This is a genomic window from Streptomyces sp. WAC 04229, assembly GCF_003947455.1.
In the GTDB taxonomy this organism is placed as follows: domain Bacteria; phylum Actinomycetota; class Actinomycetes; order Streptomycetales; family Streptomycetaceae; genus Streptomyces.
The window spans coordinates 1-56010 of the sequence record NZ_QHJH01000032.1; the positions used below are offsets into that span (position 1 = coordinate 1).

General features: G+C 73.4%; 55 protein-coding genes and 1 pseudogene. 17 read left to right on the forward strand and 39 right to left on the reverse strand.

All coding sequences use genetic code 11. The annotated features are described in order from the left end of the window. Window positions 1-129: 129 nt before the first annotated feature. Window positions 130-1239: pseudogene (locus DMH12_RS12070) on the forward strand (SpoIIE family protein phosphatase); the annotation flags it as partial. Between the two features lie 29 nt (window positions 1240-1268). On the opposite strand, the gene DMH12_RS12075 reads toward DMH12_RS12070, so the two are convergent. Continuing rightward, the gene (locus DMH12_RS12075) at window positions 1269-1886 is read right to left on the reverse strand and encodes a DNA polymerase ligase N-terminal domain-containing protein (protein ID WP_125491573.1); all 618 of its coding nucleotides are present in this window, start codon (window positions 1884-1886) and stop codon (window positions 1269-1271) included. A 50-nt stretch (window positions 1887-1936) separates the two neighbouring features. Beyond that, window positions 1937-2767 carry an aldo/keto reductase gene (locus DMH12_RS12080; RefSeq protein WP_125491619.1) on the reverse strand — a complete coding sequence of 277 codons (831 nt, stop codon included), beginning with the start codon at window positions 2765-2767 and terminating at the stop codon, window positions 1937-1939. A gap of 154 nt (window positions 2768-2921) precedes the next feature. On the opposite strand from DMH12_RS12080, the gene DMH12_RS12085 reads away from it, so the two are divergent. Then, entirely contained in the window at window positions 2922-3899 is a 978-nt protein-coding gene (locus DMH12_RS12085) for a TauD/TfdA family dioxygenase (protein WP_125491574.1), read from the forward strand. A gap of 8 nt (window positions 3900-3907) precedes the next feature. Here DMH12_RS12085 and DMH12_RS12090 read toward each other — a convergent pair whose 3' ends face one another. Then, window positions 3908-5410: a metallophosphoesterase gene (locus tag DMH12_RS12090; RefSeq protein WP_125491575.1), complete on the reverse strand. Its 1503-nt coding sequence runs from the start codon at window positions 5408-5410 to the stop codon at window positions 3908-3910. A 95-nt stretch (window positions 5411-5505) separates the two neighbouring features. Continuing rightward, a complete protein-coding gene (locus DMH12_RS12095; protein ID WP_185832273.1) occupies window positions 5506-6126 on the reverse strand; it encodes an L-threonylcarbamoyladenylate synthase in 621 nt (206 codons plus the stop codon). Between the two features lie 160 nt (window positions 6127-6286). Here DMH12_RS12095 and DMH12_RS12100 point away from each other — a divergent pair, with 160 nt between their 5' ends. After that, window positions 6287-7819, forward strand: a complete 1533-nt coding sequence (locus tag DMH12_RS12100; RefSeq protein ID WP_125491576.1) for a PucR family transcriptional regulator — start codon at window positions 6287-6289, stop codon at window positions 7817-7819. Between the two features lie 147 nt (window positions 7820-7966). Here the strand turns inward: DMH12_RS12100 and DMH12_RS12105 are convergent, their stop codons facing one another. From DMH12_RS12105 to DMH12_RS12120, 4 genes are all read right to left on the reverse strand, one after another. After that, complete coding sequence (locus DMH12_RS12105) at window positions 7967-9007, reverse strand: NAD(P)-dependent alcohol dehydrogenase (RefSeq protein WP_125491577.1); 1041 nt, start codon at window positions 9005-9007, stop codon at window positions 7967-7969. A gap of 44 nt (window positions 9008-9051) precedes the next feature. Continuing rightward, on the reverse strand, window positions 9052-9849 hold the full coding sequence (locus DMH12_RS12110) for an SDR family NAD(P)-dependent oxidoreductase (RefSeq protein ID WP_125491578.1): 798 nt from the start codon (window positions 9847-9849) through the stop codon (window positions 9052-9054). After that, complete coding sequence (locus tag DMH12_RS12115; protein WP_185832274.1) at window positions 9846-10526, reverse strand: TetR/AcrR family transcriptional regulator; 681 nt, start codon at window positions 10524-10526, stop codon at window positions 9846-9848. Before DMH12_RS12115 ends, DMH12_RS12110 begins: the two co-directional genes overlap by 4 nt. Window positions 10527-10632: 106 nt before the next feature. Further along, window positions 10633-11490 carry a fructosamine kinase family protein gene (locus DMH12_RS12120; protein WP_125491580.1) on the reverse strand — a complete coding sequence of 286 codons (858 nt, stop codon included), beginning with the start codon at window positions 11488-11490 and terminating at the stop codon, window positions 10633-10635. 111 nt (window positions 11491-11601) lie between these two features. Here DMH12_RS12120 and DMH12_RS12125 point away from each other — a divergent pair, with 111 nt between their 5' ends. Beyond that, complete coding sequence (locus DMH12_RS12125) at window positions 11602-11925, forward strand: hypothetical protein (RefSeq protein ID WP_125491581.1); 324 nt, start codon at window positions 11602-11604, stop codon at window positions 11923-11925. A gap of 68 nt (window positions 11926-11993) precedes the next feature. Then, window positions 11994-12758 carry a maleylpyruvate isomerase family mycothiol-dependent enzyme gene (locus DMH12_RS12130; RefSeq protein ID WP_125491582.1) on the forward strand — a complete coding sequence of 255 codons (765 nt, stop codon included), beginning with the start codon at window positions 11994-11996 and terminating at the stop codon, window positions 12756-12758. Window positions 12759-12773: 15 nt separating this feature from the next. On the opposite strand, the gene DMH12_RS12135 is transcribed toward DMH12_RS12130, so the two are convergent. Both DMH12_RS12135 and DMH12_RS12140 read right to left on the reverse strand, forming a co-directional pair. Beyond that, a complete protein-coding gene (locus tag DMH12_RS12135) occupies window positions 12774-14045 on the reverse strand; it encodes an SLC13 family permease (RefSeq protein ID WP_125491583.1) in 1272 nt (423 codons plus the stop codon). A gap of 69 nt (window positions 14046-14114) precedes the next feature. Continuing rightward, complete coding sequence (locus tag DMH12_RS12140; RefSeq protein WP_125491584.1) at window positions 14115-14648, reverse strand: DoxX family protein; 534 nt, start codon at window positions 14646-14648, stop codon at window positions 14115-14117. Between the two features lie 126 nt (window positions 14649-14774). Between DMH12_RS12140 and DMH12_RS12145 the strand changes: the two genes are divergently transcribed. Then, window positions 14775-15407: a GNAT family N-acetyltransferase gene (locus DMH12_RS12145; RefSeq protein WP_185832275.1), complete on the forward strand. Its 633-nt coding sequence runs from the start codon at window positions 14775-14777 to the stop codon at window positions 15405-15407. Window positions 15408-15431: 24 nt separating this feature from the next. Here the strand turns inward: DMH12_RS12145 and DMH12_RS12150 are convergent, their stop codons facing one another. Genes DMH12_RS12150 through DMH12_RS12160 form a run of 3 tightly spaced genes read right to left on the reverse strand, consistent with a single transcriptional unit; the run spans window position 15432 to window position 17172 of the window. After that, a complete protein-coding gene (locus DMH12_RS12150; RefSeq protein WP_125491586.1) occupies window positions 15432-16157 on the reverse strand; it encodes a metallophosphoesterase in 726 nt (241 codons plus the stop codon). Beyond that, on the reverse strand, window positions 16154-16453 hold the full coding sequence (locus tag DMH12_RS12155) for a BON domain-containing protein (protein ID WP_125491587.1): 300 nt from the start codon (window positions 16451-16453) through the stop codon (window positions 16154-16156). Before DMH12_RS12155 ends, DMH12_RS12150 begins: the two co-directional genes overlap by 4 nt. Further along, complete coding sequence (locus tag DMH12_RS12160; protein WP_125491588.1) at window positions 16450-17172, reverse strand: nucleotidyltransferase family protein; 723 nt, start codon at window positions 17170-17172, stop codon at window positions 16450-16452. The genes DMH12_RS12155 and DMH12_RS12160 overlap by 4 nt, the downstream gene beginning before the upstream one ends. Before the next feature lie 142 nt (window positions 17173-17314). Between DMH12_RS12160 and DMH12_RS12165 the strand changes: the two genes are divergently transcribed. Then, on the forward strand, window positions 17315-17626 hold the full coding sequence (locus DMH12_RS12165; RefSeq protein WP_125491589.1) for a hypothetical protein: 312 nt from the start codon (window positions 17315-17317) through the stop codon (window positions 17624-17626). 27 nt (window positions 17627-17653) lie between these two features. Here the strand turns inward: DMH12_RS12165 and DMH12_RS12170 are convergent, their stop codons facing one another. Beyond that, a complete protein-coding gene (locus DMH12_RS12170) occupies window positions 17654-18835 on the reverse strand; it encodes a PP2C family protein-serine/threonine phosphatase (protein WP_185832276.1) in 1182 nt (393 codons plus the stop codon). A 208-nt stretch (window positions 18836-19043) separates the two neighbouring features. Here DMH12_RS12170 and DMH12_RS12175 point away from each other — a divergent pair, with 208 nt between their 5' ends. Then, window positions 19044-19661, forward strand: a complete 618-nt coding sequence (locus DMH12_RS12175; RefSeq protein WP_125491590.1) for a hypothetical protein — start codon at window positions 19044-19046, stop codon at window positions 19659-19661. 56 nt (window positions 19662-19717) lie between these two features. On the opposite strand, the gene DMH12_RS12180 is transcribed toward DMH12_RS12175, so the two are convergent. Beyond that, window positions 19718-20092 (reverse strand): peptidase M23, encoded by a 375-nt coding sequence (locus DMH12_RS12180; RefSeq protein ID WP_125491591.1) that lies wholly within the window; start codon window positions 20090-20092, stop codon window positions 19718-19720. A 96-nt stretch (window positions 20093-20188) separates the two neighbouring features. Further along, window positions 20189-21877, reverse strand: a complete 1689-nt coding sequence (ctaD, locus tag DMH12_RS12185) for a cytochrome c oxidase subunit I (RefSeq protein ID WP_260474194.1) — start codon at window positions 21875-21877, stop codon at window positions 20189-20191. Window positions 21878-22940: 1063 nt separating this feature from the next. On the opposite strand from ctaD, the gene DMH12_RS12195 reads away from it, so the two are divergent. Continuing rightward, a complete protein-coding gene (locus tag DMH12_RS12195; RefSeq protein ID WP_125491592.1) occupies window positions 22941-24251 on the forward strand; it encodes a cation:proton antiporter in 1311 nt (436 codons plus the stop codon). 201 nt (window positions 24252-24452) lie between these two features. After that, window positions 24453-24890 carry a hypothetical protein gene (locus DMH12_RS12200; RefSeq protein WP_125491593.1) on the forward strand — a complete coding sequence of 146 codons (438 nt, stop codon included), beginning with the start codon at window positions 24453-24455 and terminating at the stop codon, window positions 24888-24890. An 88-nt stretch (window positions 24891-24978) separates the two neighbouring features. Here DMH12_RS12200 and DMH12_RS12205 read toward each other — a convergent pair whose 3' ends face one another. Next, window positions 24979-26139 carry an alpha-lytic protease prodomain-containing protein gene (locus tag DMH12_RS12205; RefSeq protein WP_125491594.1) on the reverse strand — a complete coding sequence of 387 codons (1161 nt, stop codon included), beginning with the start codon at window positions 26137-26139 and terminating at the stop codon, window positions 24979-24981. Window positions 26140-26341: 202 nt separating this feature from the next. Further along, window positions 26342-26794: a hypothetical protein gene (locus DMH12_RS12210; protein WP_125491595.1), complete on the reverse strand. Its 453-nt coding sequence runs from the start codon at window positions 26792-26794 to the stop codon at window positions 26342-26344. 210 nt (window positions 26795-27004) lie between these two features. On the opposite strand from DMH12_RS12210, the gene DMH12_RS12215 reads away from it, so the two are divergent. From DMH12_RS12215 to DMH12_RS12230, 4 genes are read left to right on the forward strand one after another with little or no spacing between them, the layout of a single operon-like run. Beyond that, window positions 27005-27511, forward strand: a complete 507-nt coding sequence (locus DMH12_RS12215; protein WP_125491596.1) for an SRPBCC family protein — start codon at window positions 27005-27007, stop codon at window positions 27509-27511. Continuing rightward, on the forward strand, window positions 27504-29123 hold the full coding sequence (locus DMH12_RS12220; RefSeq protein WP_125491597.1) for an NAD(P)/FAD-dependent oxidoreductase: 1620 nt from the start codon (window positions 27504-27506) through the stop codon (window positions 29121-29123). Before DMH12_RS12215 ends, DMH12_RS12220 begins: the two co-directional genes overlap by 8 nt. A gap of 34 nt (window positions 29124-29157) precedes the next feature. Next, the gene (locus tag DMH12_RS12225) at window positions 29158-30039 is read left to right on the forward strand and encodes an SDR family oxidoreductase (protein WP_125491598.1); all 882 of its coding nucleotides are present in this window, start codon (window positions 29158-29160) and stop codon (window positions 30037-30039) included. 43 nt (window positions 30040-30082) lie between these two features. Continuing rightward, window positions 30083-30571, forward strand: coding sequence for an MSMEG_6728 family protein (locus DMH12_RS12230; RefSeq protein ID WP_125491599.1), 489 nt, complete (start codon window positions 30083-30085; stop codon window positions 30569-30571). A 16-nt stretch (window positions 30572-30587) separates the two neighbouring features. Here DMH12_RS12230 and DMH12_RS12235 read toward each other — a convergent pair whose 3' ends face one another. Beyond that, window positions 30588-31307 carry a hypothetical protein gene (locus DMH12_RS12235; protein WP_260474195.1) on the reverse strand — a complete coding sequence of 240 codons (720 nt, stop codon included), beginning with the start codon at window positions 31305-31307 and terminating at the stop codon, window positions 30588-30590. 254 nt (window positions 31308-31561) lie between these two features. On the opposite strand from DMH12_RS12235, the gene DMH12_RS12240 reads away from it, so the two are divergent. After that, window positions 31562-32527 (forward strand): DMT family transporter, encoded by a 966-nt coding sequence (locus tag DMH12_RS12240; RefSeq protein WP_260474196.1) that lies wholly within the window; start codon window positions 31562-31564, stop codon window positions 32525-32527. A 49-nt stretch (window positions 32528-32576) separates the two neighbouring features. Here DMH12_RS12240 and DMH12_RS12245 read toward each other — a convergent pair whose 3' ends face one another. The 6 genes from DMH12_RS12245 to DMH12_RS12270 form a co-directional block, all read right to left on the reverse strand. Further along, window positions 32577-33923: a lipase family protein gene (locus DMH12_RS12245; RefSeq protein ID WP_125491601.1), complete on the reverse strand. Its 1347-nt coding sequence runs from the start codon at window positions 33921-33923 to the stop codon at window positions 32577-32579. A 231-nt stretch (window positions 33924-34154) separates the two neighbouring features. Continuing rightward, a complete protein-coding gene (locus DMH12_RS12250) occupies window positions 34155-36224 on the reverse strand; it encodes an iron ABC transporter permease (protein ID WP_125491602.1) in 2070 nt (689 codons plus the stop codon). 7 nt (window positions 36225-36231) lie between these two features. Next, entirely contained in the window at window positions 36232-37215 is a 984-nt protein-coding gene (locus DMH12_RS12255) for an iron-siderophore ABC transporter substrate-binding protein (RefSeq protein ID WP_125491603.1), read from the reverse strand. After that, a complete protein-coding gene (locus DMH12_RS12260) occupies window positions 37212-38072 on the reverse strand; it encodes an ABC transporter ATP-binding protein (protein WP_125491604.1) in 861 nt (286 codons plus the stop codon). The genes DMH12_RS12255 and DMH12_RS12260 overlap by 4 nt, the downstream gene beginning before the upstream one ends. Window positions 38073-38174: 102 nt before the next feature. After that, window positions 38175-38738, reverse strand: coding sequence for an MSMEG_1061 family FMN-dependent PPOX-type flavoprotein (locus tag DMH12_RS12265; RefSeq protein ID WP_125491605.1), 564 nt, complete (start codon window positions 38736-38738; stop codon window positions 38175-38177). 101 nt (window positions 38739-38839) lie between these two features. Beyond that, window positions 38840-40018, reverse strand: a complete 1179-nt coding sequence (locus DMH12_RS12270) for a spore photoproduct lyase family protein (RefSeq protein ID WP_125491606.1) — start codon at window positions 40016-40018, stop codon at window positions 38840-38842. Window positions 40019-40151: 133 nt separating this feature from the next. Here DMH12_RS12270 and DMH12_RS12275 point away from each other — a divergent pair, with 133 nt between their 5' ends. Further along, the gene (locus DMH12_RS12275) at window positions 40152-40337 is read left to right on the forward strand and encodes a hypothetical protein (RefSeq protein ID WP_053126814.1); all 186 of its coding nucleotides are present in this window, start codon (window positions 40152-40154) and stop codon (window positions 40335-40337) included. A gap of 18 nt (window positions 40338-40355) precedes the next feature. Here DMH12_RS12275 and DMH12_RS12280 read toward each other — a convergent pair whose 3' ends face one another. From DMH12_RS12280 to DMH12_RS12310, 7 genes are all read right to left on the reverse strand, one after another. Then, window positions 40356-41147: an SAM-dependent methyltransferase gene (locus DMH12_RS12280; protein ID WP_125491607.1), complete on the reverse strand. Its 792-nt coding sequence runs from the start codon at window positions 41145-41147 to the stop codon at window positions 40356-40358. 103 nt (window positions 41148-41250) lie between these two features. After that, entirely contained in the window at window positions 41251-41886 is a 636-nt protein-coding gene (locus DMH12_RS12285) for a sugar O-acetyltransferase (protein ID WP_125491608.1), read from the reverse strand. A 40-nt stretch (window positions 41887-41926) separates the two neighbouring features. Further along, complete coding sequence (locus DMH12_RS12290; protein WP_125491609.1) at window positions 41927-43951, reverse strand: glycoside hydrolase; 2025 nt, start codon at window positions 43949-43951, stop codon at window positions 41927-41929. Between the two features lie 35 nt (window positions 43952-43986). After that, window positions 43987-46032 carry a beta-galactosidase gene (locus DMH12_RS12295; RefSeq protein ID WP_125491610.1) on the reverse strand — a complete coding sequence of 682 codons (2046 nt, stop codon included), beginning with the start codon at window positions 46030-46032 and terminating at the stop codon, window positions 43987-43989. Window positions 46033-46067: 35 nt separating this feature from the next. After that, entirely contained in the window at window positions 46068-47411 is a 1344-nt protein-coding gene (locus tag DMH12_RS12300; RefSeq protein WP_125491611.1) for an ABC transporter substrate-binding protein, read from the reverse strand. Between the two features lie 73 nt (window positions 47412-47484). Beyond that, complete coding sequence (locus tag DMH12_RS12305) at window positions 47485-48435, reverse strand: carbohydrate ABC transporter permease (protein WP_125491612.1); 951 nt, start codon at window positions 48433-48435, stop codon at window positions 47485-47487. A 7-nt stretch (window positions 48436-48442) separates the two neighbouring features. Beyond that, the gene (locus DMH12_RS12310; protein ID WP_125491613.1) at window positions 48443-49369 is read right to left on the reverse strand and encodes a carbohydrate ABC transporter permease; all 927 of its coding nucleotides are present in this window, start codon (window positions 49367-49369) and stop codon (window positions 48443-48445) included. 291 nt (window positions 49370-49660) lie between these two features. On the opposite strand from DMH12_RS12310, the gene DMH12_RS12315 reads away from it, so the two are divergent. Next, window positions 49661-50647, forward strand: a complete 987-nt coding sequence (locus DMH12_RS12315) for a LacI family DNA-binding transcriptional regulator (protein WP_125491623.1) — start codon at window positions 49661-49663, stop codon at window positions 50645-50647. Window positions 50648-50670: 23 nt separating this feature from the next. Here DMH12_RS12315 and DMH12_RS12320 read toward each other — a convergent pair whose 3' ends face one another. The 7 genes from DMH12_RS12320 to DMH12_RS12350 form a co-directional block, all read right to left on the reverse strand. Then, entirely contained in the window at window positions 50671-51474 is an 804-nt protein-coding gene (locus DMH12_RS12320) for a ribonuclease BN (protein WP_125491614.1), read from the reverse strand. Between the two features lie 118 nt (window positions 51475-51592). After that, complete coding sequence (locus DMH12_RS12325; RefSeq protein WP_125491615.1) at window positions 51593-51991, reverse strand: hypothetical protein; 399 nt, start codon at window positions 51989-51991, stop codon at window positions 51593-51595. A gap of 157 nt (window positions 51992-52148) precedes the next feature. Continuing rightward, window positions 52149-53372: a cytochrome P450 gene (locus DMH12_RS12330; protein WP_125491616.1), complete on the reverse strand. Its 1224-nt coding sequence runs from the start codon at window positions 53370-53372 to the stop codon at window positions 52149-52151. Beyond that, entirely contained in the window at window positions 53369-54601 is a 1233-nt protein-coding gene (locus DMH12_RS12335) for a cytochrome P450 (RefSeq protein ID WP_125491617.1), read from the reverse strand. Before DMH12_RS12335 ends, DMH12_RS12330 begins: the two co-directional genes overlap by 4 nt. Then, complete coding sequence (locus DMH12_RS12340) at window positions 54598-55215, reverse strand: ATP/GTP-binding protein (protein WP_260474197.1); 618 nt, start codon at window positions 55213-55215, stop codon at window positions 54598-54600. The genes DMH12_RS12335 and DMH12_RS12340 overlap by 4 nt, the downstream gene beginning before the upstream one ends. After that, entirely contained in the window at window positions 55196-55543 is a 348-nt protein-coding gene (locus tag DMH12_RS12345; protein WP_122617729.1) for a DUF742 domain-containing protein, read from the reverse strand. Before DMH12_RS12345 ends, DMH12_RS12340 begins: the two co-directional genes overlap by 20 nt. Beyond that, window positions 55540-55947 (reverse strand): roadblock/LC7 domain-containing protein, encoded by a 408-nt coding sequence (locus DMH12_RS12350; protein ID WP_125491618.1) that lies wholly within the window; start codon window positions 55945-55947, stop codon window positions 55540-55542. Before DMH12_RS12350 ends, DMH12_RS12345 begins: the two co-directional genes overlap by 4 nt. Window positions 55948-56010: the final 63 nt, after the last annotated feature.

Sequence of the window (56010 nt, forward strand, 5' to 3'; positions counted from 1 at the left end):
GGGGGGGGGGGGGGGGGGGGGGGGGGGGGGGGGGGGGGGGGGGGGGGGGGGGGGGGGGGGGGGGGGGGGGGGGGGGGGGGGGGGGGGGGGGGGGGGGGGGGGGGGGGGGGGGGGGGGGGGGGGGGGCCCCTGGCCATCCAGCGCAGCCTGCTGCCCCGGGGCCTGCCGGGCCAGGCGGCGGTCGAGGTGGCCCACCGCTATCTCCCCACCGCGTCGGCGGCCGGCATCGGCGGCGACTGGTTCGACGTGATCCCGCTGTCCGGCACCCGCGTCGGCCTCGTCGTCGGCGACGTCGTGGGCCACGGCATCCCGTCCACGGCGACCATGGGCCGTCTGTGCACGGCCGTCCGCACCCTCGCCGACGTCGACCTGCCGCCCGACGAACTCCTCACCCACCTCGACGACCTCGTGACCCACATCGCGGCCGTCCGCGAGACGGACGACGGCGGCGAGGCCGCCGAACTCGGCGCCACCTGCCTCTACGCCGTGTACGACCCCGTCTCCCGCCGCCTGGCCCTCGCGGCCGCCGGCCACCCCGCGCCCGCGATCCTGCTGCCCGACGGCACCGCGCGGCTCGTCCCTGTGAGCGCCGGACCGCCGCTCGGCGTAGGCGGGCTGCCCTTCGAGGCGACCGAGCTGGAACTGCCCGAGGGCTCCGTGGTCGCCCTCTACACCGACGGCCTGGTCGAGGACCGGGAACGCGACCGCGACGTCGACCACGCCACGGCGGAGCTGTGCCGAGCCCTCGCCGCGCCCGCGCACTCCCTCGACGCCCTGTGCGACGACGTGCTCAAGGCCGTACTGCCCGAGGAGCCGGCCGACGACGTCGCGCTGCTGCTGGCGCGCACCCGGGTGCTGGGCGAGGACCGGATCCGCACCTGGGACGTCCACCCCGACCCCGCCCACGTCGCGGCGACCCGGCGGTCCGTCATCGAGCAGCTGACGGAGTGGGGGCTGGACGAGACGGCCTTCGTCACCGAACTCGTCGTCAGCGAACTGGTCACCAACGCCATCCGCTACGGCGAACCGCCCATCCAGCTGCGCCTCATCCGTCACACCGCGCTCATCTGCGAGGTCTCCGACGCCAGTTCCACCTCGCCCCACCTGCGCCGGGCCCACGCCTACGACGAGGGCGGCCGGGGCCTGCTGCTGGTCGCCCAGCTCACCCAGCGCTGGGGCAGCCGGCAGACGGACACCGGCAAGACCATCTGGGCCGAACAATCCCTGCCCGCGCGGTGACCCGCCCCGCGGCCGGACCGCGCCACCGCCTACCCGTCCTCGGCCGCGACCCGGGCCAGGGTGCGCCCGGTGCGCGCGGACCGGGCCCGCCGGGGATCCGGGGCGCCGCGCCCGCGCCCGCCGCCGGCCGTGCGCACCAGGAGCCACGCCACCTCCCCGTCGCCCGCGCCACCGTCCGGCCCGCCGCGGAACCGGGTCAGCGCGTACTCCCCGCGCAGCTTCTTGCCGTGCAGCCGGAACCTGGCGTGGCCGTGCGCCAGCGACTCGGCGAAGTCGACCGGCCGGCCTCGGCGGTCGTGGCTCAGCGGCTCGTAGTCGCCGCGGTCCCACACGATGACCGTGCCGCCCCCGTACTCGCCCGCCGGGATCACGCCCTCGAACTCCTCGTACTCCAGCGGATGGTCCTCGGTCGGCACCGCGAGCCGTTTGTCGCTCGGATCCGCCGGCGGGCCCTTCGGTACCGACCAGGACTTCAGTACGTCGCCCACCTGCAGCCGGAAGTCGAAGTGCAGGGTGCTCGCGTCGTGGATCTGCACGACGAAGCGCGGCCGCCCGTCCCCGGCGGCCGCTCCGCGCCCCGCGGGCTCCCCGGTCCGGCCGAAGTCCCGTCTGCCGCGGTAGTCCCGCAGCCCGTTCGCGTCGCCCACCTGCCACTCCTTCCCGGGAGACCGTCGCCGACCGGGACCGGGTACCCCGGTCAGAACTCCTCGTGCACCTCCGGGTCGCCGCCGATCCGCCGGTGCGCCCGGTCGGCCACGGCGCGCATCTGCTCCCCGTCCAGCTCGAAGCCGAAGACGTCCAGATTGGCCCGCTGCCGCTCCGGGTCGCCCGACTTCGGGATGGGCACCGCGCCCAGCTGGGTGTGCCACCGCAGGACCGCCTGGGCCGGCGTCACCCCGTGCGCGTCGGCGACCGCGGCGACGGCGGGGTCGTCCAGCAGGTCGCTGCCGCGGCCCAGCGGGCTCCAGCTCTCGGTGCGGATGCCCTTGCGCTCGTGGAAGGCGCGCAGCTCGTCCTGCGGGAACAGCGGGTGCAGCTCGATCTGATTGACGGACGGCAGGACGCCCGTCTCCTTCTCCAGCCGCTCGATGTGCTCCGCGGTGAAGTTGGAGACGCCCACCGAGCGCACCAGGCCGTCCTCACGCAGCTTGATCATGGCCTTCCATGAGTCGACGTACTTGTCCACCCGCGGCAGCGGCCAGTGGATCAGGTACAGGTCGACGTACTCCAGGCCCAGCCGGGCCCGGGACTCCTCGAACGAGGCGAGCGTCTCCTCGTAGCCGTGGTGCCGGCCGGGCAGCTTGGTCGTCACGACGATCTCCTCGCGGGGGACCCCGCCGGCGGCCACCCCGCGGCCGACGCCGGTCTCGTTGCGGTAGTTCGTCGCCGTGTCGATCAGCCGGTACCCCGTCTCCAGGGCCGTACGGACCGCCCGCTCGGCTTCGTCGTCCTTCATCGGCCAGGTGCCGAGGCCCAGTGCGGGGAGCGTGGTGCCGTCGTTGAGCGTGTTCGCCGGGATGCTGATCACCATGGGACCTTCCCTCGACTGTGCGCGGCGGTGTGCCGCACGTCCAGCCTCGCCCAACGGGGGACCGGTGATCAACCGGACGGCGCGCGGGCGGGTCTGCCACGATCGGTGCCGAAGCCGGAACGGACGGACCACACCGACCAACGGAGCACGCATGACGACGGACAGGACGACGGCGGACCGCACGGCGGCAGAGGCGGGGGAGGTCGAGGTGAAACCCGTCGCGGGGCACATCGGCGCCGAGATCCGCGGCGTCGACCTGGCGGCCGGCCTCGACGCGGCGCAGGTCGCCGCGGTCCGGGCGGCGGTGCTGCGCTGGAAGGTGGTGTTCTTCCGGGACCAGCGCCTCGACCACGCCGACCACGTCGCCTTCGCGCGCCTCTTCGGCGAGCCGGTCGTCCTGCCCCGGCGCGGCAAGGCGTCACCGGCCGGGTTCCCGGAGATCGAGACGACCGCCGACCGGCTGGAGCTGGGCGGACGGTTCGGCATGGAGCACGACGAGTGGCTGCGCCGCCGGCGCCACACCCTGCTGCGCGGCTGGCACTGCGACCACGGCGCCCGCGTCGACCCGCCGGCCGCGACGATCCTGCGGGCCGAGACGGTACCGCCGTACGGCGGCGACACCACCTGGGCGAACCTCGCCGCCGCCTACGCCGGACTGTCCGCCCCGATGCGCGCCTTCGCCGACACCCTGCGCGCCGAACACCGCCTCGGCGTCGGCTACCAGCCCCGGCCCGGCGACGACGCCTACGTCCGGCACCTGCTCGACCACCAGACGGCGACCGTGCACCCGCTGGTCCGCGTCCACCCGGAGACGGGCGAGCGGGTGCTGTTCGTCAACGGCTACTACGTCGAGCAGATCACCGGACTCTCCCGGCCGGAGAGCGCCGCCGTCCTGGAACTGCTCCTCGAACAGGCCACCCGCCCCGAGTACACGGTCCGCTTCCGGTGGGAGCCCGGCAGCGTCGCCTTCTGGGACAACCGGGCCACCATCCACCTGGCCCCGAGCGACAACGCCCACCTCGACCATCCCAGGACCATGCACCGCGTGATGCTCGCCGGTGACGTGCCCGCCGGGGTCGACGGCACCCCGTCCGAGGCCCTCACCGGCAGCGAGCCGGGCCGCTGGTGACCCTCGTGTCAGACCAGCGGGATGGTCACCTCGTCCTCCACCGGCGGGTCCAGCTCCTGCGCCCGGTTGCCGGTGGCGGCGTGGCAGCGCAGCCGCACCGCCTCGGGGGAGACGTCCAGGCGCAGGAAGCACTTGAAGAAGGGCGGGCTGTAGGTCGCCGAACCCGGTGAGAACACCTGCGTGTAGACCTTGCGCACCGGCAGCCGGAACCGCTTCTTGTGCTCCGGCCGCCGTGCCGTGCCCAGCAGCCCGGCGACCAGCCGGGTGCGCCGGGTGACCCGCGCTCCGTCGCCCGGGGCGCGGCCCGTCCGGATGCCGAGGCGTTCGGCGATCACGGCCGTCGCCTCGGCCTCCGTGAGCGTGAAGAAGCGGCGCATCCGCAGCCGGCGCCCGTAGAGCGCGCTGTAGAAGGCCAGCGAGTCGCCGCGCAGCGGGTAGGAGCGGAAGTCGTCCTCGGTGACGCCGCCCACCGATACCCGCGGGATGGTGTGGGTGGCGTGCATGAACGCGCCGCCGCCGCCCGCGACGACGTACTGGATGGTGCGGCCGTCCACGTCGACGGGGTAGCGCTGGTAGTTGTGGATGTCGCCGCCGATCGCCGCGACGTAGTGGTGGGCCGGGTCGCGGACGATGTCGTCGACCGTGCCGCCGCCCTCGATGGCACAGGGCTGCCGCTCGCCGTCGACGTAGAGCGGTGAGCCGGTCACCAGGATCTTCGGCCGGGGCCCCGCGGACACCTCGCGCAGCCAGGCGCCCTGCGCGGCGTCGACCGTGCCGAGCAGCCCGGTGTCGATGCCGATGATCCGCACCGGTCCGGCGTCGATCGCCCAGTACGGCCCGGGCTGTTCGGCCCGCTGTTCCGGCGCGGAGCGCAGCTTGCGCGCCTCGTCCAGGTGCCGTCCGTCGTCCGGGTCGGCCCGGTGCCACAGCAGCGACCGCAGCCACGCCGCGGTGAGCGGACGGGGTGCCGGAGCGGGCGGCGGGGGCGACGCGTCGTCGCAGAAGACCCGCATGAAGCCGCCCAGGTCCTCGTACCAGTCGTGGTTGCCCGGTATCGCGTAGATCGGCGCCGGGTAGTCGCGGTACGGGCGGAAGAACTTCGTCCCGTAGTCGTCGGCGCTGCCCACCGGGTAGATCACGTCGCTGGCGAGGACGGCGAAGCGGGTGTCGTGCCCGGCCTTCAGGAGGCCGGGCACGACGGCGTACTGGGGGTCGTCGCCCTCTCCGGTGTCGCCGATGACGAGGAACGAGAACCGGTCCGGGTCCGTGCGCCGGATCACCTTGTCGGCGGGTGCCCCGGCCGCCGTCCGCTGCTCCACCCAGCGGTCCCGGGTGCGGCCGGTGGGGTCCCCGAACCAGGAGGCCAGCACGCCGTTGCGGGCGGCCCACAGGGTTCTCGGGTCGAGCCAGGACAGCTTCTCGGTGTGCTGCGGCATGAGGTCTCGGTAGGCGCCGGGCTCGGCGGAGCCCCAGCCGGCGCCTTCGGCGGTATCACGTGAGGAGTCAGACACCCGGGCACGGTAACAACGCCCCGACCGGCGGCGCGACGAGGGGAGCCCCGCCCAACTCCGTTGCCGGACGGGTCGCTTCGGCGGCCGCCCCGCCCCTACTCGAAGCGGGTGGTGTCTCCGGCGCCGTACCGCACGATCTCCGCCTCGCCCCCGGAGAAGTCGACGACCGTCGTCGGTTCGGTACCGCAGTCACCGGAGTCGATCACCGCGTCGACCACGTGGTCGAGCCGGTCCTTGATCTCCCAGCCCTGCGTCATCGGCTCCTCCTCGCCGGGCAGCAGCAGCGTGCTGGAGAGCAGGGGCTCGCCCAGTTCGGTGAGCAGGGCCTGGGTGACGACGTGGTCGGGGATGCGCACGCCCACCGTCTTCTTCTTCGGGTGCTGGAGCATGCGCGGCACCTCCCGCGTCGCCGGCAGGATGAAGGTGTAGCTGCCCGGGGTGGACGCCTTGATCGCCCGGAACACGTCGTTGTCGATCTGCACGAACTGGCCGAGCTGCGCGAAGTCCTGGCACACCAGGGTGAAGTGGTGCCGGTTGTCCAGTTGCCGGATCGACCGGATGCGGTCGATGCCGTCGCGGCTGCCCAGTCGGCAGCCCAGCGCGTAGCAGGAGTCCGTCGGATACGCGATCAGCGCGTCGGAGCGGACGCTCTCGGCGACCTGCGCGATGCTGCGCGGCTGGGGGTTCTCGGGGTGCACGTCGAAGTACTTCGCCATTCACCGAGCTTATGCCCGTCCGCGCGCGACGGCCGACAGGCCCGGTCGGGCGCCCCGTCCGAACCTTCCGCGGGGGCTCGCACCGGGCCCGCGTCCGGGGCCATGAGGTAACGTCCCCGACCTGGGCCGGGGGCGAGGCGAGGACGAGGAGAAGGCCGACGTGGCGGGCCGAGCGGACGGAACGGGACAGCGGGCGGCGGGAGCCGCCGAGCGCGCGGGATGGGCCGAGGAACTCCTCGACCACCTGCGGCCGGCCGGCCGCGACCCGGACAGGGTCGTGGCCTGGCTGGCCGGCGCCGCGGACGCCGCCGTCTCGCTCCAGGACGGCACCGGCCGCCTGCTGGCAGGCGCCCGCCTCCCGCTGGACGAGGGCCTGGTCGCGGACATCGCCGGCGGCCGGATCGCCTCCGCCGCCCTGGAGGACGCGGGACGCCGGATACGGCTCGTCCGCGTCGCCCGTTCCCACCCGGCGTCCGACGCCGTCCTCGCCGTGGCCCGCGAGGCCCCCTTCGACCGGCGGGCCTCCGACATCGTCACGCACACCGCCCAGGTACTGGAGCTGCTGCTGGCCGGAGACGAGTCGGCCGCGGCCGGACACCGGCTGCGGCGGGCCACCTCCGACCTGCGCCTGGCCATCCTGCAACTGCTGATGGTGGAGGACACCGTCTCCGCCCGCCGGGTGGCCGCCGGACTCTGGCCGGGGCTCCTCGACACCGACACGGCCTGCGTGTACGTCGTGGAGAGCAGCCCCGGGGAACGGGACCGCCTGGCCGAGGAGTGCGTGTCGGCGACGGCGGAGGGAGCGCTGGTCGTGCGCTGCCCCGCGATGGACGGACACGTCATCGTCCTCGCCCCACGGGACGCGGCCGGCCGGGAGTTGCGCACGCTCGTCGGCGGCCTGCCCGGCGTGTTCCTCGGCGGCAGCACCCGGCAGGGCCTCGCCCGTACCGCCGCCGCGTACGGACAGGCGGTGAGCGCCCTGGCCGTCGCCCGGTTCCGGCCGGAGCAGTCGGCCGTGTACGCCGAGCGGACCCGCCCCGAGCTGCTGATGGAGCCCGCCGCCCTGTACGGCTGGACGGCCCGGATGCTGAGCCCGCTCGACGACCTGCCGCACCACACCCGAGCCGAACTGCTGGCCACCACGCGGCTCGGCCTGGAGTTCACCGCCGTCAACACGGCGAAGATCCTCGGCGTCAGCCGCAACACGGTCCGGGCCCGCATGGACCGCGTCGAGGGTCTGCTGCGCACCGACTTCACCGACCTGACCGTCCGCGCCGCCGTCCACCTCGCCCTGAACTCGCAGGTCGGCCTCGCCGAGCCGCCGGGTGGGTCCGCCCACGGGCGGGCCGGGGCGGCCGGCCTCACCGACCTGCTCTCCGGGCCCGCGCTGCGTACCTGGGCCGCGGATCTGCTCGGCCGCCTGGCCCCGGACGGCCGGGACCTGCGGCGCACCCTGCGCACCTGGATCGCCGTCGGCGGCAACGCCGAGCGCGCCGCCCAGCGGCTCGGGATGCACCCGCAGACCGTCCGCGAGCACGTCCGCAGCGCGGAGCCGGTCCTCGAACGCCAGCTGCTCGCCGCCGGCAGCGACCTGTACGAGGTCGTACTGGCCCACCTCGCCGAGGGAGACCTCGGCGGGCCGCCGCTGCCCGGGACGAAACCGGGCCATCCGGACTCACCTGTGCACGGGTGAGTCCTTCCGGCCCGGCAGCGGGCACCGGCACGATTCACAACGGCGGAGCCGTTCACGTACGTTCGATCGCGATGGGGGCACGACCGGAACGGGGGACCGGTCGCGCCCCCGACTCCGTCGCGCGGACGGCCGCGTACCGGGGGCCGGTCAGCCGTGCGGCAGGATCACCGCACGGCCGTTGACCCGGCCCGCGTGCAGCCGCTCGTACGCCAGGGGCGCGTCGTCCAGCGCGTACGTCTCGGTGTGCACCGACAGGGCGCCCGAGCGGGCCAGGTCCAGCACCTCGATCAGTTCGCCGCGGCTGCCCCAGTAGGGCGCGGTGACCGACACCTCGAACGGCAGCACGCCGAACCCGACGGGGAGCGTGCCGCCGCCGATGCCGACCAGCGTGACATCGCCCTCGACGGCGGCGACGGCGCCCGCGGTCCGCACGGTCGGCGCCACACCGACGAAGTCGAACACGGCCTCGGCGCCCATGCCTCCGGTCAGTTCGCGCACCGCGTCCGCCGCCTTCGCGTCCGAGAGCACCGCCTCGTGGGCGCCCACCTCACGGGCGAGGCGCAGCTTGTCCTCGCCGACGTCGAGGGCGATCACCCGGGCGGACGTCAGCGCCCGCAGCAGCTGGACGGCGACGTGACCGAGGCCGCCGGCCCCGATGACCACCGCGGTCGAGCCGGGCACCAGCTTGGGCAGCGACCGCTTGATCGCGTGGTACGGCGTCAGTCCGGCGTCGGTCAGCGGAACGGCCGCGACGGGGTCGAGACCGTCCAGGGGCACCAGGTGCCGTGCGTCGTCGACCAGCAGGTACTCGGCCATCGACCCCGGCCGTCCCAGGCCCGGCGGGCGGATGCCCAGTGCGTCGGCGCGCAGGCAGTAGTTCTCCTTGCCCTCCGCGCACTTGGCGCAGCTGCCGCAGCCCCAGGGCCCGTACACGGCCACCGCGTCGCCCTCGTTCAGCCCGGTCACGCCGGCGCCGAGCGCGGCCACCGTGCCCACGCCCTCGTGGCCGAGGGTGAGGGGAAGCTCGTAGGGGAAGCCCTCGGCCGGCCAGCCCATCACCGCGATGTCGGAGTGGCAGACGCCGGCCGCGGTCACCTTCAGCAGCACCTGGCCGGGGCCGGGCTCCGGGTCGGGGACCGTGACGACCTCGGGCGGTGCCCCGATGGTGCGGTACTGCAGTGCCTTCATGGTCGAACTCCTTCTTTTCTCCCCCCGGGTTGTGCGGCGGACGCTCAGACGGCCGTGTAGGCGCCGTCGACCAGGTGGTAGCCGCCCGCCACGAAGGACGCCCGGTCCGACAGCAGGAAGGCGATCAGCTCGGCGACCTCCTCGGAGCGCCCGAGCCGCCCGGCCGGGTGCAGGGCGACCAGGCCCTCGTACGCGGCCTCGTCCATGGACTTCAGCAGCGGCGTGTCGATGAAGCCGGGGCCGACCGCGTTGACCCGGATGCCCTTGGCGGCGTATTCGGCGCCGGCGGTCCTGGTCAGGCCGACGACGCCGTGCTTGGCGGCGACGTAGGCGGGGGAGCCCGCGAAGCCGACGGAACCGAGGATGGAGGCGACGTTGACGATGGCGCCGCCCTTGCCCGCGGCCTCCATGACGGGCAGTTCGTAGCGCATCGAGTAGAAGACGCCGTCCAGGTTGGTGCGGACGACCCGCTGGTAGGCGTCTACGTCGTACGCGCCGGTCGGGGCGCTCGGGCCGCCGATGCCCGCGTTGTTCACGGCCAGGTCCAGGCCGCCGAAGGTGCCGACGGTGAACCGCACGGCGGCCTCGACCGACTCCGGGCTGGTCACGTCCAGCTCGACGGCGGCGGCCTCGATGCCCTCCGCGGTCAGGTCGGCGACGGCCTTGTGGGCGCCCTCGGCGTTGTGATCGGCGACGACGACGCGGGCGCCGGCCGAGCCGAGGCGGCGGGCGGTGGCCAGGCCGATGCCGGAGGCGGCGCCGGTGACGAGGGCGGTGCGGCCGGCGAACTCGGGGGCGGAGCCGGTGGGCGCTGTCGCGGGGGTGGTGCCGGTGGTGCTCATGGTGCTTGCTCTCTGTCTTCCTCTGTGCTGGCGGGGGTCGCGGCCGCGGCCTCCGAGATCAGGGCGTCGTAGGCCCGCTCCACGAGGGCGGCGAGGTCTGCGGCTCCCGAGTCCGGCGCGTCACCGCGCGCCCACAGGCGCAGGGCGGCGATCAGGACTCCGGCGGCGGCGTCGACGAGGGCGGCCGGGCGCACGTCCCGGGCGTCGTCGGTGCCGAGCCTTTCGGCGACGATCCGGATCGACTCCTCCTGGGCGTCGACCCGGATGCGCTGGTAGGCGGCGAACAGGTCGGGCTCCGTGTCGGCCAGGGCCACCAGCCGGCGCATCCGCGGGCGGACGTGCCAGGCCGGGTCCTCCCCGTCGGCCAGCCAGTCGCGCACCGCCCGGCGGTAGGCGAGCAGCGGCGGCTCGTCGGCGGGGCGGGCGCGCAGCAGCTCGTTGATGCGGGCGCCGTCCCGGCGGACGAAGTCGAGGGCCGCGTCCTCCTTGCCGGCGAAGTGCCGGCTGAACGTGCGGCGCGTGACGTCCGCGCGCTCGGCGATGGCCTCCACCGTGGTCGCCGCCGAACCGCGCTCCAGGAGCAGGTCGCAGGCGGCGGTGGCCAGCGCGTCCCGGGTCTGCCGGGCCTTGCGCTGCCGTCGGTCCTCGGTGGCGGGGGAGGGCTTCGTTGCCGTCATGCGTTCGAGCGTACACCCAGAAATGTCCCATTGAGACATGTGACTCAGCGGGACATGTGACCCGACGGGACATGACGGGTCCGGTAGTCCCGGACCCGCCCGGCCCTCACCCCGCCGCGCGTGCCGCCGCGAGGGCCTGTTCGGCGTACCCGCGTCCGAACAGGACGGCGTGCACCAGCAGCGGGAACAACTGGTGCAGGCCGACGCGGCCGGCCCAGCCGGCGGCGAGCGGCGCGCTCTCCTCGTACGCCGCCGTGACGCGCTCCAGGTGCGGGCAGCCGAACAGGCGCAGCATCGCCAGGTCGGTCTCCCGGTGCCCGCCGTGCGCCGCCGGGTCGATCAGGTGGACGTGCCCGTCCTCGCCCCAGAGCACGTTGCCGTTCCACAGGTCGCCGTGCAGCCGGGCCGGCGGCTCCGCGGGACCCGCGAGGCCGGGCAGCCGCTCGCAGACCCGCTCGACGTCGGCCGCTTCGGCCCCGGTGACGGTGCCCTCGTCCACCGCACGGCGCAGGTACGGCAGGACGCGGTGCTCGGCGTACCACGAGGGCCAGTCGCTCCCGACGGCGTTGCGCATCGGGGCGAGCCCGATGTACGCCTCCTCGGGCCCGCCGGGCGGCGCGGCCCCGAACGCGGGCGCACCGGCGGCGTGCAGGGCGGCCAGCTCCCGGCCGAACCGGTCCGCCGCCGCCGCGCTCGGCCTGCCCTGCGGCACCCGGTCGACGACCAGCCGTCGCTCGTCGTGCCCGTGCACCACCGGGACCCGCACCGCACCGGCCGCGGCCAGCCAGCGCAGCCCGGCGGCCTCGGCCCGCACGGCACCCGGGCCGTCCACGGCCTTGACCATCACCGTGCGGCCGTCGTCCAGGACGACCTCACCGAGCGAACCGGACAGCCGCCGCTCCGCGGTCGCCGGCCGGCCGGTGAACCGCGCCGCGACGTCCGAGTACGAGGAGTCGGAGCTCACGGCCGCCAGCCTAGGACCGCGCCGCCGCGCCCGCCCCCGGCTGCCGCCGACCCGGTGAAAAACGCGCGGGACGCCGATCGAAGACGGGCGGGGCGGGGGAGCAGTGGGACTATGACCAGTTCAGCGTTCCAACGCACCATCATCCTGCCCGCCCCCGTGTGCCGACAGGCCGCACAGCACCTCGAACACGCGGTGCAGAAGGCCATCGACGGTGCCGCGACGCCCTGGCGTGCCTTCCGCACCGCCGACGGTGACGACTTCGCGTTCTCGGTGCCGGTCGTCGAGCAGGCCGCGGGCTGCCTGCTGGTGCTGGCCGCCGAGAGCGCCCAGAGCCTGCGCCCCTCCGCGCTGCGCGCCCTGATCACCGTCGCGCTGCACCTGCGGGACGCGGCCGAGGCCGTCCGCCGCCCCGCGCTGCCCACCGGGGCCTGGTGAACACCGGAGCGCACCCGGGCAACCAAAAGACCGTGCCGCGCTCCTGAACATGTGTTTGGCTCTGCGGCATGGAGTTCACCCGCTTCCTCGACTGCCTCGCGGCCGACTACGACCGCATGCGGACCGTCGTCGGGACCGACGCCGACGCCGCGGTGCCGACCTGCCCCGGCTGGACGGTGGCCGATCTGACCCGCCACGTCGGCGAGGTCTACCTGCACAAGACCGTCGCCATGCGCGAGGGCGTCGAGCCCGAGCCCTGGCCGCCGAAGGAGTTCGCCGAGGAGGAACCGGCCGCGCTGCTCGACCGGGGATACACGGCGCTGCGCGCCGAGTTCGCCACCCGCGCCCCCGGGGACGCGGCCGCCGGCTGGTACACCCCCGACCAGAGCGTCGGCTTCTGGATCCGGCGGATGGCCCAGGAGACCGTCGTCCACCGCATCGACGCCGAACTCGCCACCGGCCGGCCCGTCACCCCCGTACCGGACGACCTCGCCGTCGACGGGATCGACGAACTGCTCAAGGTCTTCGTCTCGTTCGCCGTCGCCGAGTGGGGCGAGTACTTCACCGAGATCCTGGACGGCTCCCCGGGACGCACGTTCCTCGTGCGGGCCGGTGACGCGGTCTGGCGGGTGCGCACCGGGCCGGGGGAGTTCGCCGTGACGGACGGCGCCGGTGACGGCGGGGCCGACGTGACGCTGAGCGGCGCCCCGGAGGCGGTACTGCGCCGGCTCTGGAACCGGACGGGCACCGAGGACGACGACGGCGTGCGCGTCGAGGGCGCTCCCGAGGCCGTCGAGGAACTGCGGCGCTGCATCGTGGTCGCGACCCAGTGAGCTGCGGGGCCGGCGTCAGGTGCCGATGAGGCGCAGCGCCCCCCACAGCGCCACGGTCGACGCCGCGACCGTGGCAGGCACGGTGAGCAGCCCCAGCAGCGTGAACCGGGCGAGGCTCACCTCGATGCCGTGCCGGTGCAGGATCCGCCGCCAGAGCAGGGTCGCGAGCGAGCCGACGTACGTGAGGTTCGGGCCCAGGTTCACGCCGATCAGCACCGCGAGCACGTGCGCCGGACCGGCGGGCGCGGCCAGCGGGAGCAGGGCGAGGACGGCCGGCAGGTTGTTGACGACGTTGGCCAGCACCGCGGCCACCGCAGCCACCCCGAGCAGCGCCGGCAGCGAGTCCCCGTCCGGCAGCAGCCGCCCCAGCCCGGACGCCGGGCCGCCCGTCACCACCGCCTCCACCACGACACCGAGGGCCAGGACGAACACGCAGAACAGCGGCGACGCGGCGCCCACCATCTCCCGCGGCGTGACATGCCGCCGGGCCAGCGCCCGCAGACCGAGCACCAGAACGCCGGCCAGCGCCGCCCACGAGGGGTCGAGCCCGACGGGGGAGGAGAGCGCGAACCCGGCCAGGGTCAGGGCCACGACGACGACGGTGAACCGGGGGACGGCCGGAGTGGCACGGGCGGCCGCTCCCGGCGCGGGCGGGTCGGCCGGCTCCTCCAGGTCCGCGCGGAAGAAGCGCCGGAAGACGGCGTACTCCACGGCGATCGCGGCCAGCCAGGGCAGCGCCATCAGCGCGGCGAACCGGGTGAAGCTCAGGCCGCTGGCCGTGAACGCCAGCAGGTTGGTCAGGTTCGAGACCGGCAGCAGCAGCGAGGCGGAGTTCGACAGGTGCGCCGTGGCGTACACGTGCGGGCGGGCGCGGGCACCCGCACGGGACGCGGTGGCGAGGACCACGGGGGTGAGCAGGACCGCGGTGGCGTCCAGGCTGAGCACGGCCGTGACCGCGCAGGCCACGCCGAACACACCGGTCATCAGGCGCCGCGGGCTGCCCCCGCAGCGGCGGGCCACGGCCGCGCCGACGGCCTCGAACAGGCCCTCCTTCGCGCACAGGTAGGCCAGCATCAGCACCAGCGCGAGGAAGACCACCACCGGCAGCAGCGTGCGCGTCTCCTCCCACGCCTGCTGCGGGGTCACCATGCCGAAGGCCACGGCGAGCACGGCGGCGGGTACGGCGGCCACCGCCTCCGGCAGCCCGCGCGGGCGCAGCACGGCGAAGGCCAGGACGCCCAGCAGCAGGACGAGGGGGACGGCCTCGGAGAGGACGGTGGTACTCAGGAGTTCTCTCCTCGGATGCCCGCGACGGCCCGCGCGGCCGGTGCGGCCTGGCCGGCGCTGCCGATTCTGTCAGTGGCCGAGCTTCGCCCGGACGCCGCCCGCGGCCGCGGCCGGGCGGGCTGTGGCCCGCACTGAACGCCGGACCAGGTGGGCGTCGTGCCGCACCCCCTTCGCGGCATGCCGCCCCCGCCACAGGAGGGACGGCTTGCCCGCGGTGTCGTCGGCCGCGATCAGCAGGCCGCCCATCATGGCCAGGTTCTTGAGGAAGTGGATGCGCTGCTGCGCACGGTCCCCCGGGTCCTCCGCCTCCCAGAAGCGGTGCCCCGCCAGCGTGGTGGGCACCAGCGTCGCGGCCAGGGCCAGCGCCGCCACCCGGGGACAGCGGCCCAGCCCCAGCATGATCCCGCCGGCCACGTGCACGGCCCCGTTGAGCCGTACGAGTTGTTCGGTGCGGTCCGGCAGCACCGACACCCGCTCGGTCACCGGCCGCACGACCGGCTCGGCCGCCGGCGCGACGTCCTGGGGCCTGCGCAGGGAGTGCAGGCCGCCCGCGACGAACATCGAGGCGAGCATCGGGCGGCCGGCCGTACGCAGAAGACTCATGACGCGTTCTCGCTCTCTTCGAGGGTGTCGCAAGGTGTCGCTCACTCAGATCATCGAATGCCCGGTTCGGTCGGCGCCATTCGGCCGCCACTTGTGGGAGCGCTCCCAAGGGGGGAGGATGGCGTCGTGATCCAGACTGCCGCCGTACGTCCCTACCGTCCCGCCGACGCCGCCGCGCTCGACGACATCTGCGTCCGCACCGCGCACAACGGGCGCGACAGCCGGCCCGTGTACGCCGACCCCTCCGTACTGCCCGCCGTCTTCGCCGCCCCGTACGTCCATCTGGACCCCGGCCTGGCCTTCGTGCTGGACGACGGGGAGGGGCGGGCGGTCGGCTACATCCTCGGTACGGCGGACACGCCGCGCTTCGCCGCGGAGTTCCGCTCCACGTGGCTGCCGCGGGTCGCCGACCGCTATCCCGCGCCGCAGGGACCGCCCGACGGCCCGGACGCGGTCATGGCCGGGCTGCTGCACGACCCCGAGCGGATGATCGTCCCCGAACTGGCCGCCTACCCGGCCCATCTCCACATCGACCTGCTGCCCCAATGGCAGGGGCGCGGGTATGGCAGGGCGCTGATGCGGGAGTTCTGGCGGGCGCTGCGCGAGCGCGGCGTACCGGCCGTCCACCTGGTCATGGCCACCGCCAACACACAGGCCAGGGCCTTCTACGACCGGATGGGTTTCCAGGAGATCGAGGTGGCGGGCATGGATCCCGCGGACGTCACCTGCCTGGGACGGGCGACGCGGGACGACGCCTGACCGACGCCCGATCCGGTCGTCGCGTCAGGCCGCGTTCAGCTGGTAGACGTTGAAGGCGCGGCGGATCACCGGCTGGGCGACGTTGCGCACCCGTACCCCGCCCGCCGTCATGCCGTGCTCCGTGCCCAGGTGGGCGTGGCCGTGGACGGCGAGGTCCGCGCCGGCCGTGTCGATCGCCTCGGCGAGCAGGTAGCTGCCGAGGAACGGGTAGATCTCCAGCGGTTCACCGGCGAGCGTGTCGGCGACGGGGGAGAAGTGGGTGAGCGCGATCCGCACCGCGCAGTCCCGGCCGGCCAGTTCCTCCAGGGCGGAGCGCAGACTGTCCGCCGAGCGCCGGGTGGTGCGGACGAACTCCTTCATCAGGGGCTCGCCGAACTCCCCGGCGCTGCGGCCCACGAAGCCCCCGCAGAAGCCCTTGGCGCCGGCGACGCCGACCCGGGTCCCGGCGCACTCCACCACCACGCCCTCACCCTCCAGCACGGTCACACCGGCGTCCCGCAGAAGCGCGGCGACCTTGTCGGGCCGCTCGTCGTGGTGGTCGTGGTTGCCGAGGACGGCCACCACCGGCACCGGCAGGTCGCGCACCTCCTCTGCGACCACCCGAGCCTCCTCCGGCGTGCCGTGCCGGGTGAGGTCGCCGGCGAGCAGCAGCAGGTCGGCGCAGTCGGGCAGGGTCTCGAAGGCGGGCCGCAGCAGTCCCTGGCTGTCGGGCCCCATGTGGATGTCCCCGACGGCGGCGACGCGGATCATCGCAGCTCCTCGGCGTGGTCGGGGCCGGCGGTCTCCACCACCACGACGTCCGCGTGCACGGTGAGCCCGGCCAGTTCCTCGCCGGCGATCCGCAGCAGCGTCTCGCGGCACCGCTCGGACGGCACCGTGCCGGTGATCGCGACGGCGCCGGCCCGGATCTCGGCGCGTACGCCCAGCTCGCCCAGTTCCTCCGCGGCGAGCCGGTCGTGCAGGTGGGCGATGCGGTACTCGACGTTCTCGCCCGCCGGGGAACCGGTGTGCGACGCCGGCCGCCCGTGGGGCGTGGGCTCGCTCATGACTGCTCCTCCTTCGCGGGGGCGGTCGGTGCGCCGACCGGGTGGCCGGCCGGGGGAATGATCTCCAGCCGTTCCAGGATGAAGAAGAACGCGGCCGGCATCGGGGCGTCCGCGCAGTCGCGGCGCAACCCCGCCCAGTCGATCTTCTCGCGCAGTGTGCGGGCGATCGGCAGCACCGCACCGAAGTCGCAGTGGTGCTCCGAGAAGGCCGCCAGCAGGCCGCGCAACAGGTCGGTGGGGGACAGGACCGGCATCAGCACCGAGTCCACGGAGAGGTCCTGCGCCCGGTCCAGCAGCTCCGTCGTGACCGGCTCGTGCGCCAGCTCGAAGATCAGGTCGACCTGCTGGCCCAGGCAGCTCGCCTTCAGCAGCCAGTCCTCGGGCGGCGTGTACACCACCAGGCCCGCCGCCCGCAGCGTCGCGGCGACGGCGTCCGCGTCGTCGGGCCGGATGCAGAAGTCCACGTCGTGCTGGAGGTTCTGGGTGCCGCCGTGCGCGTACACCGCGACACTGCCGGCCAGCGCGAACGGGTGCTCCGCCTTCTTCAGGGTCGAACCCACCTGCTTGGCGGCCTGGAGGATCGCCTGGTTGCGGTCGACCGGCAGATCCTCGTGGCCCGGCTCGCTCGGAGGAACCAGCCCGGGGTCCCCCGTTGCCGGACGGAGTTCGGAAACGCCGGCGCGCTGTTCGAGAGCGTTCTCGTCGGCGGGCTGCCTCATCAATCGTCCCCTTCCGGGCGGTCACCGTCGTCGGACCGGAACGGACCGGCCCTCCCCTGCAGACGCGGGTACCCGGCGCGCCCCCCGCGACACTGGGGTGCTCCCCGAGGTGGGGACCAGGGATAGCGGGCACTCGGACGGCATGAACGACAAGCGGATGCGACAGCGGACCGCCTCCGAGGACCGCCGGACCGTGGAACGGCTGGTGGCGGCGTGGCTGGCGGAGACCGAACGGCACGACGCCGGCGCGGCCGACGAGGCCCGCACCGGATGGGAAAGGGGGGTCCTCTCCGAACCGGCCGCCCAGGACCTGGCCACCTGGGTGACCGCCCGGATCACCGACACCGGATTCACCGAGGACGAGGGCCCCTACGTGGCGGGCCCCGTCCGGATCACGCCGTCGGACAAGGACACCGTGCACGCCTGGCTGCGCGCACGGGGACACCGCGTGTGACGCGGCGACCGGCCCGTCCGCGCGTCGTCAGCCGGGCGGGGGCCGCCACTCGAACATGAGCAGTGTCGCGTCGTCCCGCAGCCGGTCCTCCTGCACGGCCAGGATCGAGTGGATCAGCCGGCGCAGCGACTCCGGCGCCAGTTCGCCGCCGGCCGTGGCCCGGATGACGTAGTCGGCGAACCGCTCCAGGCCGAGGAGAGTCGCCTCCGGGGTCCGCGCCTCCACGACACCGTCGGTGTACATCAGCACCCGGTCCCCGGGCTCCAGCGAGATCTCGTGGGTCCGGCGCGGCCGTGCGGTGAGCTGCGCCGGGAGGCCCATCGGCGGATCGGCCTCGCGCTCCATGGCGTCGATGACCAACCGCTGGTCGCGGATGAGGATGGGCGCGGGGTGACCGCAGTTGGCCCAGCGCAGCACCCCGGTGGCCAGGTCGAGCTGGCAGACGACCGCCGTGCAGAACTGGTCCGGCAGCCAGGCCGACAGCGCCTCGTCCACGGCCGTCACCAGCTCGGGCAGCTCGGCGCCCGTGCGCCGGGCGTTGCGGCAGGCGGCCAGGGCGACCGCGCTGGTGAGCCCGGAGGCCAGGTCGTGCCCCATGGCGTCCAGGACGGCCACGTGCAGGGTCGTCTCGGTGAGCGAGTGGTCGAAGGCGTCGCCGCCGATCTCGTACGCGGGCTCCAGGACGGCCGTCGACACGACCTGCGCGTTGCCGATGGTGCGAGGCGGCAGGAAGGCGCGGAGCATCTCGGCGGGCAACTGCATCCGTTCGGTGCGGGTGCTGCGGACGTAGGAGTCCTCGTAGGCCCGCTTCGAGGTGATCATCATGGCGGTCAGCGAGGCGAGCGCCCGGCCCCGGGTGAGCGTCGACGAGGTGAGCGCGGTGTCGTTCACGGCCAGCACGCCGAGCCGCTCCGCGCCGTCCAGCAGCGGGAACCAGGCGGTGACACCGTCCGCCCCCGACTCCTCCACGCGCAGCGCCTGTGTGCGGTACGCCCATCCGGCCAGCGAACCGTCGACGGGGAGGGCCGAGGCCATGCCGGTCTGGGGAACCAGGTGCCGCTGCTGGAGGTCGACGAGGTAGACCACGGTGTGCCGCAGTCCCAGGGCGTGGGAGCAGCGGGCCACCGCGGTGGGCAGGTCCAGGGTGAGGTGGGCCGGATCGGCGAGGAATTCCTGGAGCGTGGCGTCGCCCGGCTCCGACGTGGACACCTCTGCTCCTCTCGTCGGCGGTCCCGCGGCGGCGGGGACGTTGCGCAGCAGTCTGGCACCGCGTGCCCGGCCCCGCCCGTCGGGCGGACGAGGGCGACCGTCCGACACGGACGTCCCGGGCGTGCAACCCATCGGGGCCGCGCCGAGTCGTACTGGACAAGCAGGAACGAGACCGACACGCACTCAGATGATCCGACATGGGGGATACATGTACGTCCGTGCCCGAGGGGTCCGCGCCGCGGCGACCGCGCTGGCGGCCGGCGCCGCGCTCGCCGTGACCGCCGTCCCGGCGAACGCCGCACCACCGCGATCCGCCTCGCCCGCCTTCCTGGAGCCCGCCGAACTGCCGCCGCACCCCTCCTCCGACTGGTACGCCGGACCCGTCACCGCCGGGCAGCCCGACCCGCTGCCCATGTGCGTCGGCGACGCGCTGCCCTCCACCGCCTCGCACCGCCGGTACTGGACGGAGTACGACACCGGCGCCCTCCAGGTCACGGTCGTCGAGCGCAGCACGCGGCACGCCGTGAAGCTCGCCGCGCTGCTGCGCGAGGACCTGGCCGACTGTGCGCGCGAGGTGATGGAGCGGTATCCCGACATCACCGCCACGCAGAAGTACTACGGCCCCCTCGACGTGGAGGAGGGCGCCCACGTCTACGGCGTCCACACGGTCGCCGAGTGGGGCGCCTCCGACATCGGCCTGTTCTCGGTCGGCCGGGACGGCAGGACCGTGACCGTCGTGCAGTGGGGCCAGATGGGCACCTTCGAGCACGCGCAGGTGGCCGACTTCAAAGCCACCACCGTCACGGCCGTCGACAAGCTGAACTGAACGCACGGGGGCGGGCCGGTGCTCCGGCCCGCCCCCTCGGTGTGCCCCGGCGCCGGTCAGCAGTCCGGAACGCCCGCGATCTTCTCGCCGCCCCTCAGGTACAGGTTGTTGACCCAGGCGATGTCGCTGCCCGAGAACTCCTGCACGGCGGTCCACCAGCTGTTGCCGCCCACCGCCGGGTCGTGCACGTACTCGCCCCGCTTCTGGCAGACCGCGTCCAGCCAGTAGGTGGAGCGGACCGCGAGCACGTTGGAGTTCCTGGTGGGGTGCTGGCGCAGGTTGACGCCTGTCGCCCAGATGTAGACGTCGGTGAGGGTCGGGTCACCGCCGCTCGGCGCCGCCGGGGCGGCCTGGGCCGTGCCGGCGAGCCCGCCCACGGCGAACGCGGCAGCCGCCAGCGCGGTGACGGAGTGACGCATCAGTCGGTTCATGTGTGATTTCCCCCTGTGCCGGTCTGCGGCCGGGCGGCACCCGGCCCGCACTCGGCACTCTAGGGACGATCGGGGCCCGGGGGTCCCTGACAAGTGTCAGGGCCCGGTGTTCTCCGCCTCCTCGAGCGCGACGAGCCCGGGGTGGTGGAGGTCGAAGGCCGGCGACTCGGAGCGTACGCGCGGCAGCGCGTGGAAGTTGTGCCGGGGCGGGGGGCAGGACGTGGCCCACTCCAGGGAACGCCCGTAGCCCCACGGGTCGTCGACCTCGACCGGACGTCCGTACTTCGCGGTCTTCCACACGTTGTACAGGAACGGCAGCGTCGACAGACCGAGCAGGAAGGCGCCGACGGAGGAGACCGTGTTGAGCGCCGTGAAGCCGTCCGCGGCCAGGTAGTCCGCGTACCGGCGGGGCATGCCCTCCGCGCCCAGCCAGTGCTGCACCAGGAACGTGGTGTGGAAACCGGCGAACAGCGTCCAGAAGTGCACCTTCTCCAGGCGGTGGTCGAGCATGCGCCCGGTCATCTTCGGCCACCAGAAGCTGAATCCGCCGAACATCGCGAACACGATCGTGCCGAACAGCACGTAGTGGAAGTGCGCGACGACGAAGTACGAGTCGGTGACGTGCCAGTCCAGCGGCGGCGAGCCGAGGATCACCCCGGTCAGCCCGCCGAAGAGGAACGTCACCAGGAATCCGGCCGCCCACAGCATCGGCGGCTCGAAGGACAGCGAACCCCGCCACATCGTGCCGATCCAGTTGAAGAACTTCACCCCGGTGGGGACGGCGATGAGATACGTCAGGAACGAGAAGAACGGCAGCAGTACGGCACCGGTGGCGAACATGTGATGCGCCCACACGGTGGCCGAGAGTCCCGCGATGGCGATGGTGGCGCCCACCAGCCCCGTGTAGCCGAAGACCGGCTTACGGGCGAAGACCGGGATGATCTCGGTGACCACCCCGAAGAACGGCAGCGCGAGGATGTACACCTCGGGGTGGCCGAAGAACCAGAACAGGTGCTGCCACAGGAGCGCCCCGCCGTTCTCGGCGTCGAACACATGGGCGCCGAAGTGCCGGTCGGCCTCCAGCACCAGCAGCGCGGCCGCCAGCACCGGGAAGGCCAGCAGCACCAGGACCGAGGTCAGCAGCACGTTCCAGACGAAGATCGGCATGCGGAAGACCGTCAGGCCGGGGGCGCGCATGCAGATGATCGTGGTGATGAAGTTGACCGCGCCCAGAATGGTGCCGAACCCGGACAGCGCCAGCCCCATGATCCACAGGTCGCCGCCGAGGTAGGGGGCGCGCAACGGGCCGCTGAGCGGCGTGTAGGCGGTCCAGCCGAAGTCCGCCGCGCCCTGCGGCGTGAGGAAACCGCCCAGCACGATCAGGCCGCCGAAGAGGAACAGCCAGTACGACAGCATGTTCAGGCGCGGGAACGCCACGTCCGGCGCGCCGATCTGCAAGGGCATGACGGCGTTCGTGAACCCCGCGAAGGTCGGGGTGGCGAACAGCAGCAGCATGATGGTGCCGTGCATCGTGAAGGCCTGGTTGTACTGCTCGTGGGAGAGCACCTGGATGCCGGGCCGGGCCAACTCGGCCCGCAGCAGCATCGCCAGTGCCCCGGCGATCAGGAAGAACACGAACGACGTGACGAGGTACAGATGACCGATCCGCTTGTGGTCGGTGGTGATGACCCAGGAGACGAGCACCCGCCCCCTGCCGCGGCGTTCCGCCGCCGGGACCGCGGCGGTCGGTCGGGTCGGTTCCGTGGGTCCGGTCTCTGTCACCATCCGACCAGGGCAACCGAGCCCCGGCCGCCCGCGTCGATGCCACGTCACGCAACCACCGAGGTACGGCCGGTTGGCTGATCGTTTGTAGCCGTCCGGGTGGGCCGGCGCCCCGGGCGGCCGAAGCGGCCGTCACCCGAATGGCCCCCGCACGCTACTGGTCGCGGCCGAACCGGTGTCTCCTTGAGGGTGTCAGCGGCGTCCAGGCTGGGAGGCCGATCATGTACGAAATGTGCGTGGGCCCGGAGAAGGCGGGCGGAGCGTTGGTGTGGCACGTGTTGGCCAAACAGGCCGCGGCCACGCTGTGCGGACAGCAGCTCCGCGAACGTATCGAGGCATCCGACGGTGAACGGGCACGTCACTGCCCGGACTGCATGGCTTCCTTCGAGAAGCTGATGGCAACCACACCGTGCTGACGGACCGTCCGCGAGCCGTCCGCCCCGTCGCTCCACGCGGCGGGGCGGACGGCTTTCCCGTGCCCGGAGCCGCTGGTCGACGATCACCCGGTCGGGCCAGTGTCATGACGGGGTCCGCGGGCATTCGCCGAGCATGCCCCGGGGCGCGACGTCCTCCCGCCTCCGGGGCGGTGGGACGCGCCGCGGCCGGGATCCCCGAGTCGGCCGCGGCGCATCCTCCTCCCACCGCGCGCCGGCGCCCGCCGCATCGGCCGCGGATGGGTGTCGGCCACCGGAACATCTGGGTGTCGTCCCCGATGGCGGCGCCACCCCCCGGCGTGTGACCGTGGACCGACGCCGCGCCCCGGGGGCCTTTTCGGGGGCCGGGGGACGTTGCAGGGGAGCCTCATTCAGCCCGTTCGCGGGCGTTGCCGCGTGGTCCGTTCCGGGTGTGCGTCCGCACCCCGAGTAGCCGGGGCGGCCGGTGCCCCGTTCGGTCCGGGAGCGGTGTCACGGCACCGGCGCCGTCGACGGCGTCCGGCACTCCGCCCGACGACGACGCACCACGGACGACGCACCACGGACGACGCACCACAGATGAAGGAGAACCCGCATCCATCCCCGTCAAGTGAAGCCCTCCCCACTCTCCGCACGGCGGAAGGCGGTGACCCGTGGGACACGCTGACACCCTGCTCGCCATGGGCGGCGCCTTCCTCGCCGCCGCGTTCCTCGCCCGCCTCGGCGGCAGGATCGGACTTCCGACGATTCCCCTGTTCATGCTCGCCGGCATCCTGCTCGGCCCGCACACCCCCGGCTTCGTCCTGGTCGAGGACGCGCACGACTTCGAGATGCTCTCGGCGCTCGGACTGGTGCTGCTCCTGTTCTACCTGGGCCTGGAGTTCCACCTCGACGACCTCAGGACCGGCGGCAGGCGGCTGCTCGCCGCGGGCGGCATCTATCTGCTCCTCAACGTCGGGGCCGGGCTCGGCTTCGGTTTCGTCCTCGGCTGGGGGCTGCGGGAGGCACTGGTGCTCGCCGGGGTGCTCGGCATCTCCTCCTCCGCGATCGTCACCAAGATCCTCATCGACCTGGGCCGGATCGGCCGCCCCGAGACGCGTCTGATCCTGGGCGTCATCGTGGTGGAGGACATCTTCCTGGCGCTGTACCTGGCCGCCCTGCAACCGATCATCGCGGGCGCCCAGGGCTTCGCGGAGATCGCCCTGCAGGCCGGCAAGGCCTTCGGCTTCCTGCTGGTGCTGGCCGCCGCGGCCCGCTACGGCACCCGGCTCGTGGGCCGCCTGATCGAGACCCGGGACAACGAACTCCTCGTCATCAGCTTCCTCGGCGCGGCCGTGCTGGTCGCCGGCGTCTCCGAGGTCCTCGGCGTGGCGGACGCCATCGGCGCCTTCATGGTCGGCCTGATCCTGGCGGGCACCCCTTCCGGGCCCCGGATACGCGAGTTGGTGCACCCGCTCCGTGACGCCTTCGCGGCCATCTTCTTCTTCGCGTTCGGTCTCGCCATCGACCCCGGCGACATCGCCTCCGTCGCCGGTCCGGTCGCCGCGGCCGCCGTCCTGACCGTCGTCATGAACATCGCCGCCGGACTCTGCGTCGCCCGGTTGTACCACTACGGCGCGCGGCCCGCCGCGGAGATCGCCACCACCCTGGTCGCCCGCGGGGAGTTCGCGCTGATCCTCGCCGCGATGGCCGCGGGCGCCGGACTCGACGAGCGGCTCGCCCCCTTCATCGCCGGGTACGTCCTCGTGCTCGCCGTCCTCGGTCCCATCGTGGCGGCGCGGGCGCACCTGCTCGCCGGCGCCCTGCGGACGGCCGCCGGGCTGCTGCCCGGGACCGGGTCACCGGCCGCGGTGCCGGGCGAGGGGAAGTGCGGGGACGGACCGTCGGAGTCGGTGGCGCTGGCCGCGGGGGCGGCCTCGTCGTCGTCCTCGTCCGCCTCGGAGCGCGTGGAGGCCGAACGCTAGGCCGGGCCCGGGGCTGCCGGGAGGAGACGCGCGGGATCCGGCCCACGGGGCGGGAGCCGTACGGCGATCCGGCCGCGGCCGGGCACACCGGTCTCCCACCCGCCCGGCACGGCACCCTTCCCCCCGGTGGGACAATCTGCCCACAGGGCCGGTGTCCGACGCAGTGGTCGGAGCCGTCCGGGACCGGAAGGAGCCGTCAGCATGATCGAGTGGGTGCCCCTGGCCAGCGGTGCGAGACCCGTTCCCCGGCCGGTCGCCGCTCCCCTGGTGTGGGCGGGAGCCTTCGGCGGCGCCCTCGCCCTGGTGGCACTCCTCAACGGCACGGTGGGTTCGGGCCGTCCCGGACTCGCCCTCCTCGTGCTCTCCGTGCTGGCGGCGCTGCTCGGGCTCTGCGCCCGCTTCACCGCCGCTCCCGGGACGGCCGTGCTGTGCTGGCTCTCCCTCAACGGTTTCGCGATCCCGCCGGCCGGCGTCCTGACGTGGACCGGCCGGCGGGACGCGCTGTGGCTCGCCTGCCTGCTCGGTGCCGCCCTCGTCGGCACGGCACTGGCCCGCGTGGCGCACGCGCGGGCCGCCTACCGACGGCTCGGCGCGGCGACGGGGCCCGAGTCGCCGGAGCCGGGCCCCGGCGGCTTCTGACCGTTCCGGCCGCCGCCCCGCGCCCGGACGGCGGTCCGGGAAGGGCCCCGCCGGACACCCGGCGGGGCCCTCCCCATCTGTCACGGGGTCAGGCCGTGTGCAGCGTCAGCCCGTAGCGGTTCAGGATCTCGTTGACGGGCTGGAACCAGGTCTCGCCGCCGCTGGAGCAGTTGCCCCAGCCGCCCGAGGTGACGCCCTGCGCCTGGTCGCCGCTGATGAAGGAACCGCCGGAGTCGCCGCCCTCGGCACACACGCTGGTCTTGGTCATCTGGTGCACCGCGCCCTGGCTGTAGTTGACCGTCTCGTTCTTGGCGAGCACGGTGCCGCAGTGCCAGTGGGTGGTGGAGCCGGAGCGGCAGATCGAGGCGCCCACCGGTGCCTCGTTGGAGCCGCGCACCAGCTGGTCGGAGACGGTGCCCCAGCCGAGCACGACCGGCACGGTCCACCAGCCGCTGCCCACGCTGACCCAGGCGTAGTCGTTGCCGGGGAACGACGAGCCCTGGAACGTGCCGATGTGCGACCGGTCCCAGCCGCTCACCCCCGCGCCCGTCCCGCCGCAGTGCCCGGCGGTGACGAACCCGCCGTGCACGGAGAATCCGATGGAGCAGCGGACGTTGCCCGTGTAGTACGGGTCGCCGCCGACGGTGCCCGCCGCGAAGGTCTGCGGGGCCGCGGCCACCGTCCGCACCGTGACCGGACCGGCCTGGCGGGCCTGCTTCACGAAGCGCTGGACATCGTTGTCAGCCTGCTCGGCCCGGACCACGTCGACGACCACGGTGTTCGCCGCCGTGTCGACACGCCAACTGCTCACCCCGGCGGGCGCGTCGAGGCGGTCGACACGTGCCTTGGCCGCGTCGAGCGCCTCGGCGCTGTGCTCGACGGTGCGCACCCGCGCGCCGGTGGCGCGGACCGCCGCCGCCGTGGACGGTGCCGCGTCCGAGGTGACGGCGACGGTCAGCCGTCCGGAGGCGGCGTCGAACCACGAGCCGCCGAAGGCTTTTCCTGCGGCCCGGCGTGCCTCGGGCGCGAGGTCGCCGGCCCGGCTTTCGGCCGCGAGCCGGTCCTCGGCCTCGGTCCGGGTGAGACCGAAGTCCCGCTGCATGGCGTCCAGGAGGCCGGCGGAGGCCGGCTGCTCGGGGGAGGGGGAGGGGGCGTCGGCCGCCGAGGCCGGCAGGGTGCCCACCGCGGTGAGGCCGCCTAGTACGAGGAGGCCGGCCAGGCCGAGGTGCCTGAGTCTGCTGCGTCTCACGGGAGTTGCCCTTCGTCGTTCCAGCAAGGTGGGGGTGGAACAACCGCGTACTGAGAGCGCTCTCATCGGGTCGCTCCGAGCTTAGCCAGCCATCGTTATCAGGTCCATGCCAATGCACGGCCTTTCGTGGGACCGGGGCCGGACGGCACCGTGCCGGCCACCCCGGGGCGGGGCGGCCGGCACGGTGTGCGTGGCGTGTCGGTCAGTACCAGGCGGTCTGCGCCCAGACGTGGCCGTCGCAGGTCAGCAGGGCGCGGGAGACGCGGCCGTTCAGGTTGTTGCCGATCTTCGAGTAGGCGTAGTCGATGCCCGGGTCGACGGTCTCCGAGACCCAGCCGTCGGCACGCCCGGCGCCCGAGTTCGAGCGCTCCAGCACGGCGGCGCAGTTGGCCCGGGAGTTCTCGATCCGGGCGAACGAACCGCAGCGGGAGGAGTAGAAGTACTTCAGCGCCATGCCCTCCGCGTACCGGGTGGCGCCGACCTGCCGGAACGTCCCCGCGCAGCTGGACACGGTCGGATACTGCCCCTCCATGCCGTAGGCGCCGTAGTTCCCGCCCGAGTACGGTGCGGCCTGGGCCGGTACGGCGGACAGCGCCAGCGCGACGGCGGCGCCCCCCGCGGCCAGCAGAGTGGTGAGCGATGATCGGCGGCTCATGAGCCCTCGTTTCCCGTGTCGGCGATGACTGTGTCGGCGGTGAGCCGGACCGGCGACCACCCCCGTCGGCGACGTTAGGCGGGCCGCGCGGTGCCCGGTACCTGAGAGATGTCAGGGCGGCAGGGATCCTTCCGCCCCGGTTGGCCGCGCGCGGACGGGGCACTCAGTGCTGCGTCGTGTGGTGACGGAGACCGGAACCGGGAGGCACGCGTGGCGGTGCGGCATCGGTTGGTCCAGGCGAGCCCGCAGGTGGTGTGGGACGTCCTGGCCGACGGCGACCTGTACGTGCAGTGGGTGGTCGGGCCCTCTGACTCCACCCCCGAGGCGGGAGACTGGCCGCAGGTCGGGGCGACCATCGCCTACGAGGTGCGGTTGGGACCGCTGCGGCTGAACAACGAGTCCGTCGTCCGGCACAAGGTCGACGGGTCCCTGCTGGAGATCGAGGCCAAGGCCGGCCGGCTCGGCACCGCCCGGATCTCCGTCGAGCTGCGCGCCTGGGGTGAGGAGTGCCTGGTGATCGTGGACGAGCACCCGCTGCGCGGTCCCGGCGGCCTGCTGCACAACGCGGCCGTCGAGGCGCTGATCCAGGTACGGCACCGTGCGATGCTGGCCCGGCTGGCCGGGCTGTGCGAGTCCCGGGCCGGGGAGCGGCGCCGCCCCGATCCGCCGGACACGGCCGGGTCCGTGGAGTACCGGCCGGGAGACGGCCGTGCCTGACGCCGTCGTGATCGGTGCCGGCCCCAACGGACTCGTCGCGGCCAACCTGCTGGCGGACGCCGGCTGGAGCGTACGGGTCCTGGAGGAGCAGCCCGAGCCGGGCGGCGCGGTACGTCACGACTCCGGGGTCGCCCCGGGCTTCGTCAGCGACCTGTTCAGCTCCTTCTACCCGCTCGCCGCCGCCTCCCCGGTGCTCGCCGGGATGCGGCTGGAGGACCACGGACTGCGCTGGGCCCACGCCCCGCACGTACTGGCCCACCCGCTGGGCGACGGCACGTGCGCCGTCCTCGACCGCGACGTCGCCGTCACCGCCGCCTCCCTCGACACCTTCGCGGCCGGGGACGGTGCCGCCTGGGAGCGCCTGTACGGCGTGTGGGACCGCTACCGGGCCGACATCCTGGACGCCCTTTTCACCCCTTTCCCGCCGGTCCGCGCCGCCGCCCGGCTGGCCCTGCGGCTGCGCGGCGCGGGCGGGCTCAGGCTGGCCCGCACCCTGGTGCTGCCGGTGCGCCGCATGGGCGCGGAGGAGTTCCGGGGCGAGGGCGGCAGACTGCTCCTGGCCGGCAACGCCCTCCACGCCGACCTCGCGCCCGAGGCCGCAGGCAGCGGCGGCTTCGGCTGGCTGATGTCGATGCTCGGGCAGACCTACGGCTTCCCCGTGCCGGTCGGCGGCGCCGGGGCGCTCACCGCGGCCCTGGTCCACCGGCTGCGCTCCCGCGGCGCCACGGTCAGCTGCGGGCACCGGGTCGAGCACGTCGTGGTCCGCGACCGGCGCGCGGTCGGCGTCCGCACGGCCGGCGGGGAGCTGGTCCCCGCGCGCCGCGCCGTCCTCGCGGACGTCTCCGTGTCCGCCCTGTACGGCGGCCTGGTAGCCCCCGAGGACCTCCCCGAACAGGTCCTCGCCGACCTGCGGCGCTTCGAGTGGGACTTCGCCACCTTCAAGGTGGACTGGGCGCTGGACGGACCCGTGCCCTGGCGGTGCGCGCAGGCGGCAGGCGCAGGGACCGTGCACCTGGCCGACGGCCTCGACGAACTGACCCGGTTCGCCGCCCAGATCGCCATGGGCCGCGTCCCCGACCGTCCCTTCTCGCTCTTCGGCCAGATGACGACGTCCGACCCCACCCGCTCGCCCCGCGGCACCGAGTCCGCCTGGGCCTACACCCACGTCCCCCACGACGTCCGGGGCGACGCGGGCGACGAGGGCATCACCGGGAGCTGGGACGCAGGGGAGCGGGAGCTGATGGCCGACCGGGTCGAGCGCCAGGTGGAACGCTTCGCACCCGGGTTCCGCGCCCTGATCCGGGCCCGTCGGGTGCTGGCCCCGCCGACGCTCCAGGCCCTGGACGCCAACCTGACGGGCGGCGCCATCAACGGCGGCACCGCCGCCATGCACCAGCAACTGGTCTTCCGGCCCGTGCCCGGCACCGGGCGGCCGGAGACCCCCGTTACCGGGCTCTACCTCGCCTCCGCCGCCGCCCATCCCGGCGGCGGAGTGCACGGTGCGCCCGGTGCCAACGCCGCCCGCGCCGCACTGCGCCGGCACCGCTTCGCGGGCCTCACCCGGGCGCAACGGGCCCTGGCCCGCCGCGACCGGGCCGGCGACAGACGGTGACCGTCCGCGCAGCCCCCGAGGAAAGGCCCGACCGGTGACAGACAGCCCCCTGCAGAACCGCACCGTCGTGGTGACGGGCGCCGCCCGAGGACTCGGCGCCGCCCTGGCCCGCGCCTGTGCCCGGCGCGGCGCCCGGCTCGCCCTGCTCGGCCGGGAGAAGTCCCGCCTGCAAGCCCTCGCGGCCGATCTGCCCACCCCGGCGCTCGCCGTCGAGGCCGACGTCACCGACCCCGCCGCACTGGCGGAGGCGGCCGGTGCGGTACGCCGGGGTCTGGGACCGCCCTCGGTCGTCGTGGCCAACGCGGGCATCGCGGAGGGCGGGCCGTTCGTCACGTCGGACCCGGCACTGTGGCGCCGCGTCGTCGACGTCAACCTCACCGGCAGCGCCCACACGGCCCGGGCCTTCCTGCCGGACCTGCTGCGCACCGCCGGCTACCACCTCCAGATCGCCTCGCTGGCCTCGCTCGGCGCCGCCCCCATGATGAGCGCCTACTGCGCCTCCAAGGCGGGCGTCGAGGCCTTCACCCACTCGCTGCGCGCCGAGGTGGCCCACCACGGCGTCGCCGTGGGCATCGCCTACCTCAACTGGATCGACACCGACATGATCCGCGACGCCGACCGGTACCCGGTCCTGCGCGAGCTGCGCGCGCACATGCCGCCGCCGGCCCGCCGCACCTTCCCGGCGGACGACGTCGCCGCCCGGCTGGTCCGCGCCATGGAGCGCCGCCGTACCACCGTCTACGTCCCCGGCTGGCTGCGCCTGGCCCAGCTGGGACGCGTCACGCTGCCACCCGTGGTCCTGCGGCTCTCCCGCCACGAGCTGCCGCGGCTGGAGGCCGACGGATCGATGCGCGCCACCGGCCCGCTCGGCGCGGGCGGACTCGCCGACCGGGACGGGCCGGGGCCGGGTGCGTAGTACACCCGGGCCCGGACACCGGTTCCGCTGCTGAGAGGACGGCATGCAGACGTTTCTCCCCCTTCCCGGGTTCCGGGAGTCGGCGCTCACGCTGGACCGCCGCCGGCTGGGCAAGCAGCGGGTCGAGGCGCTCCAGGTGCTGCGCGGGCTGACCGTGCCCGGCTACGGCTGGCGCCGGCACCCGGCGGTGCGCATGTGGGCCGGCTACGAGGAGGCACTGGTGCGGTACGGCCTCGAGGTCTGCCGGGTCTGGCGCGACCAGGGCCACCAGGACAGCTGCGCCGCCTCGCTCGTCGCCGGCCTGGCCACCCGCCGCCCGCACGAGCCCGTACGGGACCAGGCCGCCCTGGCCCGTGCCGGGGAGCTGCCGCCGTGGCTCGGTGACGAGGCCTTCCACCGCAGCCACAGGTCGGCGCTGCTGCGCAAGGACCCCGAGGCCTACGGCGGGCTGTTCCCCGGCGTGCCGGACGACCTTCCCTATGTGTGGCCGGCCTCGGACCGGTCGGGGGAGGAGCCGGCGAGCGGCGCGTAGCAGGTCATGGGCGGCGTCAGGAGCTCCGCGCGCCGAGCCCCTTCAGGTCCACCGTCTCGCCGGCCGGCGGCTGTTCGGGGTCCACCGGCTCGCCGTAGTCGCTGAAGGTGACGCTGCCCGGGTTCCTGCCGCCCTCCGTGGTGGTCCTGAGGATGTAGGGCTCGCCCTCCGTGGCCACGTACATCGCGTGTGTCTCGCCGCCGTCGCCCTCCTTGGTGAGCTTGAGTGCCTCCTTGCCGTCCACGTCGGAGGTCTCCCCGCGCTTCATGCCCTGGCGCTGGGACTTGTCCTGGTCCATCGCCGCGACGAAGCCCTGCTTGTCGCAGACCCCGGCGGTCGTGGCGTCGTTGCCCGGCATCCGCACCCACTTGTCCGAGAGCTTGGGCACCATCTCCCGCGCCTCGTCGGGCTGTTGCTTCAGGGCGTTCTCCCAGTACTGCCGGTCGCCGCGCAGGTACAGGGTCGAGCCGGTGTGTCGGACCTCGGCCTCGGTGTCGCCGGCGCCGATGGTGCCCTGGCAGTTCTTCGCCCGGTCGACCGAGACGTCGATGGTGACCCTGGAGCCGTCCTCCTGGCGGGTGTCGCCCTTCACGTGCATGGACCTCGCCTCCCGGGTGGCCTCGACGGCCTTCGCCGCGACCTGGTCGGCGCTCTGCCCCTCGAAGGGCGTGCTCCCGTCACCGGAGCCGCCGCCGCAACCGGCCAGGAGTGCGACGGAGGCGCTCGCGGTCGCCACGGCGGTTGTCACCTTGCGGGTGCGCACTGGCAGTTCCTTCCCGTGTCCGTTCGAAACCGTCAAGTCTCGTGCCCTGCCGGCCTGTTGGTGCCGGACATTCCGAATACCCCGATTCCCGCGCCCCGCACCCGGTGAGGGACCGGCGGTGCGGGACCGACGACGCCCGTGGGACCGCCACGGTCACCGATTGGTCCCCCATACCGCTCCGGAAGTGGACCCCGTGCGAGACCGGCCGGCTTCATAGCGTCGGTGCCATGAACGCCACCACCGCACGCGGCTCCCTGCTCGCCGCCCTCGCCTGCGTCCTCGTCGGCGGGTCCTTCACCGCCAACAGCCTCCTCGGCGACTACCCGTACGCCGGGGGCCAGTTCCTGCGCTACGGGCTGGCCTTCCTGCTGCTCGTCCCCCTCGCCGGGCCCGGCGCGACGGCCCGGCTGCGCGCGCTGGGCCCCGGCCTGTGGCTGCGCCTGGCCCTGCTGGCCGCCGTCGGCATGGTCGGCTTCAACCTGGCCGTCCTCGCGGCGGAACGCACCGCGGAACCGGCCGTCCCCGGGGTCTTCGTGGGCTGCGCGCCGGTCGTGGTCGCCGTCCTCGTGCCCCTCCTCGACGGGCGCCGGCCGCAACGGGTCGTGCTCTACGGGGCGTCGCTGGTGGCCGCGGGCGCCTTCACGGTCCAGGGCTGGGGGCGTACCGACGGCGCGGGCATCGCGTTCTCCGTGTGCGCGCTGCTGGGCGAGGTCGGCTTCGCGGTCCTGGCCGTGCCCGTCCTGCGGCCGCTGGGCCCGCGGCTGCTGTCCACCACGGTGTGCGGCATCGCGGCGCTGCAGTCGGCGGTGGCGGGCGTCCTGGGTGACGGCGCCGACTGGCTGCGGCCGCCGGACGCGGTGGAGACCGGCGCGCTGCTGTGGCAGGCGGCGGTGGTCACCGTCGTCGGCTTCGTCTGCTGGTACATGGGCATGCAGCGGATCGGGGCGGAGCGGGCCACCCTGTTCTCCGGCCTGATCCCGGTCGCCGCGGCCTGCACCGCGCCCCTGGCCGGCACCGGTTCCTACGGCGCCGCGCAGGCCGTGGGCAGCGCCCTGGTCTGCGCGGGGGTCGCCGTGGGATCGGGCGTGTCGCTCTCCTTCGCCCGCCGGGGCGGTCCCTCGTCCGCCCGCCCGGGTGAGGCCCGGACGGCGCGGCAGGGGTCCGTCGAGTCCCGCTCGGCGGAGAAGCCGTAGGGGCCCTCGGCGCCGGAGAGGCTGCCCGCCCGCAGGCGGGCCCGGTGGCTCAGGGCTGCAAGGGCATGCTGCCGCAGTTGGAGCGCGCCGGCTCCCCGGAGAGCCGGTCGGCCAGCCAGGAGATGGCGCTGCCCTGGTCGGTGAGGAGCGGGGCGAAGTGGTTGAGCAGGCCGCTCCCGACGCCCGGCAGCAGGACGGGGGCGTAGGTGACCGCGGCTCCCTTGCGGCACCAGTCGACGGCGAGCTGACGGGCCTGGCCGTGGGGGACCAGGTCGTCGCTGACGCCGGTCGCCACGCGGACCGGGCTGCCGGGCTTCAGCGAGCCGATGCGCTGCTCGGCGAGGAAGTCCCGCAGTACGGGCTCGGCGCGGATGACGTCGCTGATGGACTGACCGGTCGTCGTCCAGTCCTCGCTGCTCGCGCCGCCGTACTTGAAGAGGGCGTCGCCGACGCACATGGTCGACAGGTCCTTGAGCGCCTCCCGGCCCTCCGCGTTGATGTACCGGTCGGCGATGGGACGCAGGGCGGGCTCCGTCTGCAGGAAACCGTTGAGCGACCAGCCCAGCGCGCCCGCCAGGTCGCCGCCGTCGATCGCCCCGGTCACCTCGGTCAGGTCCGCGGGCGGCGCCCCCGCGTACGTGCCCGCGAGCGGCACGTCCGGGGCGTAGGCCGGCTGGAGTTCGGCCGCGGCCGCCGTGGCGCCGCCGCCCTGGCTGTACCCGAACAGGCCGACCCGGGAGCCGGCGGTGACCGAGGCCGAGTCGAGCGAGCGCGCGGCGCGTACGGCGTCCAGTACGGCGTGGGCTCCGTCGACGCGGTTGACGTAGGTGTGCAGCCGGTCGGTGGTGCCCAGGCCGACGTAGTCGGTGACGACGACGGCGACGCCGCGCAGCAGCAGCCGGTAGACCGACAGGTTCTCGTATCCCACGGAGACCGTTCCGTCGCCGAGCCGCAGCGGGTTCTCCAGGGCCATGGAGGCGGCGCACTGGTCGCCCTGTCCCATGGTGCCGGGGGCGACGGCGACCAGGGGCCGCGGTCCGTCGCCGCGCCACTTCGCGGCGGGTTCGATGTAGGCGCCGGTGACGGCGACCGCCTCGCCGTTCGCGTCGGTGGACTTGTACATCAGGCGGGTCGCCCGCCCCGGGAGGGGGCCGTCGAGGCCGGGCAGGCTCAGGGCGAGCGGCAGGTGCTCACTGCGGATCAGCGTGCCGTCGGCGGCCGGGAGTTCGGCCGGCGGCGTGTAGAAGGCGGGTATCTCCACGCCCCGGGACGTTTCCGAGGCGGGTCCGGTGGCCGGGTCGCCGGCGGTGCCTGCCGCGGCGGCGGGCACCGCCTGGGCGCCGAGGGCGAGCGCGGCCGTGATCGCCGCGGCGAGCATGCGGGGACGTGCGGGCATGGCGAACCTCCTGGGGAAGGGCCGGAACCGGTCGTCCGCGGTCCGTTGGGGGAGGACCGTGGCCGCACTGCTCCTGTGGGGTGACGGGACCGTACCCGGACAGGAGTTACCGGCGGTAGCACCAAGCTTATTACGGTTCAGTAACTTGACGCGGCGTCTAACAAGCTGCGCCCGGCGCCCGGCAAGGCGTCGGTCCGGCGGGATCCGTGCCCCCGCCGGACCCGCCGCCCGCTACCGGCGGCCGCGCACCAGCAGGTACAGGAAGTACGGCGTCCCGATCACGGCCGTCATGAGTCCCGCGCCGAGCTGGGCCGGGGCGATCACCGTGCGGCCGATCAGGTCGGCCGCGCAGACCAGGGCGGCGCCCAGGAGGATCGAGACCGGCACGACCCGGACGTGCCGCCGGCCCACCAGGGCCCGTGCCGCGTGCGGGGCGACCAGCCCGACGAACCCGATGGTGCCCGCACAGGCCACGGCGCTGGAGCTGAGTACGACGCTCACCACCAGGAACCCGAGCCGCCCCGGCGCCAGCCGCAGGCCCAGCAGCCGCGGCGTGTCCTCGTCCAGCGAGATCAGGTCCAGCTCGGTGCGCCGCGCGACCGCCACGCCGATGCCGACGGCCAGCGCCAGGGCGACCGGCACGACGTCCGGCATGGTCCGCCCGTAGGTCGAACCCGACAGCCAGGTCAGGGCCTTGTTCGCGTTGAACGGGTCGGTGAGCACGATCAGCAGGCTGATCAGGGCCGCCGTCCCGGAGGCCACGCCGATGCCGACGAGGACGAGCCGGTTCTGCCGGTAGCCGCCCCGGGCGGCAAGCCCGAAGACGAGGACCGCGGTGACGGCGGACCCGGCGAACGCGGCGGCGGCGACGCCCCACGTCCCGGCGGCCGGCACGGTGGTCACCAGGATCACTGCGCCCAGCGCGCCACCGCCGGTGACACCGAGGACGTTCGGTTCCGCGAGCGGGTTGCGCGTCACGGCCTGCACGAGCGTGCCGGCCAGGGCGAGCGCCGCACCCGCGCCGAGCGCCGCGAGCACCCGGGGCACCCGGGTGTCCAGCACGAAGGAGACGGTCCGGCCGGCCCTGCCCTGCGCCCAGTTGACGACGTCACCGAGGAGCAGCTTGCTGTCGCCGATCAGCACCGAGGCGATGACCAGGCCCACCAGTACGGCCACCAGCACGGCGACCGTGGCCAGGAACACCGCCCGGCTCGGGATGCGCAGCCGGTCCGGGGCGCCGGCTCCGGCGGTGTCCCGCAGCCGCATCGCCATGACGACGAGGAACACGGCTCCGACGAGGCTGGTGACCACGCCCGTGGGTACGCCCACCGCGCGGTTCTCCGACACCACGGTGCGCAGCAGCACGTCCGAACCGAGCACCAGGGCCGCGCCGGTGAGCCCGGCCGCCGGCATCGACGTACGGGAGCGGGCGAAGCCGCGGAGGCGGCGGGCCAGCGGGCGGACCAGGGCGGGTGCGCACAGGCCGACGAAGCCGATCGGCCCGGCGAGCGTGACGGCGGCCGCGGACAGCATCGCCGCCAGCACGACGACCGTGACCCGGGTCGCCCGGACCGGCACGCCGACCCCGCGCGCGGCGTCGTCGCCGAGCGCCAGCGCGTCCACCCGACGGGCCGTCAGCATCAGGCCCACCAGCCCGGCCAGCGCGATCGGCAGCATCTGGACGACGCCGTCGAAGCCGTTCTGGGAGATGCTGCCCTGGTTCCACGCGTAGAGGCCCTCGGTCTGCTCGGGGAAGAGCAGGAGCAGTCCCTCCGTCATGGAGTGCAGGCCCAGCATGAGCGCGGTACCGGCCAGCACCAGACGGACGGTGCCGGTGCCGAGTCCGGACAGTCCGAGCACGACGGCCGCCGCCGCCAGCCCGCCCACGAAGGCGACGCCGGAGGAGGCGATCATCGGCAGTGAGACGCCGGTGGCGCCGGCCACCCCGAGGGCCAGGTACGCGCCCGCGTTCACGGCCAGGGTGTCGGGGGAGGCCAGCACGTTGCGGCTGACCGACTGGAGCACGGCGCCGGCCATCCCGAGGACGACACCGACCAGCAGGCCGGCGGCCATCCGGGGCAGCCGCGAGGCGACGACGACCGACGCGTCGTCCGGGTCGGCCTGTCCGGTGAGGGCCTTGAAGACCTCGGACGGTCCGACGGCGGCGGTGCCCTGGGTGATGTCGACGACGGCGAGGACGGCGACCAGCAGGACGATCCCGGCCGTCACCGCGGCCGCGCCCGACCGGGACGTGGGGACCGTCGACGGACGGGTCGCGGGTTCGGTTGCGGTGACGGCCATGGCCTCGCTACTTCGTCAGCGCGCCGACGACGGCGTCGATGTACGCCTCCATCGACCCGGGACCACCGAACATCCAGATGCCGTCGTCCAGCCGGTGCACGTCGCCGGACTTCACGAACGGCAGGGACTTCCACACCGCGTTCTTGGCCAGCTCACCGGTGAACGGGGTGGCGGACGGGTCGTCCTCGTTGCCGATGTAGGCGAAGTGCGTGTCCTCGGGCAGCTTGGTGAGACCCTCGACGTCGGTGGTGCCGAGACCGTAGGCGGGGTCGCCCTTCACCGTCCAGGCGTTCTTCAGACCGATCGCCTCGTTGACCTCACCGATGAGGGAGGTCGCGGTGTAGGGGCGGATCGAGACCTGGTTGGCGGCGACGTAGCCGTCCGCGAAGGCGTAGCCCTTGCCGGCGAACCCGGCGTCTGCCAGGGCCTTCTTGCCCTCGGCGACCTTGGCCTCGAAGCCGGTGCGCAGCGTCTTCGCCTCGTCCGTCTTTCCGGTGGCCTTGGCGATGAGGTCGATGTTCTCCAGCATCTGGTCGATCTGACCGGTGCCGTCGGCGGAGGTGACCTCGATGACCGGGGCGACCTCGCGCAGCTGCTTCACGGCGGCCGGGGTGAGGTCCGTGGTGGCCACGATGAGGTCGGGGGCGAGGGAGGCGACGGTGTCCATGCTCGGCTCGCCGCGGGTGCCGATGTCCTTGGGCTCGTTCTTCAGCGGCACGGCGCTGTCCCAGGTCTTGTAGCCCTTGACGTCCGCGACGCCGACCGGGTCCACGCCCAGGGAGACCAGGCTCTCGACGACGTTCCACTCGGTGGCGACGACCTTGGTGGCCGGGCCGTCGAGCTTCACCTCGGTGCCCTTGCCGTCCTTGAGCGTGATGGCCTCGGAGGCCTTCTTCCCGGACGTGTCGGCGGCGGGTTCGGTGGTGCCGCAGGCGGCGAGGGTGAGCGTCGCGGCGGTGGTGGCGGCCGCGGTGAGCAGGAGGCGTCTCATGAGGTGGTGCCGAGCCTTTCGGTACGTATGTGGTGGCGGCCGATCGGGCGGGTGCGCAGCCGGCCGGTGAGGGGGTCGGTGTCGACGTCGATCCGGATGCCGTAGACGGCGCTCAGACGTTCCGGCGTCAGTACGTCCTCGGGCGGGCCGTCGGCGACGATCCGGCCCGCTTCGAGGAGCGTGATCCGGTCGGCGACGGCCGCCGCCTGGTCGAGGTCGTGCAGCACGACGCCGACGGCGATCCCGTGGACGTCGGCCAGGTCGCGGATGAGGTCGAGGAGTTCGACCTGGTAGCGGAGGTCGAGGTAGGTGGTGGGTTCGTCCAGCAGCAGCACGCCGGTCTCCTGGGCCAGGCAGCTCGCGAGCCACACCCGCTGCAACTGGCCGCCGGAGAGGTGGTCGGCGCCGCGGTCGGCGAAGCCGTCGACGCCGGTGAGCGCGAGCGCCCGGTCGACCGCGGCCGGACCGTCCGGATCGGGCCGCCCCCAGCGGCCCCGGTACGGATAGCGGCCGAACTCGACGACGTCCCGCACGGTCAGCCCGCCCGGTGTCGGACGGCCCTGCGTCAGCAGGGCGACGTACCGCGAGAACTCACGGGGCGTCAGCGCCAGGCCGTCGGTGTCGCCGTCGATGCCGATCGTCGCGCTCCGGGCCCGCTGCAGGCGGGCGACGGTGCGCAGCAGCGTCGACTTCCCGCTGCCGTTCGGGCCCACCAGAACGGTCACTTCGCCGGGCCGGAGGGTGACCTCCGCGTCGTGCACGACATCGACGCCGTCGTACGCGACGGTCACACCCGTAGCCGACAGCCGATGACCGCGCAGGCGCAGGGTGCCGGCCGTGTCTTCACCAGATCTCACGAGGCGAAGGTTAGCCTAACCTAATAACTGCTGGTAGAGGCGGGGCTCACACCGGCCGTCCCGAATCCCGTCCGGTCGTCCGGGCCGCTTCGAGCGGATCGTTCAACTCCCGTTCGACACGGGGGCTTTCCACAGGCCCGCCCGATTGAGGGATGCGGGGCAGTGCAGGTAGATCTCGTCGATCTCCAGGACCAGGGCGAGGTCCGGACGCCTGCCGTCGCGGGCCATCGCGTCGAAGAAGGGCGCGTCGGTGAGGATGCGGGCCCGGCCGTTGATCCGCAGCACCTGCTTGCCGCCGGGGATCAGATAGAGCAGGCCGGCGTGCGGATTGCCGAGGATGTTGTGGAAGCTGTCCCCCCGGCGGTTGCCCGGACGGTCCGGCAGGGCGATGGTGCCGGTGTCCAGGACTTGGGTGAAGCCCGGCGCGTCACCGCGCGGCGACACGTCGCAGTTGCCCCGCGGGTCGGAGGTGGCCAGCAGGCAGAACGGGGAGCGGGCCAGGATGTCCACGTCGTCGTCCGTAAGCCGCTCGTGCACCTTGTCGATGACGACGGGCCAGGGCTCGCCCAGCAGCTCGCGCAGCTCGGCGGGCGAGTCCAGTTCGACCCAGCCGTCCTCCTTGGCGGTGTCCGTCCGGTCTCCGGTCGCGTCGATCGTGTGTGGCAAGGCCGGCTCCCCGGGTGCGCGCTGACCGGAGGCGGGTGCTTCCGGCTGGTTGGTTGCACGTAGAACAATATCTGGTGTTAGGTTCCCCTTACCCAACGCGGTCAGAAGGCGTACCGCACGCGCAGCCACGGCGCGTGGGCGGCGATCAGCGCGCGCAGCCGGGCGACCGCGTCGGCCTTGGCCCCGGCGCGGTAGCGCACGTTGAGCGCGCCGTTCTCCGAGCGCTTGGCCTCCTGCAGCTCCGGACGCCACAGCACCTCCTCGGCGCGCGGATGCCAGCCCAGGTTGACCCCGTGCAGCTCCCGGTTGTGCGTCAGCATGATCACCTCGGCGGCGGCCTGCCGCCTGACCCGCTCCGGCAGGACGTCGTCGAGGTGGCGCAGCAGCTCCGCCCAGGCCTCCTCCCAGCCCGGCCGCACCACCACGGGGGAGAGGTTGAAGTGCACCTCGTACCCGGCGTCCAGGAAGTCGGCCGCCGCGGCGATCCGCTCGGCGACCGGCGAGGTGCGCACGTCCAGCAGCCGCGAGTCGTCCGGCGGCATCAGGGAGAACCGGATCCGGGTGCGGCCGCGCGGGTCGAGGGCGAGCAGGTCGGGGTTGACGAACTTGGTGGCGAAGGACGCCTTGGCCGTCGGCCACTGCCGGAACGCGTGCACCAGGTCCGCGGTGTTGTCGCAGATCAGGGCGTCCACCGAGCAGTCGCCGTTCTCGCCCACGTCGTACACCCACGCCTCGGCGTCGCACTGGTTCGGCTCGGGCTTCGGCCCCTGCCGGGCGATGTGCCGGCCGAGGTGGGCGATGATCCCGTCGATGTTGGTGAAGACGGTGACGGGGTTGGCGTACCCCTTGCGCCGGGGCACGTAGCAGTAGGCGCAGGCCATGGCGCAGCCGTTGGAGGCGCCGGGCGCGATCCAGTCCGCGGAGCGGCCGTTGGGACGGGTGGCCAGGGTCTTGCGCACCCCCAGGACGAGGGTCTCGCCCTTGATCCGCACCCAGCGTTCGACATTGCCCTCGTTGCCGTGCAGGCCCGGGATGCGCCAGTGGGAGTCCACCTCCACCACGCGCGCCTCGGGGAACCGGGCGAGCACCTGCCGGCCCCGCGGGGAGGCGGCCGCCGCCGGCTCGGCGTGGATCTCCCGGACCGGCAGCAGACGGCGCGCGGCGGCGGAGTCACAAAAGCGCGGCCCGCAGGGCTCGGCGGCCGGCCCGCCCGGCGTCAGGGCGTCGAGCCCGAACAGGGTGCCGGAGCCGTCGTCCGGTGCGGCGGACGGATCGTGCATGCGTGCTCCGGGGCGAGAGTGGGGGACGGGCCGGCCCCACTGTACGAAGCACCGGCACCCTCCGCCGTGTCACGCCCCCCGTCCGGGGCATACGCGTGACACGGCACCGGTCCGGTGCCACCGATCCGAAGGGATGTACACCGTGCTCGCCATCATCGCGGCGGTTCTGTTCCTCATCGCCTGGCTGATCAACGCGGCGGAGGTGTCGACCAACGACGTCTTCACCTCCACCAACGTCATGCTCGTCGGTCTCGCCCTGCTCGCCCTGCACGTCGCCGGGATCGGCAGCGGCTGGGCGGCACGCGGGCGCCGCCGCTGAGCCGTGCGCGCCTCCCCGTCAGGGGATGCGCGCCACGGCCGCGTAGATGCCGCTGTCCTCCGGCGCCGGCGGCTCCTGGCCCTCGCCGTACCACTCGGTGGCCGTGACCAGGCCCGGCCGGACCAGTTCCAGCCCGTCGAAGAAGCGGGTCACCTCCGCCCGGGTGCGGAAGCCGAGGCGGATGCCGCCCTTGGCGTACTGGGCGATCACCTGCTCCGACAGCTCGGGGAAGAGGTCGATCGAGGCGTGCGAGAGGACCAGGTGGCTGCCGGAGGGCAGGGTCTCGACCAGTCCGCGGACTATCCCGTGGGCGTTCTGGTCGTCCGTGATGAAGTGCATCAGGGCGATCAGCGACAGGGCGATCGGCCGGTCGAAGTCGAGGATCTCGCGGGCGTGCCGCACGATCTGCTCCGGCTCGCGGACATCGGCCTGGATGTAGTCCGTGGCCCCCTCCGGGCTGCTGACCAGCAGGGCCTCCGCGTGCCGCAGCACGATCGGGTCGTTGTCGGCGTAGACGACCCTGGCCGCCGGGACCGTCCGCTGCACGATCTGGTGCAGGTTGGGCTCGGTCGGGATGCCCGTACCGATGTCCAGGAACTGGTCGACGCCCTGCGCGGCGAGGTAGGCCGCCGCGCGGTTCATGAACGCGCGGTTCTGCCGCGCCGCGTCCCGCGCCTCGGGCGGCAGGGTCTCGCCCACCGCCTCGTCGACGGGGTAGTTGTCCTTGCCGCCCAGCAGCCAGTCGTAGACCCGCGCGGGGTGGGCCCGGCCGGTGTCGATGTGGGGAGGCTGGGAATGGTCCGTCGTCATGGCAGGCTCCGTGGTTCGGGAGGTGACGCTCCGCCGTAAATTTCGATCATCGTACTGCCCCGCGCGCCGCGCCATGTCCGGGGCGCCCGGCGGAAGTTGCCGATCAGAGCGTGCCCAGGGTGCGGGGCGGGGCGTAGGTCCACTCCCGGTCCGCGTCGGTGATCGTGCGCAGCACGCGGGCCGGGGTCCCGGCGACGACGGTCATCGCCGGGACGTGCGCCGTCACGACGCTGCCCGCGCCCACCACCGAGCCGCGGCCGATGGTGATCCCCGGCATGATCAGCGCGCCGGCCCCGATCCACGCGTCGTCCTCGACGGTCACCGGCGCCGAGAACTGCGTGCCGTCCCGGCGCAGTGCGGGGTGGACGGGGTGCCCGGTGGTGCTGATGGTGACGTGCGGCGCGAACATCACCCGGTCCCCGACGAAGACCTCGACGTCGTCGACGAGGGTGAGGCCGAAGTTGGCGTACACGTCGTCACCCAGGTGCACGCGGTTGCCGTAGGCCACGTGCAGCGGAGGCTCGATCCACACGCCGGTGCCCACGGCCGCGAACATCTCCTTCAGGATCGCCCGGCGCCCCTCCTCGTCCCGCGCCCCGGTCCGGTTGTAGGCGTCCGCCAGTTCCTTGCCGCGCAGCCGCTCCTCCGCCAGCCCCTCCAGCCCCGGGGCGCCGTCGGAGTACAGCTCCCGGGCCGCCATCCTGCGGCGCACCTCGAGCTCGCGGGGGTCGATGGACATGCCGTCTCCTTCGGTCTCTCGGGGAGGAGGGGGAGGGGGGTCAGCCGGTGGACGTGTCCGTCAGCGTCCAGCGCTGGTTGGCACCGGAGTTGGGCGGCCACGTGGTGACGGCCGCACCCACGTGCGTCGCCTGACCGCCCACTTCGAGCAGGCGCCCGGTGGCGGCGTTGACGAGCGTCCAGGTGCCGTCGCCGGTGGTGGACGCGAACCACTCGGCGGCCCTGCCGGGCCGCCCGGTGTCGGGCTCGGCCACCGGGACGTCGTCGCGCACCGCAAGGCGCGTGCCGTGCCCGGGGTCGGTGAAGACGTAGCGGTCGCGGGCGCCGCCGTCGTGACGGACCGCGCTCAGCCGCCAGTTCGTTCCGCCGCTCAGGACCAGGCCGGTGCCGTCGTCCCCGACGGTGACGGCCCGCCCGCTCTGCACGCCGGTGAGGGTGTAGTCGTGGCCCCGGCGCAGCGGGGCGGCGTCCCTCGCGACGCCGGAGACGCCCTTGATCTCGAAGGAGGTGACGGACTGCGCGGGCACGGTGAAGGCGGCCGTGCGGTCCTGCACGCGGATCGGGGCCTTGCGTTCGAGTCGGCCGCCGGCGTCGGTGACCACCGGGGTGACGGTGGTGCGGCGGCTCACCTCCCCGAACTTCGACAGGTCGAGGGTGACGGTGCGGGCGTCGGCGGTGCGGTTGACGTGGACGAGCGAGGCGCTCTCGCCGTCACGGCCGACGGCGGCGGCGCTGGAGGTGTCGTCCGTGCCGATCAGCCGGTCGCCGGGCTTGATGAAGTGGGTGAAGTTGCGGGCCGTGTCGAACTTGGTGTTGGTCCGGATCGGGCAGGTCTCCAGGGTGTCCTCGGCGGTGCAGCCGAAGGGGAGCTGGATACTGCCCCAGTTGCCGCCCTTCGCCGACTCGCCGCCGGGCTTCATGTTGTCGTAGTCCTCGACGGGCTGCCAGAACACCCAGGCGCGGGGCTCCAGTTCACGCAGGTCGTCGACGATCTGCTGGGCGAGGCCGAGACCGGGCCGCATGTCCTCGAAGTCCTGGCCGTCGCCCCAGTCGCCGCCCACCTCGCTCATCCACAGCGGCTTGCCGGCCGCTTTGGCGAGGTCGCGCACGGTGGTGCGCTGCCCGGTGCCGTAGGTGTGGACGTTCATCTGCCCGACCAGGTCGCGGTCGGCCGCGGAGTAGGTGTCCCAGTTCCGGGCGAAGATGCCGGGGTTGGTCTCGTCCATCGCGGAGATGTCCGCGCCGACCTTCGCCTTCCTCAGCGCCGGGGCGAGGGCCCGGAGGACCTCGGCCTGCAGCTCGGGTCCCATGTGGGCGCCCTCCTGCCGGCCGCCGACGGGTTCGCCGTCCGCGCCCAGCCGGGTCCCCCAGTAGGGGGTGTTGGGCTCGTTGAACGGGTCCACCGTGTCGACCCGGATGCCCTCGGCCCGCTCCAGCCGGCGCGTCGCCCCGGCCACGTAGGCCGCGAAGTCGTCGACCGCATCGGCCCTGAGCTGGTCGGCGGAGGGGTCGAAGCCGCCGGAGACGTAGCCGCTGACGGTCATGAACCAGGGCGGCGAGTTGCTGAACGTCTCCCAGTGGTCGATGTCGTCCTTGATGCGCTCGACCCACCAGCGCTGGGTGGCGTCGGCGTCCTCGTTCCAGTCGGCCGGGTCGTCGGCGCTCCACCAGCCGGTGTCCTCGCGGGTGGTGCCCGCGGGCGCCTTCCACCAGCCCTCGACCGCGCCGCCGGCCCGCAGGTAGTCCCGCACGTCCGGGGCGTTGCCGCCGCCGATGTTGTAGCGGGCGATGTTCAGCCCGAGGCCGTCGTCGTCGAAGAGGAGCCGGGCCAGCTTCTCGCGGATCTCCGGCGGGTAGTCGCCGGTCGCGTTGGCGAACCAGACCAGGCTGGTCCCCCAGCCCTCGAACCTCTCCTGCCGGTACGACGGGTCGGGCCGCACGGTCACGGAGGCGGCGGGCGCGGCCGGTTCCGCCTGGGCGGGAACGCCCATCAGGGCGGCGCCCGTGGCCAGGGCGGTCAGGACGGCGGTCCCGATGAGGCGTCTGTTGCGGGTACGGCGTGCCATCTGTGCTCCCAACTGGAAGGTGTGGTCGCTGCGGCTCAGTCGGTGGACGTGCGCACCACGGCGACGTCCCTGGGTGCGAGGACGAGGGTGCCGTCGGTGCCCAGGTCGCCGATCAGGGCCTCTCCGTCGAGTCCGGGAACGGTCACCGCCGCGTCGGTCCGGTTGACCAGGAACAGGAACCGGCCGCCCGGGCCGCGCCGCACGGTGGCCTCGACCGCCCCGCGCACCCCGGCGGGCAGGTCGCTGGCGACACCGGCCGGCTCCAGCAGCCGCGGCAGCAGCGAGGCGAGCCCGGCCGGGCCGAGCCGGGTGGACACGTAGGCGGCCGAACCGCTCCCGGTGGGGCGCCGGGTGACGGCCGGGCGGCCCGCGTGCGTGCCGGTGCGGTAGCGGACGAGGACCTCGGTCTCCGGCGCGGTCACGGCGACCTGGTCGGTCCACAGGTCGCCGGTGCTCGCGTCGTCCAGCTCCACGCGCTCCCCGGCGGGCAGCGGGCCGAACTCCTCGACGCGGATGCCGAGCAGGTCCCTCAGGGCGCCCGGGTAGCCGCCGAGCCAGACGTGGTCGTTCTCGTCGACGACTCCGGAGAAGTACGTGGTGACCAGGTGCCCGCCCTGCTCGGCGTACCGGGTGAGGTCCTTGGCCGTCGCGGCCGGGACCATGTGCAGCACCGGTGCGATCAGCACCCGGTGGCGGCTCAGGTCGGCGCCGGTGGTGACGACGTCGGCGCGGACGCCGAGGGAGAGCAGCGCCGAGTACCAGTCGAGCGCCTCCCGGTGGTAGTCGAGCAGGGAGGTCGGGTGCGAGTCCTGCTCGCTCGCCCACCAGGACTCCCAGTCGAAGAGGATGCCGACCTCCGCGGGCTCCCGCTCGCTCCCGGCGACCGGCGCCAGCGCCCCCAGCGTGGCGCCCAGCGCCGTGACCGCGCGGAACACGTCACTGTCCGGGCCGGCGTGCGGGACCATCGCCGAGTGGTACTTCTCGGCGCCCGCCGCAGACTGCCGCCACTGGAAGAAGCAGACCGCGTCGGCGCCGTGCGCCACGTGCGTCAGTGAGTCCCGGGCCAGCTCGCCCGGCCGCTTGGCCAGGTTGACGGGCTGCCAGTTCACCGCGCTGGTGGAGTGCTCCATCAGGAACCACGGCCGGCCGCCCGCGATGCCGCTGGTGAGGTTCGCCGAGAACGACAGCTCGTCCCGCTCCCGTCCGCTCGGCACCACGTAGTGGTCGTTGGCGACGAAGTCGACCTCGGCGGCCCAGTCCGCGTAGTTCATGCCCTTGGTGCCGGGCATCACCATGAAGTTGGTGGTCACGGGGATGCCGGGGGTCAGTTCCCGCAGGAGGTCGCGCTCCGCCCGCAGGTGCTCCTTGAGCGCGTCCGAGGAGAACCGCTTGAAGTCCAGCTGCTGGGTCGGGTTGGGGTGGGAGGCGGCCAGTCGCGGCGGCAGGATCTGCTCCCAGTCGCTGTAGCGCTGCGACCAGAACGCCGTGCCCCAGGCGTGGTTGAGCGCGTCGAGCGTGCCGTACCGGGCGCGCAGCCAGTCCCGGAAGGCACGGGTCGCGTCGTCCGAATAGTCGTACACGTTGTGGCAGCCCAGCTCGTTGTTGACGTGCCAGGCGACCAGTGCCGGGTGTCCGGCGTACCGGGCCGCCATCTCCCGGACCAGGCGCAGGGCGTGCTCGCGGAAGACGGGCGAGGTCGGCCGCCAGTGCTGGCGCGCGCCCGGCGACAGCGTCTCGCCCCGGTCCGTCACCGGGAGGATCTCCGGGTGCGCGGTGGTCAGCCAGGGCGGCGGGGAGGCGGTGGCGGTGGCCAGGTCGACGCCGACGCCGTGCTCGTGCAGCAGGTCCATCACGTCGTCGAGCCAGCCGAAGTCCCAGGTGTCGGGGCCGGGCTGGAGGCGGGCCCAGGAGAAGATGCCGAGCGACACGATGGTGACGCCGGCCTCGCGCATCAGCCGTACGTCCTCCTCCCACACCTCCCTCGGCCACTGCTCGGGGTTGTAGTCGGCGCCGAAGGCGAGCCGGGGGGTCGGGGCACCGTCCGGTCCGCGGTGGAGGCGGGACGCGAAGGTGGAGATCATGGCGGTCCTTCCGGTGTGGTGCGTGCGGTCGGGGGCTACTTCTCGACGGTGAAGCCCTGCTCCTCGCCGTACTTGACGGAGGCCTCCTGCCAGGACTTCAGTCCCTCGGCGAGCGGGGTGCCGGAGACGTAGGCCTTGCCCGCGGTGTCGTTGAAGACCGAGTTCGCGTACACCTGGTAGGGCAGGTACGACCAGTCGTCGGCGACGTTCGCGGCCGACTCGGCGAAGATCTTGTTGGCCTTCTGGCCGCCGAAGTAGGGGAACGCGGTGTCCTGGAACGCCGTGGACTGCAGCTCCGCGGTGGTCGCCGGGAAGGCGCCGCCCTCCAGGCGGGCCCCCACGCCGTCGCCGGCGTTCGCGTACTCGACGAAGGCGTACGCCAGCGCCTCGTTCTTGCCGAGTTCCGGCAGCGCGAGGGCGCTGCCGCCGTTCTCCGCGCTCGCCTTCCCGCCCGCGGTCCACTGCGGCAGCGGGGCGGCGCGCCAGTCGCCGGCCGCCTCCTTCACGCCGGAGGCGAGGTTCGCGGGCATCCAGGCGCCCGTGGCGAGGGTCGCGATGGTGCCGTCGCCGAGGCCCTTGTACCACTCGTCGGTCCAGGGGTTGACGGGGGTGAGGAGCTTCTCGTCGATCAGCTTCTGCCAGGTGTCGGTGTACGTCTTGGCGCCCCGGTCGGAGAAGTCGACCTTCACCTTGGTGCCGTTCACCGTGTAGGGGCGCGAACCGGCCTGCCAGAGCATGCTGGTGGTGAGCCCGGCGTCGCCGGTGTCGGCGGTGATGTAGGCCTTCGGGTCGGCCTTGTGCAGTTGGCGCGCGGCGTCCAGGTACCCGGCCCAGGTGGTGGGCACCGCGATGTCGTACTTGTCGAAGACCTTCTTGTTGTAGAAGAGCGCCATCGGGCCGGAGTCCATGGGCAGCGCCCAGATGCCGTCCGAGCCGGCCTTGACCCCGTTCCACGGTCCGGGGGAGAACTTGGCGGAGAGCTTGTCCGCGCCGAACGCCGTGAGGTCGGTGAGCTGCTTGGTGAGGGCGTACTGGCCCATCGCGTAGTACTCGATCTGGGCGACGTCCGGGACGCCCTTCTTCGCCGACACGGCGTTCTGGAGGGCGGTGTACTGGTCGTTGTTGGTGCCGGCGTTGACGAGGTTCACCTTGACGGCCGGGTACTTCTTCTCGAAGTCCGCGGCCACCTTCTCGAGCGTGGGCTCCCACGCCCAGACCGTGATCGTGCCGCCCTTCTCCAGGGCGGCACGGACGTCGTCCTGGGAGACCGGCTTCTGGCTCGATCCCCCGTCGTCGGAGCCGCCGCAGGCGGTCGCCGTCAGGGCGAGGGCGCAGACGAGGCCGATACCGCTCAGCAGGCGGCGCGAGTGCTTGGGCATGGGTGTGCTTCCACTTCTTCGTGGCCGTGACCGGCACGGTCGAGGATCGGAGGGGAGGAGGGACGCGTGGGGGTCATTCCTTGACGCTTCCGGCGGCCAGGCCGGACTGCCAGTAACGCTGGAGCAGCAGGAACGCCGCGATCAGCGGGATGATCGTGATGAGCGACCCGGTGACGACCAGGTTGAAGACGGCCTCGCCGCCGGCGGTCGCGGCCTGGGCGTTCCAGCTGTTCAGACCCAGGGTCAGCGGATACCAGTCGGGGTCCTTGAGCATGACCAGGGGCAGGAAGTAGTTGTTCCAGGTCGCCACCATGGTGAAGAGCAGGACGGTGACGATGCCCGGCGCCAGCAGCGGCAGCGCGACCCGGAAGAAGGTGCGCACCTCGCCGGCGCCGTCGATGCGGGCGGCCTCCATCAGTTCCGTGGGGATCGCCTCGCTCGCGAAGACCCACATCAGGTAGAGGCCGAACGGTGAGATCAGGGACGGGATGATCACCGCCCAGGGGGTGTTGGTGAGCCCCATCTCGCTGAACATCAGGAAGGTCGGCACCGCCAGGGCGGTCCCCGGTACGGCCACCGCGCCGATGACGACGGCGAAGACCGCGCGCCGGCCGGGGAAGCGGAACTTGGCGAGCGCGTAGCCGCCGAGCACGGCGAGGAGGGTGGCGCCGCCCGCGCCCAGCCCCACGTACAGCAGGGTGTTGAGCAGCCAGCGGGTGAAGACGCCGTCGTCGTAGGTGAACGTCTCGCCGATGTTGTCCCAGAGAGCGAAGTCGCCGTCGAACCAGAGGCCGAACGAACGCGACAGCCCCTCCTGGGTCTTGGTGGCGCTGACGGCCAGCCAGATCAGCGGTACCAGGCTGTACAGCAGCACGAGACCGGTGAGCACGGTCAGCAGGACGCTGCGCCGGGGCCGGTCCGCGGAGTGCCGGCGCCGTGACGTGCGCAGCCGGGGAGCGGAGCCGGACGGGCCGGACGGCACGGGCGCGGAACGGTCGACGGCGGTGGCGGCGGGACTGGTCATCGCCGGATCACACTCCCTTGCGCATGCCGCGCAGCTGGACGACGTAGGCGATGGCCATGGTGATCAGCCCCATCACGATGGCGACCGTCGCGGAGTAGTTGTGCTGCTGTCCGTTGAAGGAGAGCGCGTAGGTGTACGAGTTCGGCGTGTAGTCGGTGGTGATGGCGTTGGGCGCCAGCGGCTGGAGGATGCTGGGCTCGTTGAAGAGCTGGAAGCTGCCGATGATGGAGAAGATCGTGGCGATCACCAGCGCGCCGCGGATCGCCGGGAGCTTGATGGCGGTGATCACGCGGATCTGCCCGGCCCCGTCGATCTGCGCGGCCTCGTACAGCGAGTGCGGGACGACCCGCAGGGCCGCGTAGAAGATCAGCATGTTGTAGCCGACGAACTCCCAGGTCACGATGTTGCCGATGGAGGCGAGCACCAGGTCGGGGGAGAGCGGGTCGGGCAGCGAGACGCCCAGCGCCCCGTTGATGTCGCCGACCAGGCCGAAGCGGGTGCCGTACATGAAGCCCCACATCAGGGTGGCCACCACGGCGGGCACGGCGTACGGCAGGAAGATCGAGACGCGGAAGAAGTCCCGGCCGTAGAGGCGCCCGCTGTCCAGCGCCAGGGCCACCAGAAGGGCGATGCCCAGCATGATCGGCACCTGTACGGCGAGGAAGAGCGAGACCCGGCCGAGCGAGGCCCAGAACCGGTCGTCCGTCAGGGCCTGGCTGTAGTTGTCCAGCCCGACGAAGGTGGTACCGCCGATGAGCTGGTCGCGGAAGAGGCTCAGGTAGACCGAGTAGGCGATCGGCGCGAGGAACACCAGGGCGAACACGGCCACGAAGGGGCCGAGGAACCCCCACCCCGTCCAGGAGCGGCGGTCGCGCCGCGCCGGGGGCGGGGCGGGCCGCGGCTCGGCGATGGCCGGCGGTTGCAGCGTCGTCATGTCGGTCCTCGCTCGTCCACGTCCGGGAGTCCTAGCGTGTTTGCGTAAACATCGCGCGGCGCGGAAAGCACTCCGGCCGGAGGATTGCTGTTATGTTTACGTAAACATTTGATGGCGGCATGTCTACACTGCCCCGAGGACGACGGTCAAGGGTCCTTCGGGGCCGGGGACCGGAACAGTGCGGAGAGGTGGCGGAACGCAGTGGACACCGCTGAGGGAGCCGCGGACGCGAGAGACGCCGCGAACACGGTTCCGCGGCGCCGGCGCGGCGCCCGGGTGCCGACGGCGTCCATGGCGGACGTGGCCCGGCTGGCGGGGGTCTCCTCGCAGACCGTCTCCCGCGTCTCCAACGGCTACGCCGGAGTGACCGAGGAGACCCGTCGGCAGGTGCTGGCGGCCATGAAGGAACTGGGGTACCGGCCCAACAGCGCGGCCCGGGCCCTCAAGCGCGGCGAGTTCCGCACCATCGGCGTCATCACCTTCACGCTGGCCACCACGGGCAACGTGCGCACCCTGGAGGCCATCGCCACCTCCGCGGCGAGCGAGGGGTACGCGGTGACGCTGCTGCCGGTCGCCGTGCCGACCCAGGACGAGGTGCGGGGCGCGTTCTCCCGGCTGGAGGAACTGGCCGTCGACGCCGTGATCGTCATCATGGAGGTGCACCTCCTGGACGCGGCGAGCCTCACCCTGCCGCCGCACGTCCAGGTCGTCGTCGTCGACTCCGACGCGGGCGACCACTACACGGTCGTCGACACCGACCAGGCCGGCGGCTCCCGCACCGCCGTGCGCCACCTGCTCGACCTCGGCCACGACACGGTGTGGCACCTGGGCGGCCCCGAGGGCTCCTTCGCCGCGCAGCGCCGCACCGACGCCTGGCGGCACACGCTCACCGAGGCCGGCCGCGCCGTGCCGCCGCTCGTGCGGGGCGACTGGTCGGCGGAGTCCGGGTACCGGGCCGGCCTGGAGCTGGCCGCCCGGCCCGAGTGCACGGCCGTCTTCGCGGCCAACGACCAGATGGCCCTCGGCCTGATGCGGGCCCTGCACGAACACGGCCGCAGCGTTCCGCGGGACGTCAGTGTCATCGGCTTCGACGACATCGCCGAGGCCGGCTCCTTCCTGCCCCCGCTGACCACCGTCCACCAGGACTTCGCCGAGGTGGGGCGGCTCTGCGTGCGGGCCGTTTTGCGCAAGATGCGCGAGGCCGCCCCGGAGCGGGGCACGACGCTCGTACCGACCCGGCTGGTGACCCGGGCGAGCACGGCGCCACCGCCGGGGTAGCCGCGCCCCCCACCGGCAGGGGATCAGTCCGGGAGGCGGTCGATGTTCCGGGTCCACCAGTGGTGCTCGCAGAACCAGTGCCCGACCATCGCGCCCCCGAAGACGACGAACCCCACCCCGATCAGCCAGGACTCCACCACCAGCACGATGCCGACCGTGCCGTAACCGCTCGCGTTGTCGAGGATGAGCGGCGTGAAGACCAGGTACGAGAACCCCCGCAGGCCGATCAGGCCCACCATGGTCGCCAGCGCCCCCGGCAGCAGGTCCCGCCAGCGCACCTGGCCGCCCAGCAGGAAGTGCTGGCCCCACCAGAAGAACAGCATGCCGACGGCGGTGGACAGTGCGATCCGGGCCGTCCCGTGCAGGGCGGTCCGCGTCTGCACCTCCTGGTAGAGGTACGCGGTCAGCGCGACCACCCAGGTCGCCTGGCGCCAGACGCGGTGCCACGGCCCGGAGGGCAGCTCCCAGATGCGTTCGTAGCCGTTCTGGACGCTCGCCGCGAAGGACACGCCGAAGACGGCGAGCAGGATGCCGCCCCACACGCTCGTCGTGCCGACGACCTTGGTGGGGGGACTGATGATGTCGGTCAGCGCCTTGGCGGACCGTCCCGACAGCCCCATTCCGTCCGCCAGCCAGGAGGCGAATCCGCCGCGTCCCAGCGGGTCGGCGGCGGCCACCACGATCAGCAGGGGCGCCAGTGTGACCAGGGCGAGCGTGGCGAAGCCCATCGCCCTGTGCATCAGTTCCAGGTCCCGGCCGCGCCGGACGAGGGACGACGCGGCCAGCCGGTCCCACACACGGTGGAACGGCCGCGACAACCGGTTCACGGGTGCTCCTCGGGCGTCCTTTCGATGGCTCGCCGACGGGGAACTGAGTGACCCCGGGGACGTCCGGGCAAACGTCGCGCCACCCGGACGGCCCCGGTCACCTGGAGCGCCGCGCGAATCAGGGGTCCGTGCGCTGCTGCTCACGCAGCCAGTCGTTGTGCCAGGCGATGGCGGCGCGTATCTGCGGTTCCTGGAGACCGGTCCGGGAGCCCAGCTGGTCCATGGAGAGGGCCGACGGACCCTGGGTCAGGGCGCGGGTGAGCTTGGCGGCCCACAGCTCCTCCTCGACGAAGGGCCGGTGCGAATAGCCCTCCTTGATCACGTCGAAGTGGTCGTCCGAGCACGCGGTGATGAGCCGAAGCCCGTCGAACCGTTCATGGGCGGCCTGTACCGCGGAGGAGTCCGGCACGTAGCCGGTCACGGACTCGTCCTGGGGGAAGACCCTGGCGCACAGGTCGCACAGCTCCATCGGGACCGGCCGCGGGGTCCGGTCCTTCCTGCCCTTGCGCTTCCACATGGCGACTCCCGGGGGTGCCACACAGCAGTGTCGACGCCGGTTGCCGGAACGGGGTCGACGTCCGGAATGTCGGAGTTGCCCGCGGGGCGGGAAGCAAACGCCCCGCGGGTGGACGACCGGGCGACGGCCGGACCGCGCCGGTGCGCGGCCGGGTGCGTCAAGCCAGCTTGACCGGCAGCTCGAACAGGTCGTTCTGCGTGACCACCGGCTTGTTGCGCAGCTCCGCGGCGGGCACCGCGAGGTCCAGATCCGGGAAGCGGGCGTAGAGGGCGGGGAGCGCCACGCCGGCCTCCAGCCGGGACAGGGCGGCGCCGGGGCACACGTGCGGGCCGTGCCCGAACGAGATGTGCCGGTTCTCCGACGTGCGGGTGATGTCGAACGCCCCGGCCGTCGGCCCGTGCGCCCGCTCGTCCCGGCCCAGCGCGCCGTACGACACGATCAGCGCGTCCCCGGCGGGGATCACCCGGTCGCCGACCGGCACGTCCTCGGTCGCGAAGCGGATCAGCACGTGCGAGGTCGGGGTCGACCAGCGCAGCGTCTCCTCGATCACCGCCGACCAGTCCGCCTTCCCGGAGAGCACCAGGTCCCGCTGCTCGGGATGGGTGGACAGGTTGACCACCGAGTTCACGATCAGCGAGATGGTGGTCTCGTGGCCGGCGGCGACCATCAGCTGGAGCGTGGAGACGATCTCCTCGTCGGTGAGGTGGTCGCCGTTCTCGGACGCCTGGATCAGCGCGCTGGTCAGGTCGTCGCCGGGCGCGGCCCGTTTCGCGGCGACCGTCTCCGCCATGATCGAGGCCAGCTCGGTGAGGGTCGCGAGGACCTCCTCGGGCGGTGTCTGCGTGGAGAAGAACTTCTCGAACAGCACCTTCAGACGCGGCAGGCGCGCCTCCTCGATGCCCATCAGGTCGGCGACGACGTACATGGGCAGCGGGTAGGCGAAGACCGACTTGAGGTCGACCACGCCGCCGTCCGCGGGCAGATCGTCGAGCAGCCGGCCGGTCAGCTCGGTGATCCGCTCCCGCATGTGCTCCACCCGGCGCACCGTGAGCGCCTGGGCCACGAGCATCCGCAGCCGGCGGTGCTCGGCGCCGTCCACCGTGAGCATCGAACGGCCGGGGTTGGCCAGCCCGATCAGCGGCCAGTCCGGCGGGATCTCCCCGCGCTGCCAGGCGCCCCACACGTTGATGTCCTTGACCAGCCGGGGGTCCGTCAGCAGGGACTTGGCCTCGGCGTGGTGCGTGACCGCCCAGACGGGGACCCCGCCCGGCAGCTCCACGGCGGCGAGCGGTCCGGCGGCGCGCAGCCGCGCGCCCTCGCCGTCCAGGTCGGTGACGAACGGGTCCAGGGGTATCCGGGCTTCTTCGGTACCGGTCGTCATGCTGGCGTGCCTCCCAGGGCAGTGGTCGGGGTGAACCGCACGGGCAACTCGGTCAGCCCCCGCAGCCAGGGCGAGGGGCGACGGGTGAGGGACGCGGCGGGCACCGCCAGGTCGATGTCCGGCAGCCGGTCGAGGACGACCTCGATGCCCGTGCGCGCGATGACCTCGGCGACCTCCTGCGCGGGGAAGGGGCAGCGGTGCTCGCCGTGGCCGAAGGAGAAGTGCGCGTTGTTGCCGCCGGTGAGGGCGGAACCGTCGGTGCGCACCTGCGGGTCGGAGTTGGCGCCCTGGAGACCGAGCAGCACCAGGTCGCCGGCGCGGATCCGGCGGTCGCCGAGCCGGGTGTCGCGCGAGGCCCAGCGGCCGGCCACGTTCTGCGTGGGGGTGTCCTCCCACAGCACCTCGTTCATGGCCTCGGCGACACTGTTGCGGCCGCCGAACAGCGAGGCCGCGAACCGCTCGTCGGTGAGCATCAGGCGCAGCGAGTTCCCGATCCAGTCCGCCGTCGGCTGGTGGCCGGCGGCCAGCATCACCATCAGGTCCTGGGCGACCTCCTCCTCGGTGAAGCCGCTCTCGTCGGCCAGCATCCGGGAGGCGACGTCGTCGGCGGGCGCCGCCTTCCGGTCGGCGAGGAGCCGCGCCATCGACGTACCGAGGTGCGTCTGGCCCGCGATGGCCCGCTCCCGGCCGTCGATCATGTCGTTGAGGGCGGTGACCAGGGCCGGCCCCTGCTCGTCGGAGAACCCGTACAGCCGGGCCAGGACCCGCACCGGCAGCAGCATGGCGTAGTCGGCGACCAGGTCCGCCTCGCCCTTGGCGCAGAGCCGGTCCACGAGTTCGTCGGCGAACCGCTCGGCGTGGCCGCGCAGGACGTGCGGGTCGACGGCCTCCAGCGCGTCGCTGATCATGGCCGCGCGCTCCCGGTGCCGCTCGCCGACCGTGTAGAGGATCGACGGCTGCCTGCGGCCGATCATCGGCAGCAGCGGCCAGTCCTCGGGGATGTTCTCCCACTGGTTCCACAGCTCCGAGTCCCGGCTGAAGAGCACCGGATCGCCGGTCACCTGGTGCAGCTCGCGGTAGCCGACCACCAGCCAGGCCGGGACGTCCCCGTCCAGCAGCACCGGTGTGACGGCACCGTGGTCGCGCCGCATCTGCCGGTACAGCAGCGCCGGCTCGGTCTGGAAGCGGGGGCCGCTGAGCGGTACGGCGTCGGTGGCGTCGGTGCTCACACGAACTCCTGTCGGGGCGGGGCGGCATGGCCGGCGTAACGGGTCCTCAGGTGCTCGACCAGCGCGATCAGCACCTGCTTGCTGGACTCGCGGGACCGCGCGTCGCAGAACACCAGCGGCACCCCCGGGTCCAGGTCCAGTGCCTCGCGGACCGCCTCGGGCTGGTGCCGCGGGCCGCCGAAGTCGTTGCAGGCGACGATGAACGGCGTGCCGTGGTGCTCCAGCCGGTCGATGGCGTACCAGGAGTCGTCGATGCGCCGGGTGTCGACGAGGACCACCGCGCCGAGCGTGCCGGAGAACAGCCGGTCCCACAGGAACCAGAACCGCTCCTGGCCGGGTGCGCCGAACAGGTACAGCACGTTGCGCGCGTCGAGGCTGATGCGGCCGAAGTCGAAGGCGACGGTCGTCGCGGTCTTGCCGCGCACCTCGCTGATGTCGTCGACCGTCTCGCCGGCCTGCGTCATCGTCTCCTCGGTGTTGAGGGGACGTATCTCGCTGACCGAGCGGACCAGGGTCGTCTTGCCGACGCCGAACCCGCCCACGACCACGATCTTGAGGCCGTTGTCGGCGGACGCACCCAGCGGGGTGCGGGCGTCAGAGATTGCGGAGTCCAACGAGCACCTGCTCCAGGATGTCGGGATCGGGGACGGCTGCCGTGTACGGATGGCGGGCGCTCACCCGGCCCGCGGCGTGCAGGTCGGAGAGCAGGATCTTGGTGATGCTCACGGGCAGCCGCAGTTCGGCGGCGATCTCCACGACGGCCGTGGGCGCCTGGGCCAGCCGCAGGATCGCCGAGTGCTCCGACTGCATGCCGCGCGTCGGCTCGCACTCCGCGACCACCAGGGTGACCAGGTCGAAGGGGTTGTCGGAGGCGGACCGGCTGCGTCCCTGGGTGACGGTGTACAGCCGGTCGGGGGAGTCGTCCCTGCCGGGGCGGCTCATGACGTGCGGGGCTGCGCGGTGAGGTGCTCCCCGAGCTGCTCGATCAGCTCGCTCATGTTGTGTCCGACCAGCCCCGCGTCCGCGTCCTCCGCGGTGACCACGGCGAGGTGCGCGCCCTCTCCGGCCTCGACGATGAACAGGATTCCGCCGTAGAACTCGGTCATGGCCGAGCGCACGCCGCCGCTGCCGTCGCCGAACTCCATGGAGGCGCCCTGGGACAGCGACTGGATGCCGGCGGCGATCGCGGCCAGCTGATCGGCCTGGTCGACGGAGAGTTCCGGGGTGCGGCACAGCTTGAGGCCGTCGCGGGAGAGCACGAGCGCGTGCCGCGCCCCCGGCGTGCGCTCCAGCAGGCCCTCGATGAGCCAGGTGAGCTTCTCGTCGGCGGTGGTCGAGCCGGTCATGAAGTGGTGTCGCCTTCCGGGTGCGCGTGCGAGTGGGAGGGGTGGTCGGGGGTGGTCTCGTCC

Coding starts and splice junctions, on each gene's coding strand:
- DMH12_RS12085 (WP_125491574.1), top strand. CDS start 2,922: ATGACGACGGACAGGACGACGGCGGACCGCACGGCGGCAGAGGCGGGG.
- DMH12_RS12095 (WP_185832273.1), bottom strand. CDS start 6,126: ATGGCGAAGTACTTCGACGTGCACCCCGAGAACCCCCAGCCGCGCAGC.
- DMH12_RS12105 (WP_125491577.1), bottom strand. CDS start 9,007: ATGAAGGCACTGCAGTACCGCACCATCGGGGCACCGCCCGAGGTCGTC.
- DMH12_RS12110 (WP_125491578.1), bottom strand. CDS start 9,849: ATGAGCACCACCGGCACCACCCCCGCGACAGCGCCCACCGGCTCCGCC.
- DMH12_RS12115 (WP_185832274.1), bottom strand. CDS start 10,526: ATGACGGCAACGAAGCCCTCCCCCGCCACCGAGGACCGACGGCAGCGC.
- DMH12_RS12125 (WP_125491581.1), top strand. CDS start 11,602: ATGACCAGTTCAGCGTTCCAACGCACCATCATCCTGCCCGCCCCCGTG.
- DMH12_RS12130 (WP_125491582.1), top strand. CDS start 11,994: ATGGAGTTCACCCGCTTCCTCGACTGCCTCGCGGCCGACTACGACCGC.
- DMH12_RS12140 (WP_125491584.1), bottom strand. CDS start 14,648: ATGAGTCTTCTGCGTACGGCCGGCCGCCCGATGCTCGCCTCGATGTTC.
- DMH12_RS12150 (WP_125491586.1), bottom strand. CDS start 16,157: ATGATCCGCGTCGCCGCCGTCGGGGACATCCACATGGGGCCCGACAGC.
- DMH12_RS12155 (WP_125491587.1), bottom strand. CDS start 16,453: ATGAGCGAGCCCACGCCCCACGGGCGGCCGGCGTCGCACACCGGTTCC.
- DMH12_RS12160 (WP_125491588.1), bottom strand. CDS start 17,172: ATGAGGCAGCCCGCCGACGAGAACGCTCTCGAACAGCGCGCCGGCGTT.
- DMH12_RS12165 (WP_125491589.1), top strand. CDS start 17,315: ATGAACGACAAGCGGATGCGACAGCGGACCGCCTCCGAGGACCGCCGG.
- DMH12_RS12175 (WP_125491590.1), top strand. CDS start 19,044: ATGTACGTCCGTGCCCGAGGGGTCCGCGCCGCGGCGACCGCGCTGGCG.
- DMH12_RS12180 (WP_125491591.1), bottom strand. CDS start 20,092: ATGAACCGACTGATGCGTCACTCCGTCACCGCGCTGGCGGCTGCCGCG.
- ctaD (WP_260474194.1), bottom strand. CDS start 21,877: ATGGTGACAGAGACCGGACCCACGGAACCGACCCGACCGACCGCCGCG.
- DMH12_RS12200 (WP_125491593.1), top strand. CDS start 24,453: ATGATCGAGTGGGTGCCCCTGGCCAGCGGTGCGAGACCCGTTCCCCGG.
- DMH12_RS12210 (WP_125491595.1), bottom strand. CDS start 26,794: ATGAGCCGCCGATCATCGCTCACCACTCTGCTGGCCGCGGGGGGCGCC.
- DMH12_RS12230 (WP_125491599.1), top strand. CDS start 30,083: ATGCAGACGTTTCTCCCCCTTCCCGGGTTCCGGGAGTCGGCGCTCACG.
- DMH12_RS12240 (WP_260474196.1), top strand. CDS start 31,562: ATGAACGCCACCACCGCACGCGGCTCCCTGCTCGCCGCCCTCGCCTGC.
- DMH12_RS12245 (WP_125491601.1), bottom strand. CDS start 33,923: ATGCCCGCACGTCCCCGCATGCTCGCCGCGGCGATCACGGCCGCGCTC.
- DMH12_RS12250 (WP_125491602.1), bottom strand. CDS start 36,224: ATGGCCGTCACCGCAACCGAACCCGCGACCCGTCCGTCGACGGTCCCC.
- DMH12_RS12255 (WP_125491603.1), bottom strand. CDS start 37,215: ATGAGACGCCTCCTGCTCACCGCGGCCGCCACCACCGCCGCGACGCTC.
- DMH12_RS12270 (WP_125491606.1), bottom strand. CDS start 40,018: ATGCACGATCCGTCCGCCGCACCGGACGACGGCTCCGGCACCCTGTTC.
- DMH12_RS12275 (WP_053126814.1), top strand. CDS start 40,152: ATGTACACCGTGCTCGCCATCATCGCGGCGGTTCTGTTCCTCATCGCC.
- DMH12_RS12280 (WP_125491607.1), bottom strand. CDS start 41,147: ATGACGACGGACCATTCCCAGCCTCCCCACATCGACACCGGCCGGGCC.
- DMH12_RS12285 (WP_125491608.1), bottom strand. CDS start 41,886: ATGTCCATCGACCCCCGCGAGCTCGAGGTGCGCCGCAGGATGGCGGCC.
- DMH12_RS12290 (WP_125491609.1), bottom strand. CDS start 43,951: ATGGCACGCCGTACCCGCAACAGACGCCTCATCGGGACCGCCGTCCTG.
- DMH12_RS12295 (WP_125491610.1), bottom strand. CDS start 46,032: ATGATCTCCACCTTCGCGTCCCGCCTCCACCGCGGACCGGACGGTGCC.
- DMH12_RS12300 (WP_125491611.1), bottom strand. CDS start 47,411: ATGCCCAAGCACTCGCGCCGCCTGCTGAGCGGTATCGGCCTCGTCTGC.
- DMH12_RS12305 (WP_125491612.1), bottom strand. CDS start 48,435: ATGACCAGTCCCGCCGCCACCGCCGTCGACCGTTCCGCGCCCGTGCCG.
- DMH12_RS12310 (WP_125491613.1), bottom strand. CDS start 49,369: ATGACGACGCTGCAACCGCCGGCCATCGCCGAGCCGCGGCCCGCCCCG.
- DMH12_RS12315 (WP_125491623.1), top strand. CDS start 49,661: ATGGCGGACGTGGCCCGGCTGGCGGGGGTCTCCTCGCAGACCGTCTCC.
- DMH12_RS12325 (WP_125491615.1), bottom strand. CDS start 51,991: ATGTGGAAGCGCAAGGGCAGGAAGGACCGGACCCCGCGGCCGGTCCCG.
- DMH12_RS12330 (WP_125491616.1), bottom strand. CDS start 53,372: ATGACGACCGGTACCGAAGAAGCCCGGATACCCCTGGACCCGTTCGTC.
- DMH12_RS12345 (WP_122617729.1), bottom strand. CDS start 55,543: ATGAGCCGCCCCGGCAGGGACGACTCCCCCGACCGGCTGTACACCGTC.
- DMH12_RS12350 (WP_125491618.1), bottom strand. CDS start 55,947: ATGACCGGCTCGACCACCGCCGACGAGAAGCTCACCTGGCTCATCGAG.